The following is a 55277-nucleotide window of genomic DNA, read 5'->3' as shown; positions in this document are numbered from 1 at the left end:
AGCACGTTGGACGAGACGTGATGCAGGGTCATGCCGATACCGGTGCCGGGAATGCCCTCGATCGAAGGCGCCTTCGGCTCGGTGCGCTGGGTCATGCGGGCATAGATGTTGTCGACGAGCTGGCGGAAATACGGATCGAGGCGGTTGCGCGGATGAGGCAGATCGACCTTGATCTCGGTGGCGACGCGGCCGGGATTGGACGAGAACACCAGGATGCGATCGCACATCAGGACCGCCTCCTCGATGTTATGGGTCACCATCAACACGGACTTGATTGGCAGCCGGCCCTCGATCCAGAGATCGATCAAATCGGTGCGCAGCGTTTCGGCGGTGAGCACGTCGAGCGCCGAGAACGGCTCGTCCATCAGCAGGAGGTCCGGATGCACCACCAGCGCACGGGCGAAGCCGACGCGCTGGCGCATGCCGCCCGACAGCTCCTTGGGGAAGGCGGATTCGAAGCCGTCGAGGCCGATCAGATCGATCGCGGCGAGTGCGCGCTTGCGCCGCTCGGCGGATTCTACACCGAGTGCCTCCAGCCCGAGCTCGACGTTCTGGAGGACCGTCAACCAGGGAAACAGTGCAAACGACTGGAATACCATGGCGACGCCGTTCGGCGGGCCGACGATGGTCTCGCCGCGGCAGGTTGCGCTGCCCGAGGAGGGCGTGACGAGGCCGGCGATGATTCGCAGCAAGGTGGACTTGCCGGAGCCGGAGCGGCCGAGCAGGCCGACGATCTCCCCGGAGCGGATCGTGAGGTCGACCTTTTCGAGCACCAGGAGTTGTTCGCCGCTGCCTTTGGGAAAGGATCGGCAGACGCCGCGGATATCGATGAGAGCGGAGGGTTGGTCGAGCATGATGGTCTCCTCATCAACCGAGACGCAGGCGGCGTTCACCAAAGGCATAGAGCGGTCGCCAAACCAGACGATTGAACAACGTTACCAGGATGCACATCGTGGCGATGCCGAGCACGACGCGCGGGAAATCACCGGCTTCCGTCGCACTGGCGATATAGGCGCCAAGCCCGGTGGCACTGAGATGCGTGTCGCCCCAGCTCGCCACTTCGGCGACGATTGAGGCGTTCCACGAACCACCGGACGCGGTGATCGCGCCGGTGATGTAATAGGGAAAGATGCCGGGCAGGATCACCTTGGTCCACCAGCGCCATCCCCCGAGGTGGAAGCTGCCCGCCGCCTCCCTCAGGTCGGTCGGAAAGGCGCTGGCGCCCGCGATGACGTTGAACAGGATGTACCATTGCGTGCCGAGGATCATCAGCGGGCTGAGCCAGATATTGGCGTTCAGCTTGAAGCGGACGATCGCGACCACGAATACGGGAAAGGCGAGGTTGGCCGGGAAGGCCGCCAGAAACTGTGCCAGCGGCTGAATCCGCTCGGCGAGTTTCGGGCGCAGCCCGATCCAGACGCCGATCGGCACCCAGATCAGCGTGGCGAGGCTGATCAGGATGATGACGCGCAACAGCGTGATCAGCCCGTCGCGGATCGCAATGAGGACGTCGGGCAGTCCGAGACTGGCCGATAGATAGCGATAGGTCAGCCAGGCGGCATAGGCCGTACCTGCGAGGACGAGAGCAAGCCAAACCCCGTCGATCAGTCGTGACGGCTGGTTTTTGCTGTTCGCTGATGGCCGTAATTTTGGCAGCGAGATGCGCAAATTCGAGACCGCGCGATTGATGGCGGAAAAGGGCAGCGTCACGGCACGCAGGGCCCGGGTCCGGCGAAACAAGTCGAGCATCCACGAGGTCGGTGGGTCACCGGAAGCCGTCTGCTCGAAGCGGAATTTGTCGGCCCAGGCGATGATGGGGCGGAACAGCAACTGATCATAGGCGATGATGACGATCAGCATCGCCAGGATGGCGTAGATGATCGCCGGCAAATCCTGCTGCTGGATCGCCAGCGCGACATAGGAGCCGACGCCCGGCAAGGTCACCGTGGTGTTGCCGACGGTGATCGCCTCCGAGGCGACCACGAAGAACCATCCGCCCGACATCGACATCATCGCGTTCCAGATCAGTCCCGGCATCGCGAAGGGCACGTCGAGCCGCCAGAAGCGCTGCCAGCCGGACAAATGAAAGCTCTGCGTAGCCTCTTCCAGATCCTTCGGCACGTTGCGCATGGACTGGTACATGCTGAACGTCATGTTCCAGGCCTGGCTTGTGAAAATGGCGAACACCGAGGCAAGCTCGGCGCCGAGCACCTGGCTCGGAAACAAATTCATGAAAAAGACGACGGTGAAGGTGAGAAAGCCCAGGATCGGCACGGACTGGAGAATGTCCAGCACCGGGATCATGACCATCTCCGCGCGCCGGCTCTTGGCGGCGACCGCCGCGTAGATGAACGTGAAGATGATCGAGCAAACGATCGCAAGCAGCATCCGCAAGACGGTGCGCAGCGCGTAGAGCGGCAGGTTTGCCGGATCGAGCGAGACCGGCGTGCGTTCAAGCTCGGACAGGGGCGCGACGGTTTGCTCGCCGCCATAGACGATCAGCACCATGGCGCCGATCACCAGGACCAGTGCCACGACATCCCAGACATTGGGGCTTAGCGCCCGGCCGATCGCGGCCGTGCGGCTATCTCTTGGCTTCATGGGGCCCACTCTTGGGCTAGAATCTCGGGCTAGAACTCGGCGTGCAGGCGGCCCGAGAAGATCGAGACCGGCCCACGGTCGGCGTTATAGGCCGGGTTTGTGATCAATTGATAGTCGGCAGTGAGCGTGACGCCTTTGATCACCGCATAGGCGTAGTAGGCCTCGAGGATGCGTTCGGTGCGGTAGTTGAGCTGGCCGTCGCCGATCAGCAGACCAGTGCCGCCGGCGGCGAGGAAGTCGCGATGTGCGGCCGACAGGCCGTTGATCGCGCCGCCGATGCCGATGGTGTCGTCCGGACGCCCCCAGCGGCTGCCCTTGATCGACAGGCCGCCCGAAACGCTGCGGTCGATGTCGGTGAAGTTGAGAATCTGGTTCTGGCCGTCGTTCCAGCTCGCCCGCGCAAACAATCCGACGTCGTTGACGATCTGCTGCTCGAGATTGACGTAGAAGCCGTATTTGAGCCGGTCGCGCTGGGTCGCGGTGACGATGTCGTTGATGTCGAGCGCCGGATTGGCGGCGGCGAGGTCCACCACTTGCTGATAGTTCGCCGTGTTGCCGCTGTTGGCAAAGACGCCGACGCGCAGTTTCCCGGGCTGTTCGAAGATCGCATGCCGCTCCTCGAACTCGACCACCGTGCCGCCGGTCTTGAAGGTGAGCACGTCGCTGTTCGGCGCGGCCGGCACCTGGAAGAAGCCGGCGCGGATCGCCCAATCCTTGCGGTTGAGCTCGACCACGGCGCCGCGGGTATAGCCGGGCAGGTCGGCGGGGAAGTCGTACGCGGCGGACGCCCACATCGCCCAGTTCATGAAGTCGGCGCGCGGGTCCTTCGCGTAGGCATTGCCGTCGAAGAAGTCGCCGACGGCGAAGCGGCCGACGATCAGCGTGACGCGGTCGATGTCGCGTTTTCCCGCAAGCTGGTTCGGGGCGTCGGCGACCTCTTCCTGCTCGCCGCCGAGGCCGAACGTCTGCTTGAAGTAATAGCGCTGTGCCCGGATCTTCGGGAATGGCGCGCCGGCCTTCTGCGCTTCGCCGTTGGAGAAGCCGGCAAGTCCGAGCGTGCCGTTGATGCCAAATCCCTGCGCCAGCTCTGGATTGAAATAGAACTCGCCGCCGTCCCAGAGTTTTGCACCCAGGAATGCCGTCGTCGTCCATGTCGCCTGAAACTGGCCGCTACCGGGCAGGCTCTGCGGGCTCGCATAGGGCGAATGGATCGGCCCGTAGCCTTGCGGCAGCACCGTCGTCTGGGCGTGCACATTCCAGTCGCCGGACTCGGGGAGTTTTGTCTTGCCGTTGACCGGCGCCATCCATGGCGTGTCGCCGAACTGGTAGTTCAGGCCGAGCTTGAACAGATGGATGCGCGGATCGACGTTGACGCTGCCGAGGCCAAAGCTGCTGAGATCGTAAGTCTTGCGCGACAGGTCGACATATTCGTATTCGGCCTTTGCGGTCCAGTTGCCGCTGACCGCGTATTCCAGCCCGAAACCGGCGGTCCAGCCGGTCTGGTAATGGCCGACCGGAAATAATCCGGTGACGCCGTCGCCGTCGTTGACGTTGATGTGGGTATGGCCCCAGGCGAAGCCGCCGGTGACATAGGGCATGAAGCGGTCGAAGGCATAACCGACGCGGCCACGCACGGTGCTGACATAGTCGATTGTGGTGTGGAAGGGCGCCGGTGAATGTGAGAGGGCCGGGCCGTCAGACGGACTCGTGAACGTCGAATCTGCCTCGATGCCGAGCACGACGCGGTTTGCGAGCTGGCGATTGTAGCCGAGCTGATAGCCGCCGGTGAGCCCGGTCGCGCTGTGCGGCAGGACGACGCCCTGCTCGGGCATGGGATTGGTGCCGGGCCCAAAGCCCGCATCGCCATAGCCGAAATGGCCGCCGACATAGAAACCTGTCCAGTCGTAGACGGTTCTCGCAGCGCGCGCCTTCAGCGGCAGGTCGGCGGCCGAGCTTGCACCCGGCAGGACCAGCACGCCGGCCGCGATCGCCGCCGCCGTCCGCAACAATTGATGTCGGTGACCTCTCAACGTCAAAACGCACGCCCCAGACATAAATGTGTCCCAACCGCCCCGACATCCCTGCCGATTCGCGACGATCCTGTCATCAGGTTCCGGTTGATCGGCCAATTCGACGAGATGATCTCGACGCGACGCGATTTCGTCCCAAGCCCCTGCGCTTGTTGCGAACCTTATTGCGAATAATTCTTAATAGCAACTAGTGCAGAATGTCGCAGACGATGGTTGGCAGCCTTGTGTGACGGGCCTGCAACAAATTCCCGGTCTCCAAAACGGGTGACCCCGCCCGGGGGGACAGCCGGGCGGGGTCGGGGGCACGACACGGGGTGGATGAGGCGCCCGTGTCGGACGCGGGATCCACGTGAGATCGGCCTCAGATCCTCAAATCAGTAGCAAGTACGAACGTTGCCGACGTACTGGCCGAAGGCGTTGTACTGGGCGACCCAGCCGCAGCGGTGATAGCCGTAGGAGTAGGGCTGGCTGCTCGCGGCGACCGCGGTACCGACGATGGCGGCAGTGGCGATGCCGGCGCCGATCCCCCAGCCGAGCGGCTTGGCTTCGGCCTGCGACGTGGTGGCCGCGACGCTGCCGCTGACGGCGAGGGCAGCGAGCGCGACTGCGGCAATCTTGGTCTTGATCGACATGTGAAACTCTATCCGGGTTGAGACGGTCCGTTGTGGTCCGCGGGCCCAGTTGGACGGAGGCTCTTCGAGTCCGGTTCGATGGCGGCAAAGGCGTCGGTGGTGCCTGGCTCTTTCCTGAATGATTCCAGTAAGATGAGGTCTAGCCGAGAGGGCCCTTGGCGAGCCTGTTCACGTCGAAGTTATCGACCTCTGCCAACAGCTCGCAGAAGGCGCGCGCGCCCTGATCGATGAGCTGCTCGCCCTTCTCAGCGACAGCCAATGTCGCGTTGCCGACCGCGCCGCTGGCGTTGAGATCCTGCGCCTGCCAGGCGAACGGCGCGGGCCGCTGCGTCGACAGCCAGCGAAATTCCTTGTCCATCGCGATGCTGCTCGCGGGAAAATCGGCGATCGCATTAACGCGCACCTGACCGGGATAGCGCGCCAGCATGATCGAGGTCTCGACCGCGCCGCCATGAATGCCGTGCCGCACTTCGTCGGCCGGGAACAATTGGTCCGCGCCTGACAGCCGCGACCACGATGTCGTCACCACGAACAGTTTTTGATGCGCGCGCAAATCCTGCGCGACCAGCATCATTGCCGCGCTGTTGCCGCCATGGCTGGTGATGATGACGAGCTTTTTCACCCCGCGCCGCGCGATGTCCTCGCCGATCGCGGTCCATCGCTTCAGCGCCATCTCGGTCGGCAGCGTCTGCGTGCCCGGATAGTCGATATGCTCGGTGGAAATCCCGATCGGTTCAACGGGCAGGAAACTGGCCGGAACGTTTTCGGGCAAAAGCTCGCGCACGCGCGCGAGATAGGCGTCCGCGATCAGCACATCGGTCTCGAGCGGCAGATGCGGGCCGTGCTGCTCGGTCGCCGCCAGCGGCAGCACCGCGATCCAGCGCGACACGTCCGCATGACCAGCGTCGGCCCAGTGGATCTCGGTCCAGTCGCGGGAAGGCGTCATCAAGGTTTCTTTGCCCGAATTTGTCGCGTAATTTGGGGTTATCAGGGGACGCGGGCCCGGCCGGCTCGCGTCCCCGAATGTCTTGCGGTTTTATCGCGTTGGTTTGGTATCGGCTAGAAGCGATCGACGGAGTCCAATCATGCGCCTCATTCATCTCTGGCGAGCGTTAACGGTTGCCCTTTGTCCCGTATTCGTGGCGGGCCAGCCGGCGCGGGCCGAGAACCTGGACAAGGTCACTTTCGGCACCAATTGGGTCGCCGAAGCCGAGCATGGCGGCTTCTTCCAGGCGGTCGCAGACGGCACCTACCAGAAGTACGGCCTCGACGTCACCATCGTTCCGGGCGGACCGAACGAGAACAACCGGATGCTGCTGATCGCCGGCAAGCTCGATTTCTTCATGGCCGCGAACACGCTGATGTCGTTCGACGCCGTCGCCAACAACGTCCCCGTGGTGACGATCGCCGCGATCTTCCAGAAAGATCCGCAGGTGATGCTGACGCAGCCGGATGCGAAGGTCAGCAAGATCGAGGACTTGAAGCCGCTGACGCTGTTCGTCTCCAAGGAAGGCATGACCAGCTATTTCCAATGGCTGAAATCCGAATACGGTTTCAGCGAGAAGAACGTCCGTCCTTACAATTTCAATCCGCAGCCCTTCATCGCCAACCCCAAGAGCGCGATGCAGGGCTACGTCACCTCCGAGCCCTTCGCGGTCGAGAAGGCCGCCGGCTTCAAGCCGAACGTCATCCTGCTCGCCGATTCCGGCTTCAACACTTATTCGACTCTGATCGAGACCCGCCGCGACCTGGTCGACAAGAAGACCGACCTCGTGCAGCGCTTCGTCGATGCCTCCATCGTCGGCTGGAACAACTACATCTATGGCGACAATTCCGCGGGCAATGCCATGATCAAGAAGCTCAATCCGGAGATGACCGACGAGCTGCTCGCCTACTCCGTCGCCAAGATGAAGGAATACGGCATCGTGGATTCCGGCGAGTCCTTGAGGAACGGCATCGGCGCGATGAGCGATGATCGCTATACCTCCTTCTTCAACAAGATGGTGAAGGCCGGCGTCGTGAAGCCCGATCTCGACTTCCGCAAGTCCTACACGCTGCGTTTCGTCAACAAGGGCGTCGGCGTCGAGCTGCGCCCCGCCAAGCCGTAACGCAAGGTCCATGTCATCAGTCAAAACTTCGGCGGGGGGCGAGCCCGGCCTGACGGCTTTGGCCGTCAGCCTGCGCGGCGTGACGAAGACCTACGACAACGGCGTCATGGCGCTCGGTCCGCTTGATCTCGCCGTGCGCAAGGGAGAGTTCATTTCGCTGCTCGGCCCGTCCGGCTGCGGCAAGTCGACGGCGTTGCGCCTGATTGCGGGGCTTGGCGCGCCGTCGTCTGGCACCGTGCGGGTGGCGCACCACGACGGCCCTGCACAGCCGGGCCAGGGCATCGGCTTCGTGTTCCAGGAGCCGACACTGATGCCCTGGACCAGCGTGCGCGAGAACGTGCGGTTGCCGCTGAAGCTTGGCGGCATCCCGAAGGCCGAGGGGCGCGCGCGTGCCGATGCGGCGCTGGCGAGTGTCGGCCTCGCCGATTTCGCCGACGCCTTTCCGCGCGAGCTGTCCGGCGGCATGAAGATGCGGGTCTCGTTGGCGCGCGCGCTCGTCACCGATCCCGATATCCTCCTGATGGATGAGCCGTTCGCGGCGCTCGATGAGATCACGCGCTTCCGCCTCAACAACGATCTGCTCGCGCTGTGGCGCAGCCTTCGCAAGACCGTCGTCTTCGTCACCCATTCGGTGTTCGAATCCGTCTATTTGTCGCAGCGTGTGGTGGTCATGACGGCGCGGCCAGGCCGCATCCAGGCCGACATCCGCATCGAGACCGTCGAGCCGCGCGGTGAGGAGTTTCGCACTTCGGCGGCCTATTCCGATTATTGCCGGAAAGTGTCGGCGGCACTAGCACCGTCCTATTCGGGGCAGTCAGTGCTATGAACGCGCAGCCCTCGCTCACCGCCAAACCGTCCGGTGCGCAACGCGCGGTGCGCTTCGTGCTGCCGGTCGTCGTATTCGCGGCTGGACTTCTGGCTTGGGAACTCGTGGTCCGCATCAAGGAGATCCCGCCTTATGTGCTTCCGGCGCCCTCGATCATCTTCCTGACGCTGATCAAGGACTGGGCGGTGCTGTCACAATCGCTCGCGACCACGCTTCTGACGACACTGGAAGGTTTTGTGGCCGCGAGCCTCGGCGGCATCGCGCTGGCGCTGTTGTTCAACCAGTCGAAATGGGTGGAATATTCGCTGTTTCCTTACGCCGTCGTGCTCCAGGTCACGCCGGTGATCGCGATTGCACCGCTGCTTCTGATCTATCTGGAGCAGCAGACCGCGGTCGTCGTCTGCGCCTTCATCGTCGCTTTTTTCCCGGTGCTGTCCAACACCACGCTCGGACTGAATTCGGTCGACCGCAATCTCGCAGGCCTGTTCCAGCTTTATGGCGCCTCGCCACAGCAGACCCTGCGCTTTCTGAAGCTGCCGGCGGCGCTGCCCTATATCCTTGGCGGCCTGCGGATCGCCGGCGGACTGTCGCTGATCGGCGCTGTCGTGGCCGAGATTGCGGCAGGAACGGCCGGCGCAGGCTCCGGGCTGGCCTACAGAATCGCAGAATCCGGCTATCGGTTGAACATACCCCGCATGTTCGCAGCGCTGCTTTTGTTGTCGCTGGCCGGGATTGTCATCTATGGGGGGCTGGCGCTAGTTTCGCATCTCGTTTTACGGCGCTGGCACGAGAGCGCGCTTGGAAAGGAAAACTGATGACTGCCGGTTCGATTTCGTCCGACAAGATCGACCTCCTGATCTATGGGCCGGTGCGGCCGATCCTCGAGAACGGTTTTTCCGATCATTTCGTCGTGCACAAGGCCGAGACGCGAGGCGACCTCGAGCGGTTGACGCCGGCGGTCCGCGAAAAAATCCGCGGCGTGGCGGTGACCTATCACACGGTGCGCGCCGACAAGGATTCGCTGTCACAATTGCCGAAGATCGAGATCGTTGCGAGCTTCGGCGTCGGCTACGACCACATCGATGCCAAATATGCCGCTGAGCATAACATCGTCGTCACCAACACGCCTGACGTGCTGACCGAGGAAGTCGCAGACGTCGCGATGGGCCTGCTGCTTGCCACCTTGCGTGAATTCATCAAGGCCGACCGTTACGTGCGCTCCGGCCTTTGGCAGACGCAGAACTATCCGCTCAGCGTCGGCTCGCTACGCGACCGCAAGGTCGGCATCGTCGGCATGGGCCGGATCGGCCAGGCGATCGCGCGCCGGCTCGATGCCTCGCTGGTGCCCGTGGTCTATCACACCCGCAATCCGTCCAAGGACGTCTCCTACAAGCACTATCCCGACCTGATCGAGATGGCGAAGGCGGTGGATACGCTGATGGTGATCGTACCCGGCGGTGCCAGCACCAACAAGATGATCAATGCCGAGGTGCTGAAGGCGCTTGGGCCCCGCGGCGTGCTGGTCAACGTCGCGCGCGGCTCCGTGGTCGACGAGCCGGCGCTGGTCCAGGCGCTGAAGTCCGGTACCATCCTCGCCGCCGGCCTCGACGTGTTCGCGGCCGAGCCGAACGTGCCGGACGAACTCAAGACCATGCAGAACGTCATCCTGCTGCCGCATATCGGCTCGGCCTCGGTGGTGACGCGCAACGCCATGGACCAACTCGTGGTCGACAATCTCAAGACCTGGTTCGGCGGCAAGGCGCCGCTGACGCCGGTTGCGGAAACGCCGGTCAAGGGGCGCTGATGATCGTTCTTCGGGTCCTCGCGTTAGCCATCGCGGCATGTATTGCCGCGATGGGCGCTGCGCAGGCGCAGGACACGACGACCCTGAAGAAGGAGATGCCCGGACAATGGGAGCTCTCGACCACCGAACGCAGCAAGACCTGCGTCGTCACGATGAAGGCCGACGCCGCGGCGCAGGGTTTCAAGCTCGAGCTGGAGCCGGCCTGCAAGACCGCGCTGCCCTTCACCAAGGATATCGTCGCATGGAGCATCAAGGGCCTCGACATCGTCCGCTTGCAGGACGCCACCGGTGAATCCGTGATCGACTTCACCGAGGTCGAGGCCGGCATCTTCGAAGGCCTGCGGCAGGGCGAAGGCGTCTACATCCTGCAAGACCTCGCCGCCGCGCGCTCGATGGCCAAGTCGATGGACCAGATGATCGGCGACTGGGCGATGGTACGCGGCAACGGCCAGCCGGTTTGCGGCCTGACGCTGACCAACACGGAAGCCGGGCCGGACAATTTCCAGGTCTTCCTCAAGCCGAAATGCGATGCGGCCATCGCGCAGTTCAACCCGACGCAATGGCGGCTCGAACGCGGCCAGATCATCCTGATGTCGCAATCCGGCGAGGTCTGGCAGTTCGAGGCCGATGACAACGCGCAATGGCGACGGGTTCCCGATACGGCCGATCCCCTGATCATGCTGCGCCAGTAGGCGCCGTTCCGGTCCTGCAATTTTTCCGTTGCCCGTGTCGATCCGGCGTCCGCTGGATCGTCATCCCAATAGCGAGCTGATTTCGCGGCCAAACTGGCCGCGCCTCGCCTCAACAGGAGTTTTGCATGCGCTTCATGTACATCGTGACTTCCCCGAAGCCGGCTACGGGCCCGACACCGGCGTTGATGGAGGCGATGCAGCGGATTTCCGAGCGGGAGATCAAGGCCGGCCGGATGCTCGATAATGGCGGTCTGATGCCGCTTGCCACCGGTGCGCGGGTGCATGTCGCCGATGGCAAGCTCAGCATCACCGACGGCCCCTTCGTGGAGGCCAAGGAGGCGATCGGCGGCTATGCCATTTTCGAATTGCGTGACAAGGACGAGGCCCTGGCGATGGCCAAGGAATTCATGCAGTTGCACCTCGACCACATGCCGGGCTGGGAAGGCACCTGCGAATTGCGGGCGTTCGCGACGCCGGGCGTGGACATGGCCTGTGAGGTCAACGCGCGTGCAGGGGTAACCGCCCACGCCTGATGGACAGCACAGCTCGTCCCCGTCGGCGGCGATGACGGCCGCCGACATCGATCGCGTCATCCGCGCCACCTGGCGCGTCGTGCAGCCGCGGCTGATCGCCACGCTGTCGCGGATGCTGCGCGATGTGCCGCTTGCAGAAGAGCTGACCCAGGACGCGCTGGTTGCGGCGCTGGAAGCCTGGCCGATCATCGGCGTGCCCGAAAATCCCGGCGCCTGGCTCATGACGACCGCGAAGCGCCGTGCGCTTGATCATCTGCGCCGCGGCAAGATGCTCGCGGACAAGCACGACATGCTGGCTCGGGACATGATGCAGGAGCAGGCGACCGTGCCGGATTTCGATGCCGCGCTCGACAATGACATCGGCGACGAATTGTTGCGGCTGATCTTCACGGCCTGTCATCCGATCCTGTCGCGCGAGGCCCGCTCGGCGCTGGCACTGCGCATGATCTGCGGCTTGACCACGCCTGAGATTGCGCGCGCCTACCTCGTGCCGGAAGCAACCATCTCGCAGCGCATCGTCCGCGCTAAGCGGGCGCTCTCGGAATCCGGTCTCGCCTATGAGACGCCGAGCGGCGAAGCGTTGTCAGAGCGTCTCGCCTCGGTGCTGGAGGTTGTCTATCTCATCTTCAACGAGGGCTATTCGGCCGCGCGGGGAGAGGAATGGCTGCGGCCGCAGCTCTGTGACGAGGCGCTGCGCATGGGCCGCGTGCTCGCCGGTCTGGCGCCGGACGAGCCGGAGGTTCACGGCCTCATCGCTCTGATGGACCTGAACGCTTCGCGGGTCCGTGCGCGCACCGATGCGAGCGGTGATCCCATTCTGATGATGGACCAGGATCGCACCCTCTGGGATCAATTGCAGATCCGTCGCGGCCTGCGCTCGCTCGAACGTGCCGGCGAGCTCGGTGGCAGCGGAGGTTTTTACGCGCTTCAGGCCGCCATCGCGGCCTGTCACGCCACGGCGGAGCCTGCTGCAAACACCGACTGGCGGCGCATCGCGGAGCTTTACGCCGGGTTGACGCGGCTGGTGCGCTCGCCGGTGATCGAGCTCAATCGCGCGGTCGCGGTCGGCATGGCCGAGGGACCGCAAGCCGGACTTGACGTCGTGGACGCAATCGCCGGCGAGCCGGCGCTGACGGCCTATCATCATCTGCCGGCGGTCCGAGGCGACTTCCTGCAAAAGCTTGGGCGGCTCGCGGAAGCGCGGCGGGCGTTCGAAGCCGCCGCGCATCTCGCAACCAACGGACGTGAGCGCGCGCTGATGCAGCGTCGTGCCGCGGCCCTACGCGGCGAGCGTCTCTAAGTCGTCGGCTTGGGCGGCGGCGCGGTGCCTTGCGCCCATTTCTCCATCTTGCCGAGCACGCCCCAGGCCGTGAGCGCCAGCGAGATCGGGAGAGCGAATTGGCTCAGGCCTGGCACCGAGGTCGCGATCGTCCCGAGCAGCCCGGCAAGACCGCCGGCGGTCGGGCTCGCCGTCACGGATGAGAGCAGCGCGGTGATGAGCGAGCCACCGATACCGAGTGCTGTCTTCTTGCCGTCCAAGAGTTTGCCGATGGTTTCGCCGAGCGCGCCGTTCACCTGGCCGAGGACGGGCTTGTTGCCGAGCAGGGCGCCGAGCAGGTCGACGACCTGTTTGAGCTGATTGGCAGGAGCAGGATTTGTTGCCGTGGTCGTTCCGGACGCGGGCACTGTCTTGGTGATGAGAGAGAGGAGCTGTCCAAGCACGCTGACTGTATTGTTGGCTGCCGGCGTTGTGCTCACGGGGGTTGTTGCTCCCGGTTGCAAGGCCTGTGTGAGGCTCTGCAGTTGGTTCAGGATCTGGGATAGCTGGGTCGACTGAACTCCGGTCGTCCCTGCCGGTGGGGTCGCTATCGGCGTCGTGCCTCCCGACTGTACAAGCTGTGCGAGATTTTCCAGCCGGCTCAGGATTTGAGACAGATCGATAGACTGTCCTCCCGCCGTCGCGCCTGCCGATGTCGTGCCGGCCGGTGCTGTGCCCGCCGGTGTTGTCCCTCCTGGCTGCACGACCTGTGTGAGGTCATCCAGTCGCTTCAGGATCTTGGACAGATCGACAGTTGGTGTCTGGACCGGTTGCGTCGTCGCGCGCGTGATGGCGGCAATTGTGGTTCCGTCGAGAAGGCCGGTGTCCTGAAGGCCGTTCCGTTGCTGAAATTGCGAGACCGCTGCCTTCGTTTTCGGGCCGCTGATGCCGTCTTCGTCGAGCGGCGGATTGGCGCCGAGCTTGTTGAGTGTCTGCTGCATGAGAAGAATCGTCGGTGCCATATCGTCGTCGGGCTCGGCACGGATGGCCATGGCTGGGCTACCCTCAAAGGTGATCGAGGAATCCTGCGCCATCATCGCATGCAGGATCACCGCGGTGCCGAGCTGTGAATCGACATGGTTGGAATCGAAGACGTGGTCCGCGACGAATTTGCCGGCTCTGGCCTCGGGCGGTCCATAGAGGGTCGAGCCGCCATAGAGATAGGGCGAGTTGCAGCCCTTGGCGTGATAGCCGAGACCATTGAAGCATTCGAGCCTGAACAAGGTGCGTGCGATGCCCCAGTCCTGTGTCCCGACGAAGTTCTCGATCCTCAGCGCGTCTACGGCGCCGTCGACGAACGAGGCGAACGGGCCGCGCCCTTTCGGGACGAGGCATGTTACGCGATGGAGCGTTTCGCCGTTGCCGAGATAGGTGTCGAAATCGAAATTGGATTCGCGATAGTGGCACAGTGCGATGAAGTGCCAGGGCACGCCGGTCAGCCGCTCGACCTGCTGATACGTCTCCTTGCCCTTGATCGCCTTGCGCGCGACGGCGTTTGCATCGGCGAGGCGTCCGGGCCGAACCTCGAGATTGGCCCAATTCCTCTCATATTCGCTTTTCAGACTTTCGAATGACACCATATCCCGCTCCCGCGAATTGCTAAATTATCGGTTCATCGTGCAAATCAGGCGCGAGCCGCGTGCCATCATCGGCCGGCATGGGCTCTCGGCGTGGCGCGGCGAATGTGGCAGGCGGCCGCCTTGGCGCGTGTGAACTGGCTTACAGGTGCGGCGCGAAAGATTGCGGTGAAAGGACGCAACGTCGGGTCGATCTCGCGCGTGCGTCGCGGCGCTTCTGTCTTGTCGTGTGGCCGGCTTGTTGCACGATGCGGTTTATGCAACCATGCGGAGAGCGCAACTTCGTCCGAGCCCCTCGATGTTCAGAGCCGTCGTCCTCGTCGTCCTCGCCTTTGCCCTGTCCGGCTGCGATGTCGTGGCCACGCTGAAGGACGGGCTACAGCAAGCCCAGGCGGTCGAGGGCGATCTCGAACAGTCGACCGGCGTCAAGCCACGGGTTGGCTTCAACTGGCACAATGGACGCCTCACATCGGTGACCGTCCTATTCCCGAGCCTCTATCAGAAGAAGCCCTTGGACGACCTCGCCGGTCTGGTGCGCGCGGCGGTGACCAAGGAATTCAAGCAGACGCCGGATGCGATCGTGCTCTCCTTTGCCCTGGACAAAGGGCCCTCGGCCTGAGGCGCGCAAGCCGTCGCGACAGGCCGGCCAGTCTGGCGCAAGAGGCGAGGGCGCGCCGGTTTGCACTGGCATCACACCCCTGCCGGCGCTATGACGGGCGGCCCTGAACAGGAGGATTCGGAATGCTTCGAGGTCTTGGAATTGCAGCGTGCCTGAGCGTGGCCATGGCGATGCCTGTCCATGACGCGGTGGCGCAGGACGCTGTCGGCGGCGCCATCATCGGCGGTGTCGGCGGAGCGATCCTGGGTGGCGCGCTTGGTGGTGGCCGCGGCGCCGCGATTGGCGCCGTCGTCGGCGCCGGCACGGGTGCTGCGATTGCCTCCGAAGGCGAGCGCCGCCGGTCCGGCTATTACGCGTATCAGCGCGGCTGCTATATGCAGCGCCCGGATGGCCGCTACGTCCCGGTCGATCCGCGATACTGCTACTGAACCGACATCGCGCCGGCGCTGTCTCGTGCGCGCCGGCGCTTCCATGTCTGATGGCCCGCCTCTACGCAGCCCTGGCCCGGCTCACAGCTTCCCCGAGTTCGGCATTGGTGTAGGCCTTGCCGGCGATGCACACAGTCCATCCACCGCGTAGACCATTGACGAAAATCCGCTCGCGCGGATGGCGGCGTCCGCGGCCCTGAACACGATGTCGGTGGCCTCAGTGACGAAGCCAGCCTTTCGGCGGCCGCACTGAAGATGCCATCCGTGGCGAGGACGTTGATGGGCATGACTGAGGCTCCCTTGATGAGTTGAGCGGCGAACGCCGACTGCGATCGCAGCTTGCGATAATATTGCGGTCGTTATATAACGATCGTGATCTAAAAGGGTGCCCTCGTGCGATACAAGACCGGACACAAGGAAGAAGCCCGCGCACGCATGGTCGCCGCGGCCGGCCGCGGCTTTCGCCGCCAGGGTTTTGGCGGCATCGGCGTCGACGGTCTTGCCAAGGAGGCCGAAGTCACCTCCGGCGCGTTCTACGGGCACTTCTCGTCCAAGGGCAAAGCCTTTGAGGCCGCACTCGTGGCAGGCCTGCAAGAACTGCGCACCGGCGTCGAAAGCCTGCGGGCCGAGCACGGCGCCAAATGGGTCGCGGTGTTCGTCGATTTCTATCTCGGACAAAAGCGGGTCTGCGAGCTCGGTTCGAGCTGCGCGCTACAGAGCCTGACCTCGGAGGTGCAGCGCGCTGATGACGGAATCAAGTCCGTGTTCGAGACCGAGATCACGGCTGTGGTGAACGCGGTCGCGGATGGTTTGCCGGGCCGCTCAGTCAAGGACAGGCGCGCGCGCGCGTGGGCGCTGCTGTCGATCCTGTCCGGCGGCGTCACCATGGCGCGGGCGGTCGCCGACAAGGAGGTCGGCGCTGCGATTGCGTCGGCGTGCCGCGCGGCTGCGCTCAACGCCTGTGCCGAGAGCTGATCACCTCACATGGAGGAGCCGTCCATGCAGATGTCGAACTATCTCTTCTTCACGACCCAGTGCGAGGCTGCACTCGCCTTCTACACCGCCTGCGGCCTCGGCGAGGTGACCGAGATCAAGCGCCACGGCGAAGCCGGGCCGCCGTTGAAGAACGCCGCGATGCAGGGCAAGGTCATGCATGCGAAGTTCGAAGGTCCGGGCCTCCGGTTCTATGCATCGGACAATGACGATGCCGAACCGATGCGCGGCTCAGCGCACATCCTGATGATGAACGGCACACAGGCGACGACGGACCTGTTCGCGCGCCTCGCCGAAGGCGGCATCATCACCACGCCGCTCGGCATCCAGCCCTGGGGCGACTATTACGGCAAGCTGACCGATCGCTTCGGCGTGCAATGGATGCTCAACTGCGCGCTTCCGGCGCGGGCGGAGCACGAAAGCCTGGTCGCCAACGGCCGGCGCAGCTAGGTTCGTCCCGCCGCTGCCTCCGGCATGATCTGGCGCAGCGGCTCCGGCGAGATGGAGATATGGCCCGTAAACGGCCGGTCGTGCGCGGCGATCAGCAGGGCCGAGGTGGCGACGCCGGTTGCGAACAGCGCCATCGCGATTGCAGATCCCAGGCGGTTGTCGCAATGAACGAAGCCGATCACCAAGAGCTCGCATAAGGCCTGGAGATACAGGCACCACCATTTCACCGAATTCACCGCGGCGAGGCTGACGATGATCCGCTGCCGCCGCGCATCCAGCGCCTGCTCCAGCGCGGCGAGGATCTCGCGCTGCATGGTCTCCTGAGCCCGCCCTTGCGGCGTCATCGCGATGACGAGCTGTAAGGCTTCGGCCAGCGCCGGCGGCGTCACCTTCAGCGACGCCTCCTGATGCGCCATCATCGGCCATTCCACCGCGACAGCCTGCCCGACATAGTCGCGCACAAGGGAGCGTAGCTTGGTCTCCTGCTCGGGCGGCAGCCCTGCGGCCAGCAGCACGGCGCTGCGCAGCGCGCTGGCCTCGCGGCTCACTGCGGCGCCGGCGCGGTCGCTGTCACCCCAGACCTGCGCCGCGGTGAAGGCGACGAACAGGCCGAAGATGATGCCGAGCACCGGCAGCATGCCCGGCGAGATCGCCTTCAGCGATTTCGCACGCTCCTCCGTCGCGACCAGCGCGACGAAGGCGAACACGGTCGCGGCCAGAAGATAAGTGAAACCAAAGATCACCAGCGCCATCGCGGGCACCGGCAAATTGTGCAGCCAATCGCTCATGCCGTTCCTGCTACGTGATTCGCCGACTTAAATCAGCGGCATCCCGCGCAGCGCTCGGCGAAGGCGCTGATCAGGCGCTCGACGTCCGCTAACTGCTCGATCTGAGGGAAGTGGCCGGCCGCGGCCACGGTCGCATAGCGTGATTGGGGAATGCTGGAAGCCAGCACGCGGCCATAATCAGGACTGACGATGCGGTCGCTTTCGCCCCAGATGACCAGCGTCGGGATCGGCATCTTCGCCAGCCGCGCGCGCAGCGTCGGCTCGTGCATGAAGGGCTCGCCCGCATAGATGCACAGGGCCTTATGGTTGTCCAGCATCGCGGCCGCCGCTTCCGGCGTCGACGGCGAGACGGCGAATTTCTGCGGATCGTGGAATGCAAGTGCGGCGCGCTCCACCGGAGCCACGGCGGTGGGATCGACGATCGACAGTTCGGGCTTGCCGGCGTCGATCCCCACGGAATTGATCAAGACCGCACCCGCGAGCCTCGGCGACAGGCGCAGCGCCATCTCGGCCGCGATCCAACCGCCCACCGAGTTGCCAACCAGCACGACATCCTTCAGGTCCAATCGCTCGATCAACAATAAATAGGCCAGCACCAGGTCGTCGATCCGGCCGAAGCGTTCCGGCCGCGGCGCGCCATTGAAGCCCGGATGGGTCGGCGTGATCGTACGTGCCTTCGTCGAAAGGGATTCGGCCAGTCCATACATCGAGGCCGGGCCCGCTCCGCCATGCAGCAGCAGAAAGGACCGCCCGGCGCCCGCATCGGCAAAGGCCAGCTGCAGCGTGTCCGCGAACAGCTCGACGGTGTGATGTGCGATAGCCATCTTCAACTCCGATTGACATATCAATATATTTATATAAACATATTGATATGCGATACGCAATCGAAGATGTTGGCCTGCTCATCAAGCGGGCCCAGCACCGCCATCACCGTGAAATCGACGCCAGCCTCGCCACCATCGGCGTCAGCCTCGTGCAATGGAGCGCTCTTCGGGAGATCGACCGGAATCCCGGTGCCTCCATGCATCGGCTGGCCGAACTGAGCTTTAATTCCGATCAAGCGTTTGGCACGCTGATGGCCCGCTTGCTGCGCATTGGGTTGATCGAAAGGCTTCAGGGGCCGGGACGCGTGGCCCATCATCGGTTGACACCGAATGGGACCGATCTTCTGCGCAAGGGGCGCAGACTGGTGACGAAGGTGCTTGCCTCGTCGTTCGCATCTCTGGACGAAGAAGAGCGGGATGCGCTCGGCACGCTCCTCGCCAAACTGCTGGCCTGAAAATCTTCGCGTGACAGGCCTTAGCTCTATGAGAAACGCCCTCTATTGCTTCTCCTAGAAGGCGTACGGGATGTCGTGATAGACGCGGTGGTGCGCTATCATCCAACGTCCATCGACTTTCTTCAGAGTCGGCCGGTAGTAGCCACTCTCGATCGGGATGATGGTTCCTTGCGCGCCAAAAGCCCCTGCCGGCCAACCGCCTTCAGGCTTCTCTGCGCCGACGACGTTGAACACCACAAATTGGACGTCGAGCGTCGCGGTGTCGCCCGTCACTTCGATGATCGGGTCGTGGGTGGTGTGATGGCTCCATCCCCGTGGCGGATGCGGCTTCATCAACATGGTAACGGCGTCGCCGATCGCTTTCGCCCCGACCAACTCGCCAAGACGCTCAGCTGTGCCTGCGTTGTTGTAGAAAATCTCGGTCTTACCTTCGGGCAGGAAGATCTTGCTCATTGCCGCTCCGTCTCGGTGGTCGGCTGCCCGGACGTATCGCGCCATCACTTCCTGGATTTCACGTTGATCGGACATGGAAGGTCTCCTTGAGTTAATATGGTCCTATGATGGATACATATATCGCGCTTGATATGCAATAATAAAAGATACATATTTGGCCAACTGAGAGCAGATGATGATCGATGTCCGTTTCCCGACTGCCTTGCAGATGATGCTCAGCCTGGCGCTGGCTCAGGCCGAAGGCGTCGAACGGTTAAGCTCCGCTGAGTTGGCTGAGGGGGTCGACTCCAATCCAACATTCGTCAGGCGATTGTTGGTGCCCCTGATGCAGGCGGGTCTGGTTCGTTCGACCATGGGACGAGACGGGGGTGTGAGCCTCGGCGTCGACGCCGCCGCGATCACGCTCGGCGAAATCTACAAGGCGACACTGGGGGACAAGAAGCTATGGACCGGCCGTAGCGATATCCCCCATCGGTGCCTCGTCAGTTGCAATGTCGAACGATTCTTTGGGGACCTGGCCGACGAGGTCGATGAGTCGGTGTTGCGTTTGTTGAGCAAGCGGACGCTGGCTGATGCCCTCTTGGAACTTCGCACCCTCGACGCGGAGCGCGTCTAGGAAGATCAGTGCTCAATGACGACTTTGCCAACGACATTGCGCGCGCCGAAGTGCGTGTTGGCCGTTTTGGCGTCGTCGAATGCATGGACGCTATCGATGACCGGCCGAATGCCATGCTGTTCCATCGCCCTGCACATGTCCTCAAGGTCTCGGCGGCTTCCAACTGTCACCGCGCGAAAGCCGACCCGGCTCCTGAACATGGTCATGAAGTCGACGCCACCTTCATACCCCGCCAGGATGCCGACGATGGAGATTTCCGCTCCAATCGCGGAGGCCTTCATCGACTGGGGCAGAGTCGCGGGGCCGCCCACCTCGACAACGCGATCGACGCCGCGGCCGTTGGTGAGTTCGCGGACCGCGTCACCCCACTCGGGCGTCGCATTGTAATTGATGACATCGTGCGCGCCGAGTCTGCGAAGCATCTCGGCCTTCTCATGGCTGGAGGTCGTCGAAATCACCCTGGCGCCAAGCGCAACAGCCAGCTGTACTGCGAACAGTGACACGCCACCGGTGCCCTGAGTGAGCACCAGATCGCCGGCGCGAACGCCGGCAAGTGCCGACCAGGCCGTCACCGCGGCGCAGGACAACGTAGCGCCTTCCTCGAAGCTCATGTGAGATGGCATGGGAACGAGGCTCTCCGCATTGACCACCTTGTATTCCGTCAGCCAGCCGTCGTGATCGATGACCCACTGCTCGGGTGGCGTGTTCAGCGTTCCGCCAAACCAGTTGGGCAGGAAGCAATTGACGACCTTGTCGCCGACCCGGAAGCGCTTGACGCCTTCGCCGAGCGCTTCGATTTCGCCGGCGCCATCCGACAACGGCACGCGGCCAATTTCAATCAGCGGCTGATACTGGCCGGCAAAAATGATCAGATCGCGGAAGTTGAGTGACGACGCCCTGACGCGGACCAGGACTTCACCGCGGCCGGGCTTAGGAAGCTCGCTCTCTTTGATGATCAGGCTGTCGGGCCCGCCAAAACTGTTGATGTGGAATGAACGCATGGATCCTGCTCCTCGACGCGATGCCTTGTGATTTCTGTCTACCGGGAGCATGATTGTTTGATAATCGACCTATATCGGTACAGGCTGTGCAGTCAAACTTTACAATAGACCGAGCGCGTCTGGACGGCGTGGTCATGTTTCTGGCCGTCGCCGAGCTGCGGGGGTTTCGGGCCGCGGCCACGCGTCTTGGGGTGACGCCGTCCGCTGTCAGCCAAGCCATTCGCAACCTTGAGGCTCGGATCGGCTCTCCGCTTTTTGTGCGCACGACCAGAAGCGTAAACCTGACTGAGGCAGGCGAACGGCTTCTCGCGCACGCGCGGCCGGCCGCGGATATGTTGAGCGCCGGCATCGACGCTGCTGGCGGGTTAGGCGATGACGCGCGGGGCAAGCTACGCATCAACGCGCCGCGGCCAGCCCTGCCGTTGCTGATCAACCGCCTGCTGCCCGAGTTTCTGGCTGCCCACCCACTGATCCAGCTCGAGCTCGTTGGCGAGGATCGTCCGATCGATATCGTCGCGGAAGGGTATGACGCGGGCATACGGCTCGGCGATTTCGTTGAAATGGATATGGTCGCCGTTCGCCTGACGCTGGCCGAGCGGTTTGTCGTGGTGGGGACGCCGAGCATCTTCAAGGCGCAGGGCCGGCCGGTCCGCCCCGAAGATTTGCAGCGCTTCCGCTGCATCCTTTATCGGACCGATGCGAGCGGTGCGGACCACTGGCGATTTGTCGTTCAGGGGCGGCCTGTCACCATCGCGGTCACGGGTCCGCTGGTGATCTCCGATGTTGATCTGTGCATCAGGGCGGCACTGCGCGGTGTTGGATTGTTTCGCCTGCCGCGGTCGCTCGTCATACCCTATCTGAATACGGGGGTGCTTGAAACAGTACTCGATGCTTTTGGCGAAGATGTGCCCGGGCTCTCGCTCTATCACCCAAGTCGCAGCCAGGCGCTGCCAAAATTGCGCGCCTTTATCGAGTTTGCGATCACGCGCATGCGTCGTCCCGTGAACGCAACCGACTATCTACCCACGGCAGCGGATTAGCAGGCTTTGAGGCCCGCGCTTGGAGCCAGCCAGCCGACGGCGCATGCGCTCGCGTGATCCGATACGACCGTGGGGTATCGGGCGGGATTGCTATGCATCAATGCAAATCGGTCCGAGAGACGATGCCCGTCTTACCAGCCGCATCCCGCGCAGGCTCGCGTATCCGCTCGTGCCGACGATGATGTGGTCGTGCACGGCGATGCCGAACGGCTTGGCCGCTCGACATCATCAGCCTGCCGAAGAGCATCAAGATCGGCCACGCTAGCTTCTCCGACCATGTGCATACGCTGACGCTGCTGCGCGCGCACGCGGCTCAGCTGTTCGACTGAATCGCGAGCGGCGCCCTGAAGGTCAGGATCGGAGGCGTCTATCCGTTCGCCGAAGCCGCGCGGGCGCATGCGGACGTGGAGAGTCGCGTCACCACCGGCACGCTGCTGCTGATCCCATGACTCTCGCGTCCGCTGGTCAGAATCGCTCGCCGACCAGTTCCTCGCTCTTGGCCCAGAGCGCCTTGGCGTGCTCCGGGTCGAGGGCGTAGGACCTGACGCCGGGGCTCACCGGGCTGATCAGCGCGTCGGTGATCTGCGACACCTGCGAGTTCTCGCAGTAACGGCCCCCGACCTCCTCAGCCGGCGCGACGAAGGCGGCCCAGACCGAGGTCGCGGCTCCCTGAGGAATCGTCTTGAACTGGAAGGGCGGCCGGCCCGCCGCCCCGAGCTGGGCATTGATCTGCGCCACGAGATTTTCAAGCTCGCCAGGCGCCATGTGACGGTCAAGCTCGGTCTGGATCCCACCCGGATGCAGCGCGATCGCCCGCACCCCACGCGCCTTGTGTCGCTGGTCGAACTCCACCGCGAACAGGATGTTGGCGGTCTTGGACCGGCCATAGGCGATCATCGGGTCGTAGGGCGTGCGCTCGAAATTGGGATCGTCGAGGTCGACGTCCGAATAGCGGTGACCGGAGGAGGCGACGTTCACCAGCCGTCCACCCGGGACGATCAGCGATGCGATGCGGTTCGCCAGCACGAAATGGCCGAGATGGTTGGTCCCGAACTGCGTCTCGAAGCCGTCGGCGGTGTGCCCGAAGGGCGTCCTCATCACACCCGCATTGGCGATCACTGCGTCGAACCGCCGCCCGTCGGCGAGCAAAGCGTCGGCACATGCGCGCACGCTCTCGAGCGAGGCGAGATTCAGCTCCACCATCTCAAAGCCACCGCCATTCGCCGCCTGCGCACGGACCTCGTTCGTCGCCCGCTCCGCCTTGGCAAGATCGCGCGCCGCGCCGACCACCTGGGCCCCGTGCGCCGCCAGCGCGCGCGCCGTCTCCACGCCCAGCCCGGCCGATACGCCGGTGATGAGTACGCGCTTTCCGCTGAGATCGATCCCCGCCAGCACATCATCGGTGGTGGACGTCGCTCCGAAGCCGTTGGTCATGACAAACTCCTTCATCTTTGGGCACAGCTCTCCCCCGGCGGCAAACCATTGTCTGCCAACGACTTTTGACATAAGAGGAGAGCGTCTCCGTTTTAAATACGGAGACGCTCTCCGTTTATCAAGGGGTATTTTCGGATTGGTTGATGAGGCGAAAGTCACCACCGCCCGCAAGCCGCGCGCCGATGCGCAGCGGAACCGCATCCTCTTGCTCGAAACCGCGAAGGCCGCCTTCGCTGAAAAAGGGCCTGGGGCCAGTCTCGACGAGATCGCGCGGACCGCGGGTGTAGGGGCCGGGACTCTCTACCGTCATTTTCCGACCCGCGACGCGCTGATCGAAGCGGTCTACCGCAATGAGACAGAACAGCTTGTTGCAGCCGCTACGCGGTTAGCCGAGTCGCATTCTCCGACGGGTGCTTTGCGCGAATGGTTGCTGTTGTTCGTGGATTATATGGCCGCCAAGCAGGGAATGTCCGAGGCGCTCAATTCGATCGTCGGCGGCACGTCCGAGCTGTACTCGGCGTCCGCGGAACAAATGAAGCGCGCAATTGGAAAGCTGATCGATCGTGCGGTCGCGAGCGGCGACATCCGTCTGGATCTTGAACCGCTCGACCTGCTGCGCGCGCTGGCCGGCGTTGCGAATGTAAGTTCGGGACCGGTTGGTAAGCAGGCCGCGAAGCGTATGGTCGACATCCTGATCGCGGGCGTCCAGAACAAGACGTGAGTCGTATCGTCGCTCCCGATCGACCGCTGAATGCCGAGCCTGCTCAGCCGAGCGACAGCGCCCCCGCGGCGCCTCTTGTCATTCTACGCCCCTCAAATCAGCCGCATCCCCTTCAAGCTCGCATGCCCGTTCCTGCCGACGATGATGTGGTCGTGCACGGCGATGCCGAGCGGCTTTGCGATGTCGATGATGGCCTTGGTCATCTGGATGTCGGCCTGCGAGGGCGAGGGATCGCCCGAGGGATGATTGTGGACGAGGATCAGCGCGGTCGCGGATAGCTCCAGCGCGCGCTTGATCACCTCGCGCGGATAGACCGGGGTGTGGTCGACGGTGCCGGTCTGCTGCACCTCGTCGGCGATGAGCTGGTTGCGCTTGTCGAGGAAAAGCAGACGAAACTGCTCCTTGTCGGCAAAGGCCATGCTGGTGCGGCAATAGGCGATCACCTCGTTCCACGACGACAGCGCGTTGCGGCTGTTGACCTCGCCCTTGGCGACGCGGTGCGCTGCTGCCGCAATCAGCTTGAGCTGGTTGATCGCGGCCTCGCCCACGCCGTCGACCTCGCGCAGCCGTGCCACCGGCGCGTGGACGACCTCGGCGAACGAACCGAAGGTCTTGATCAGCGTCTTCGCCAGCGGTTTGGTGTCGCGCCGCGGCAGCGCCGGAAACAGCGCCATCTCCAGCAGCTCGTAATCGCTGAGCGCGTCCGCACCCGCACTGTAGAAGCGCTCGCGCAGCCGCTCGCGATGGCCGAGATAATGCGGCGTGTCCTCAGGCTTGCTGTTGTCGAGGTCGGTTTTGGTCGGCATCGCCCACAACCATGCCGGACGGTGCGCGTTTTGCAACCACGAAGTGTCGTGATCTCCGGCGGCCGGTCTCGCAACCGGCCGCCGGAATGTCCGTCGGCTGCCTACGAGGCAAGTCCGCCCGGCGGGGTGCAGACCTCGATCAGGACATTGCCCGGCGCGACGCAATAGAAGTGCGGGACGCGCGCGCCGCCGCCACGGTCCATGAACGCGATCTTGCTCGGGTTCAGGTCTGCAGTCGACAATTCCGCGTGCTTGGCCTCCACCTCGCTCGCCTCGTCATAATAGAAGCCGATATGGAAATTGGCCGGATAGTCGGCCGGCTCGCCTGTCTTGCCGCGCATCAATGTCAGGACGAAATCCTGCTTGTTGCGCAAGACGACAAGCGCTTCGCCGCGGGCCGCATAGGGCGCGAAGCCGAAGAAGCGCTGGAAGAAGGCGGCGAGGGCCGCCACGTCTGACGTCGCGAGGTTGAGATGTTGTAGTCGCATGTGTGCTCTCCGTTCAGGGTGAAGGAACGGACGGAGCTGGATTCCACGCTATGCGGCGGCCGAAATAGTACAGTGACATGACCCGCCGAGCAGCGTGACGATCGCGTCACTCTGTCCGGCCGTGGGTCCTACCGTGGAGACGGTGGCAGAATTCCTGACATCAGGAACAGGCCGGGCTTACCAATCCGGCCATGCCTTTTTCGGCGCGGTCTGAATAGCAAAGATCGCCAGCATCGGCAACGTCACGCTACCCTCAACGCTAGCGTTTCAATCCCGGCACCAGCGCGGCCAGCCGATCCCTGATCGGGCGGCCGGACATCGGACCGCCCATGCCCAAGGGCGGCGGACCCGGCGGCGGACCGCCGCGCATCCCCGGCGGAGGCGGCGGCGGACCGGCGCGCCCGATCGTCGCATCGGCGCGGCGGTCAACGCCGAGCGTCAGCGTCGCAACATAGCGATCGCGCTCCTCCTTGACCGCGCAGAAGGCGCGGTGGTCCGGGTCGGAGCGTTCGATGACGTGGTCGTTGGCGTTGATCACCATGCGCTGCCGCGCGCGGTCGCCGTAATCGGGCACATTGGTGTAGATGAACTCGTTCAGTGCGTCCGGCAGGAAGGTCTGCCCGGTCAGCACGGTGCGATCGCTCAAGAACACCTTGAAATGGATGTGCGTGGTGCGGCCGTCATACCAGCCGGGATAGATCGTGTTGAAATTGACCCAGCCGGAATCGTCTGTCGCCTGCGTGCCGCGCAGGAACGTGTTGCTGGTCGCATCGATATTGTGCGCATCGCCTTGGCCGGCAAACGCCGAATAAAGCCCCTTGGCGTCACAATGCCAGATGTCGACCCGCGCGCCGTGGATCGCCGTGCACGTGCCGGCCTCGATCACGCGCAGCCGCAAGGCCAGCGGCACGCCCGCCTTGCCCTCGGCGATGTCGGAGCGAACGAGTTTTGGGTCGGAATAAAACGGCCCTTCCTCCGCCTGCGGCGTCAGGATGCAGGCGGGCTCACCGGCAGCGGGCCCGGGCGCCGCCTCCGCACGGGTCTGCAGCAGGCCTGCGGCGCTGGCCGATACGAATCCAAGGAAGCCGCGGCGCGTCGATGGGCTCACCCGATCTCTCCTGCCTGTTTGGGGAGAGATCGTCATCGGTAAACAGGATGGCAAGATCGGGCCGTGAAGGTGACGATAATCAGCCCGGTGGTTTCCCGCTGTGTCGGACCGGCAGCGGCACCGTGACGGCAATCACCCCGGCGACAATGAGCGCCATTCCGGCGAGAACTGACCAGGTAAATTCCTCGCCGAGCCATACGACGCCGAGCGCCACCGCAAATCCGGCGCGCAGATAGCTGCCGCTCGTCGTGCCGAGTGCGCCGAGCGTGCGGATCAGGCGGAAATAGATCACCATTGCGAGCGCCGTGCAGACGACCGCGAGACCGAGGACAGCAATGGTTGCCTGCACCGTTGGCGCCAGCGTCCAAGGCCGCTCGAAGATCGCAGCCATAGGCAGCATCAGGATCGCTGCACAGCTCATGGCGCCGGCTGCTGTGACGATCGCGGGAAGGGAGGAGAACCGCTGTCCCCAGATCGGTGCGAGCGCGTAGCAGAGGCTTGCGCCGAGCACGGCCATTTGCGCCAGCGGCGCCGTCGTGCCGATCCCGGACAGCGCATCGATGCCGATCGTCACCGCGACGCCGGCAAGACCGAGCCCGACGCCGAGGATCCTCTCGCTGCTGATCGTCCGCCGTCCGCGCTCGGTCATCATGGCGATCACGAGCACGAACATCGGCGGGGTGGCATTGAGCACGCCGGCGAGGCCGCTTGCGATGTGCATCTCACCCCAGCTGATCAGTGTGAACGGCAACGCGCTTTGCAGCAGGCCTTGCACGAGGAAGGCCGCCCAGACCGATCGCTTGCGGGGCAGGGAGTGCCCTTGCGCGGCGGCGATCACGATCAGGAGCACTGCCGCGATCGTCACGCGTGCGGCGACCATGGTGAAGGGCGGTATCGTCGCGACCGCGACCTTGATCAGTGTGAACGAACTGCCCCAGATCAGCGAGAGCAGTAACAACAGTCCGATCTCCAGGGATAAGGTGTTCCGTTCCGACATTGCCTGTGATGCCTGCGTGCTCATACGAATCTGCTCCGGGATGCAGCGGCACCATGATCCGGAAGCGACCGCGCAGGCTGGCCGGATTCGGACCTCATCGCCCGATCGAGTCCGATTTCAGCTACTCGGGGCACTGCGATGAAACTACTATCCAGCGATGGCGAAGGTTTTGGCGCAGCCGCAAGCGCTGCCACCGCATCTCGACCGGGACACCTGCGACCGGGCGCGGCTGGCGCACACACGCGCTTTCGACGGCCTGTTCTTCTCCGGGGTTCGCTCGACCCGCATCTACTGCAGGCCGGTCTGTCCGGTTCGCCCGGCCCGCTCGGAGAACGTCACCTTTTACCCGACCGCTGCGGCCGCAGAGCGGGCCGGCTTTCGCCCGTGTCTCCGCTGCCGCCCGGAGACGGCACCGGGGTCTCCGGCATGGATGGGAACGGCCACCACTGTGGCGCGCGGAATGCGCCTGATCAATGCCGGCTTTCTGGATCGTGCCTCCGCGGCGGAGCTGGCGGAGGCTCTTGGCGTCGGATCACGCCATCTCCTGCGTCTGTTCATGCGCCATACTGGCGCGAGCCCGAGCGAGATTGCGGCGACGCGGCGCGTGCAGGAAGCCAAGCGCCTGATCGACGGGACCGATATGACCTTGGCGGAGATCGCCTTCGCCGCCGGGTTCGGCAGCGTTCGCCGCTTCAACGATGCTTTTGCCGCGACCTACAAGCGGCCGCCATCGTCATTCCGCCGGCGGCGATAGGGCATGATCCGGAAAAGTGTGCAGCGGTTTTCCGATAAGATCACGCTCAAACAATCGGTGTCGCGGCGAGATCAGCCGATCTGCTTCTCGCCGTGCCGCTCCGACAGCGTGAAGATCTCGACGCCGGTGGCGGTGACGCCGACCGAGTGCTCGAACTGCGCCGACAGCGAGCGGTCGCGGGTCACCGCGGTCCAGCCGTCGGACAGGATCTTCACGTGCGGCTTGCCGAGATTGATCATCGGCTCGATCGTGAAGAACATGCCGGGCTTGAGCTGCACGCCTTCGCCGGGCCGGCCGATATGGATGATGTTCGGCTCGTCGTGGAACATGCGCCCGAGGCCGTGGCCGCAGAAATCGCGCACCACGCTCATGCCCTGCGGCTCGACAAAACTCTGGATGGCGTGGCCGATGTCGCCGGTGGTGGCACCGGGCTTCACCGCGGCAATGCCGCGCATCAAGGATTCGTACGTCACCTCGATCAGCCGCTCGGCCTTGCGCGCGATCGGGCCGACCGCGTACATCCGGCTGGAATCGCCGTACCAGCCGTCGACGATGAAGGTGACGTCGATGTTGACGATGTCGCCTTCCTTCAGCGGCCGGTCGCCGGGCATGCCGTGGCAGACCACGTGGTTCAGCGAGGTGCAGGTCGAGTAGCGATAGCCGCGATACATCAGCGTCGCCGGATAGGCGCCATGGCTGAAGGCGAACTCGCGGACGAACTCGTCGATGCGCTCGGTCGGCACGCCGGGCCCGACGATGTCGGTGAGCTCATCGAGGCACTTGGCCACCAGCGCGCCTGCCTTGCGCATGCCGGCAAAGGCGCTCGGGCCATGCAGCTTGATCTGTCCGGTCTTGCGCAGGGAGGTATCGTTGGCTTCGACGTAGCTCATGCGGGGCGGTCTTCTGGGCTCGGGCCGATGTCGGCGGAAAGGCTTGATTTCAGGCCCCAATTTAATGATTGCGGGCGTTCGTGCAAGCCAAGCCAGAGCGTTTTCGAGCGAAGTGGGTACCGGTTCGCGTGAAGAAAACGCGTCAAAACAAGAATCCTAACCGCCATGCGCCCGAAAGCCGGCTCAATTCGGGACTTCTACGGTGGTTTCCACCGGCAGCGCGCCGCCGCGGACGCGGATTTCGCGGACGGGGTAGGGAACCCGGATGCCCTCGCGCTTGAAGACGTCCCACAGCGCCAGCATCACGTCGCTCTTGACGTTGTCCATGCCGTCGGGGTCGGCGAGCCAGAGGGTCAGCGAGAACTTCATGCCGGCCTCCGCGAACTCGGTCAGGATGCAGTTCGGCGGCTTGGCTTTCTGCGCGCGGGGATGGGCAGCCGCAGTCTCGATCGCGAGCTTGCAGACCAGCCGCGGGTCGGCGTCGTAATTGGTGCCGAAGAGGATCTTCACCAGCGTGTTCTTGTCGGTATAGGTCCAGTTGACGACCTTCTGCGTCACCAGATCCTCGTTCGGCACCAGGAATTCGCGGCCGTCGCCGGCGGCAACGGAAATATAGCGCGTCTTCATCGCGCTGATGCGCCCGGTATTGTCGCCGATGGTGACGAGGTCGCCCGGCTTCACTGATTTGTCGGCGAGCAGGATGATGCCCGAGATGAAATTGGCGACGATCTTCTGAAGGCCGATACCGATGCCGACGCCGACCGCGCCGGAGAACACCGCGAGCGCCGACAGGTCGATGCCGACCGCGCCGAGCGCGATGACGATCGCAACCGCGAGCAGCCCGATGCGGATGATCTTGACCAGCAGCACCTGGATCGACGGCGTCAGGTCGGAGGCCGAGTTGATCTTGCTCTCGGCGAAATTGCTGGCGATGTTGGTGAGCCAGAACGCGATGATCAAGAGTACGCCCGCCTTGATCACCAGCAGCGGCGTCAGCCGCAAACCGCCGAGCACGATCGCATAGGAGTCGAGCAGGTCGACCGCCGCATCGAGCTGGCCGAGGATGGAGAGCGCCGCGACAAACCACGCCGTGATCGACACCAGCTTGACGATGAATTCGTTGCGCAGGACCGAGGTCACGAGCCGGATCGCGAGCCAGGCCAACCCCAGCTTGGCGGCGACCATCAACAGATAGCTGCGGCTCGGCCAGGTCGCATGGTACATCACGATGCGCGAGATGATCACAAGCAGCGTGAACACCGCCGCCGAGGCGCTGGAGACCATCACGCGGGCGAAGTGCCGAAGCGGCAGCGGCCAGCGCATCGCCAGCGACGTCATGTCGACGCGGTTGCGAACCGTCGCTTCCGCCGCATAAGCGATCCCGGTCGCCGCCAGAATGAGACCAAATTGCAGGTAGAACCAGGGCGAGGAGATTTCCGCCCCGAGACTGCGCGCGGTCGTCTGCACGAACTCCATGAGGTCTTTGAGGTCCATGTCCATCGCAAGGTCTCGTCGGGAAGTGGGCGGATTTGATTCGAGGGAGCCGCAGAATCCCACAAAGGGAGCGGCCGGACCATCGATACACCGGCATGTGATGCGCGTTAAGGCCGCAAAATACGGTCAGATTGCCGCGAGCGGGAGAAAATGGGTTGGCGCGGGAGTGTGCCGACGATAAGGATGCCATTCCAGCGATTTGCCAGCGATTTGCCCGCGATTTGTAACCGGAAGGTGGATGGCCTCTCTCGACTCCGTCAGTATCGCCATTCTGCTCGGCGCCGTCCTGGTGATGGCCGGCATCCTGTCGAGTCTGCTTGCGCTGCGCTTCGGCGCGCCGCTGCTGCTCGTATTCCTTGCGATCGGCATGCTGGCCGGCGATTCCGGCCCCGGCCAGCTCCAGTTCGACGACGTCCGCACCACCTATCTGGTCGGTTCGGTTGCGCTCGCTTTGATCCTGTTCGACGGCGGCTTGCGCACGCGCTTTGCCAGCATCCGCACCGTGCTGGCGCCCTCCGTGGTGCTCGCGACCGTCGGCGTGCTGCTAACGGCGCTGATCACGGCGCCGTTTGCGAAATACGCCCTCGACCTCAATTGGACGGAGGCGCTGCTGGTCGGCGCCGTGGTGGCCTCGACCGACGCCGCCGCGGTGTTCCTGCTGGTCCACACCCAGGGCCTGCGCCTGCGCCCGCGCGTCGGCGCGACGCTGGAGGCAGAATCCGGCACCAACGATCCCTTCGCGATCTTCCTCACCTTGATGCTGGTCGAATACATCTCGCTGGGATCGAGCTCGGCAGCGCATGTGGCGATGGAGTTCGTGCAGGAGGCGGTGCTCGGCGCCATCGTCGGTGTGATCGGCGGACGTCTCGTGGTGCTGGCGCTCAATCAAGTTGCGCTGCCGCAAGGCCTGCACGCGCCTTTCGTGACCACGGCCGCGCTCGTGATCTTCGGCGGCTCGCAGATCATGCACGCCTCAGGCTTCCTCGCGGTCTATCTCGCCGGCATCATCATCGGCAACCGGCCGACGCGCGCGCATAATTCGGTGGTGGCCTTCCTGGATGCGGCGACCTGGCTGGCGCAGATCGTGATGTTCGTCCTGCTTGGCCTTTTGGTCTCGCCGAGCCGGTTGGGATCAAGCGTGCTGCCGGCGGTCGGGGTCGCCTTCGTCCTGATGCTGGTGGCGCGACCGATCGCGGTGTTCGTGTGCCTGGCGCCGTTCCGCTTCAACTGGCGCGAGAAGATCTTCATCGCCTGGACCGGCCTGCGCGGCGCGGTCGCGATCTTCCTGGCGTCGATCCCGATGCTGGTGGGCTTGTCGAAAGCCTATCTCTATTTCGACGTCGCCTTTGTCGTCGTCATCATCTCGCTGCTGCTGCAAGGCTGGACCCTGGCGCCCGCCGCGCGCAAGCTGCACGTGGCGCTGCCGCGCGCCGAGCGCGGCCCGCGCCGCGTCGAGCTTGATCTGCCCGGTCAGCTCGAGCAGCAGCTCGTCGGCTATCCGGTGCGGCCCAAGAGCCTCTATTTCCGCCGCGGCCTGATCCCGTCCTGGTCCAAGCCGACGCTGGTGATCCGCAACGAGAACATTTTGACGCCCGCGGAAGCCGACCCGATCGCGCCCGGCGACTATCTCTACCTGCTGGCGCCGCCGGAAAAGGCCGAGTCACTCGATCGCTTCTTCGTCGACATGCAGCCGAGCTCGGCGCCCGATCCGCATCTGCTCGGCGACTTCATGGTCTCCGGCGAGCACACGCTCGCCGAGCTTGCCGAGATCTACGGCGTGAACGTCGGCGAGGACGAGGGTAAACTGACGCTCGCCGATTGGTTCGACGTCCATCTCGACCGCGCACCGAAGGAAGGCGCCGAGCTCCCGCTGGGCGAGATCGTGCTCGTTGCCCGAAGCATCTCCGGCGGCCGCGTCAACGTCGTCGGCCTGCGCCTGCCGGAAGACGAGGAAACGCCCGCGCCGCTGACGCGCGCGCAGGTGCTGCGGCGCAAGCTTGCGGAGCTGTGGGCCTCGGTGGCTGGGGTTTAGGGCTCGTCGCGATTTGTAGGCCGTTACCACAATCTCGCTGTCATCGCCCGCGAAGGCGGGCGATCCAGTATTCCAGAGGCCGCTGTGGTAGAGCCGAAACGCCGCGGCGTACTGGATGCCCCGCCTTCGCGGGGCATGACACATTTGTGGCGGTGAAGACCAGCGCAACTCACTCCCCCGCCGGCACCACGTCCCGCCAATGCCGCGCAATCGCCGCTCGCGGCGCTATCCACGCCGCGCCGCTGCCGGTGATGTGCGCAAGAACCCGCTCCAGCGCCCCAATCCGTCCGGGCCGTCCGATCATGCGCAGGTGCAATCCGATCGACATCATCTTCGGCGCCGTCTCGCCCTCGCGCTTGAGCCACTCGAACGCATCGATGACATAATCGGCGAAATCGGCGCCGTTGAAGCGCGAGGCGTTGTAATACTGCATGTCGTTGGTGTCGAAGGCATAGGGCAGCACGAGGTGATGCTTGCCGGCGACATCCATGTAGTAGGGCAGGTCGTCATTATAGGCGTCGCTGTCGTAGAGAAAGCCGCCGTCCTCCACCAGTAGCCGGCGCGTGTTTTGCGAGGTCGCCGAGCGCGTGTGCCAGCCGACCGGGCGCTGCCCGGTGACGCGCTCGATCGCTGCCACAGTCTTGGCGATGACTTTGCGTTCGCTCGCTTCATCCATCTCGGCGTGGCTCTGCCAGCGCCAGCCATGGGCCGACACCTCATGGCCGCGCGCGATGGCGTCGCGCGCGAGCTCCGGCGAGCGCTCGACCGCGCGGCCGCAAGAGCTCACGGTGACCTTGACGCCGTGGGCGTCGAACAGATCCATGATCCGCCACCACGCGGCGCGCGTGCCATATTCGAAATGGCTGTCGATGCAGGAATCCGGGCCGTCGAGCCGGTGCACGACCTCGTAGATCGCCTCATTGCCCGCATCACCATCGTTGACCGAGAATTCCGAGCCCTCCTCGAAATTCACCACCAGCGACACCGCGACGCGTGCACCGTTGGGCCAGTGTGGATTGGGTGGCTTGCCGCGGTAGCCGACGAAGTCGCGAGGTAAAGATTTGGGTTCGTTGCTCATGGATCAGTCCGAGGTTCCGGCCATGCGGTGCAGGCCGACGACGCGGTCGCTGACGACCAGCAGGATGACGGTGCCGGCCAGGATGAGGGTGGAGAGCGCCGCGAGCGTCGGATCGGGCGCTTCCTCGATATATTGCAGCATCCGGATCGGCAGCGTCTTGGTGCGGACGTCGGCGAGGAAGATCGAGACCGGATAATTGTCGAACGAGGCCAGGAACGAGAAGAGGCCGGCGATCAGGAACGACGGCGCCAGCGCCGGCACCATCACCCGCAGCACGCCGCCGGGATAGGTACAGCCGAGCGTGCGCGCCGCCTCGATCAGCGTGAAGTCGAACCGCGCGAGCCCGGCGATCATCGTGCGCGCGACATAAGGCAGCGTGATCACGAGATGCGCGACCAGCAGCGTCGCCCACGGCGCGGTGAATCCGATGGCGCGAAAGCCCTGCAACAGCGCGATACCAAGCACCAGGCCCGGCATCATCAGCGGCGAGACCAGAGCGGTCGCAAAGATGCCCGCACCCGGCAGTTTTCCGCGCGCGATCGCGATCGCCGCGAGGGTGCCGCAGACCAGCGAGATCGCGGTCGAGAACAGCGCGATCTGAAGCGACAGCAGCAGCGACGGCCAGAAGCCGTCGAGCCGGCTGATCTTGCCGTACCAGCGCGTCGAAGCACCCGTCAGCGGCAGGTCGAACACCGGCGTCGGCGAGAAGCTTGCGGCCGCGATCACCAGCAGCGGCGCGATCAGGAACAGCGCCAGCGCGATGGCCATCACCCAGCAGACGATGATTGCGGCCCGCGTCATCATTTCGGCTCCCGCGATAGGCGCGCGCTCAGCGCAACGACGGCAATGGCGATGGCCAGCAACACGACGCCGGCCGCGGCGCCGAAGCCCGGCTCGCGTGCGAGCAGATAGGCCTTTGCGATCGTGGTCGCGAGTGTTGGATATTTTTCGCCGATCAGCAGCGTCGGTACCACATAGGCGGAGACCGACAGCGAGAACACCAGCGCCACGCCGGCGATGATGCCGGGCAAGGTCAGCGGCAGGATCACACGGAAGAAAGTTCCGACCGGCGAGGCGCCCAGTGTGGCTGCCGCCTCCGCGTAGCGTGGATCGAGCTGCGCCACGATCGCGTAGATCGGCAGGATCATGAAGGGCAGGAAGATGTTGACGGCGCCGACGATCAACGCGGTCTCGGTAAAGATCATCCGGATCGGGTCTTCGATGATGCCGAGCGCGATCAGCGTCTCGTTGACGATGCCGTCGCTGCGCAACAGGATCGTCCACGCAAACGCCTTGACGATGACGCTGGCCGCAAGCGGCAGGAACAGCGTCGCCAGTAGCACTGAGCGCAAGGCCCCACGCGCGCGCGCCAGCGCGAAGGCGGCCGGGTAGCTGATCAGGAACGCGATCAGTGTGGTCAAAAGCCCGAGCCTCAGCGAATTCCAGATCACGCCGAGATAATAGGGCGTGCCGAGCAGGCGCTTGTAATGGGCAAAAGTCAGCCCGTTGGCATCGACGACGCTGACGCCGAGCAGCAGCACCAGCGGCAGCGCGAACACGCCGGCGATGATGACGAAGGACGGCAGCACGAAACCGATCGCGGCAAGTCGCTCGCGGTCAACCGCGGGCGCCGCGACGGGCGCGGGAAGGGCCGCCTCGGTCATGCCTGCGCCTCCATCGGAAATGCAAAGGTCTCGGTCACCGGCCAGCTCAGGCGGATCTCGTCATGCACGCGCGGGATCGCACCGTCGCGCCCCGAAAGTTCGGCGAGCAGGCTTTCGCCGGCGCCGGCATCGACCTCAACCAGCGTACGCGAGCCCTGGAACACCACGGAGCGGACGCGGCCGGCGGCCGAGTTCGCCTCGCCCTGCTCGCCAAGACGAAGCTGCTCGGGACGCGCCGCGACGATGACGGGAGAGCCCGCCTGGAAATTGCCGAGCGCCGACATGCGGCCGAGCTTGGTCTCGACATCGACCTTGCCGTTGTCAGCCGCGAGCACGGTGCCGGAGATCCGCGTCGACAGCCCGACGAAGTTGAGCGCGAACAGGCTGGCGGGCCGCAAGTAAAGCTCGCGCGGCTCGGCGAGCTGCTCGATGCGCCCCTTGTTCATGACCGCGACGCGGTCGGACATGGTCAGCGCCTCGTCCTGGTCATGGGTGACGAAGATCGCGGTGGCCTTCACGTCCTGGAGCAGGCGGCGCAGCTCGACCTGCATCTCCTCGCGCAGCTTGCGATCGAGCGCCGAAAGCGCCTCGTCGAACAGCAGCACATCAGGCTCGACCGCAATCGCACGCGCCAGCGCCACGCGCTGCTGCTGGCCGCCCGACAGCGCCGAGATGCGGCGACCGCCGAGATGGCCGAGCTTGACCAGCGACAGCGCGCGTTCGACCGCGGCATCGATCTCGCGCTTGGCCGCGCCGCGCACCTTCAGTCCGAACGCGACATTGCCGGCGACGGTGAGATGCGGAAACAGCGCGTAGCTCTGGAACACGACGCCGACATTGCGCTTGTGCGGCGGCACGTTGGTGATGTCGCGCCCGGCGAGCTCGACCTTGCCGGTGTCGGGCTGCGCGAGGCCGGCGATGGCGCGCAGCAACGTGGTCTTGCCGCAGCCGGAGGGGCCGAGCAGCGTGACGAGCTCGCCGCGGCGGATGGTCAGGTCGATATGATCGAGGACCGTCGTCGGCCCGTAACGCTTGGAGACGCCGCGGACGACGAGATGCGGGCTGCTCTCGCTCATGTCATCTCCTTGCTCCAGCGGTCGACCCAGCCGGCGCGGTTTTTTGCAACGAACGCCCAGTCGGGTGCGAACAGCGAGGCCGGATCCGGGAAACCCGCTGGCGTCGGTGTGCCCTTGTTGGTCGGTGCGACAAAAGCCTTGTCGGCGAGGATGGTCTGCGCTTCCGGGCTGAGGAAGAAGTCGATCACGGCGTCCGCGAGATCACCGGCCGGCGCGCCAGCCACCTTCGCAATTCCGGACGGCATGGCGAAGCCGCCGTCCTGCGGCACAGCGAGATCGACCGGTGAGCCGTCGGCCTTGCGGATCAGCGTGTAGGCCGAGAATTGCCCGCCGATCATCCAGGCCTCGCCCTGCTCCATCAAATTGATGGCCTGCGGCGCGTTGGTATAGACGTTGAGTAGGTTCGGCTTCAGCTCCTTCACCTTCTTGAAGGCGGCGTCGATCTCGTACTGCGCCTCCTTGTAGGGTTTGCCGGTTTCGAGATGCGCGGCGGCGAGCAGCGTCCAGAAACCCTCGGTGTTGGAGAGCGACGGCACAATCACCTTGGAAGCGTATTTCGCGTCCCACAGGTCCGCCCATTTCGTTGGCGCTGTCTTCATGCGCTTGGTCGAATAGGCGATGCCGGCCCAGGGCCGCTGATAGTTGGCCCACATTCCGTCCTGGTGCACCGAGTTATCGACGAGCTTGCCGAGATTGGCGATCGACGACGCCGACATCTTGGTGATCAGCCCCTCGGCTGCCGCCGGCAGCATCACCGGATCATCCATGATAACGACGGAGATCTTTGGCGCGGCTTTGTCGGCCTGCATCTTCTGGAGATTGGTCAGCGAATTGGTGCCCTCGTAGAGCACCTTGCAGTCGAGCTTCTTCTCCAGCACCGGAAACAGATCGGCGTTGAAATACTTTGCGGCGCCCGCGGGGCCGCCGATGACGATCTCTTTGGTCGCCGCGCGCAGGCGCGCCGGGGCGGCTAGAGCAGCGGCCAGGGCCGCGCCGGATTTCAGAACGCTGCGTCGGGAGGGGGTGTGCATGGGCATGTCCCGTTTGTTGTGCGTAAAGCTTGCTACGAAGCAGCAGCAAGCGCCATGCCAAATGTGCACATTTTTATAAAGGTAAGTAATTTCAATGTATTGACCGAATCTCGCGTGTCTCGCCTGCGCAGCCGCGTAGAAAATGTGCACATTTTTTGGAGGTGACGCTGCGCATCCTTTGGGCCTAGCTATCGGCCATGGCGACGCAGCGCAGGCGAAATGGCAAGGGAAACGGCAAGGCCAATCCGGCAGAGGACGAGGCGGTCTATCAGGCCATCCTGCATGCGCTGCTGGAGGGCAAGCTGAAGGCGGGGACCAAGCTCGCCGAGCCGCCGCTCGCTGACATCTTTGGCGTGTCGCGCGAGCGCATCCGAAAAGTGCTGCATCGGTTAGGTGCGGAGCGGCGGCTGGAGATGATCCCCAACCGCGGCGCGCGGGTGCCGCGCCCGACGCTCGACGATGTCCGCAGCGTCTACGAGGCTCATCGCGTGCTCGAGGCCGGCGTGTTGACGCAGCTCGTGCGCCACATCGACGATGCCTTGATCGATCGGCTCAACGCCCATCTCGCCGAGGAGCGCGCTGCCGCAACGCGTGGCGACCGCGCTGCTTCGGTGCGGCTGTCCGGTGCGTTCCACGTCCATCTGGTCGAAGCGCTCGGCAACGCCGAGCTCACGCGCTTCCTTGCCGATCTGCTCAGCCGCTCCTCGGTGATGGTCTCAGTCTACGAACCCGCCACCGATTCGATCTGCGCCGTCGACGAGCACGGCGCCATCGTCGAAGCGTTGCGCGCCCGCGATGTCGCGCGTGCCATTGCGGTCTCGCGCGAGCATTTTCTGCATGTGGAGAGCCGGCTGCATCTGGATGATGTGGTGCCGGCGAGCGAGGATTTGGGAAGCGTGTTTGCGGCGGTGAAGCCGAAGCGGCGGAAGGCACGGTAAAGCCCGGCCGTCGTCCCGGCGAAGGCCGGGACCCATAGCCACAGGGAGTAGTTTGACGACGGCTAGTAGTTATCTTTTCGTCGCCGGTACTCAGACTGCCGTTTACCGTTACATCACGCGGTATGGGTCCCGGCCCCCCGTGCGCAATTGCGCACTAGGCCGGGACGACAGCGGAGGTCGGGGCGACCAGCATGCCTCACGTCAGCACCTTAACCCCACCAAACGACGTCACCCGCCCCTGCCTGAGCATCACAATCTGCGTCGCGAGCTGGCGCAGTTCGGCGACGTCGTGGCTGACATAGACCATGGGAATGTTGGCCTCGTCGCGCAGCCGCACCAGATAGGGCAGGATCTCGAGCTTGCGGCCCTCGTCGAGCGCGCCGAGCGGCTCGTCGAGCAGCAGCAGGCGCGGCTTGGACAGCAGAGCGCGTCCGAGCGCAACGCGCTGGCGCTCGCCGCCGGAGAGTTTTCCGGGACGGCGATCGAGCAGGGGGCCGATGTCAAGCAACTCGACGACGCGCTTGTGCTGCGCGGGATCGGACGGCAGACGATTCATCCGCCGTCCATAGTCGAGATTCTGCGCGACGTTGAGATGCGGAAACAGCCGGGCATCCTGGAACACATAGCCGATGCGGCGGCGATAGGTTGGGACATGGATACCCGCCGCGGTGTCGTCGACGGTCTCGCCGTCGATCACGATGGTGCCGCGGTCGGGACGCAAGAGCCCTGCGATCATGTTGATCAGCGAGCTCTTGCCGGCGCCGGACGCACCGAACAGGCCGGTGACGCGGCCCTCGCTTTCGAAGGACGCTTGAAGCGAAAACTCACCGAGCTGTTTTTCGACATCGACCCGCAGCATGGTCAGTTCCCGTGCAAGCGCGCGGTGGCGCGGCGGGCGAACCATTCAGCGGCGATCAACGCGCCGAGCGCGATCACGACCGAGATGATGACGAGCCGGCCCGCGGCTGTATCACCGTCCGGCGTCTGGATCAGCGAATAGATCGCCGAGGAAATCGTCTGGGTCTCGCCGGGAATGTTGGAGACGAAAGTGATGGTGGCGCCGAACTCGCCGATCGCCTTGGCAAAGCCGAGCACCATGCCGGCGAGCACGCCGGGCAGCGCCAAGGGCAGCGTCACCGTGAAGAAGACTTTGAAAGGAGCCGCACCGAGCGTCTCCGCGGCTTGCTCGAGCCTGCGGTCGATCGCCTCGATCGACAGCCGCATCGGGCGCACCAGCAGTGGAAACGACATCACGCCGCAGGCAAGCGCGGCGCCAGTCCAGCGAAACGCGAAGACGATGCCGAGATGGTCGGCGAGGAAGGCGCCCACGAGCCCGCGGCGGCCAAACGTAAGCAAGAGCAGATAGCCGGTGACGACCGGCGGCAGCACCAGCGGCAGATGCACCACCGCATCGAGCACGGCCTTGCCCCAGAAGTCTTTGCGGGCGAGTAGCCACGCCAGCGCAATGCCGAATGGCGTCGCCACCAGCGTTGCGATGACGGCGACCCTGAGCGAGAGCAGGATCGCCGTCCATTCCGCGGGAGAGATATCGAGCATCAAGTCGTAGATATCAGGTTGTGGGGCTGATCAGGAACTTGAAGCCGTATTTTTCCAGAATGGTCTTGGCCGCCGACGTGCGCAGGAAGGCGAGATAGTCGTTGGTCTCGCCCTTCGCGGTCGTGGTCGCCGCTACCGGATAGATGATCGCGGGGTGCGAATCCGCCGGGAAGGTGCCGACGATCTTGACGCCGGGCTCGACCTTGGCGTCGGTGGAATAGACGATGCCGAGGTTGGCCTCGCCGCGCGCCACCAGCGTCAGCGCGGCGCGCACGCTTTCGGCCATGGCGAATTTCGGCTCAGCGGCCTGCCAGGCGCCGAGCTTTTCCAGCGCAGCCTTGGCGTATTTGCCGACCGGCACCGACTTCACGTCCCCGGTCGCGATCTTGCCGTCGCCGGCGAGTTTGGCGAGGTCAAAACCTTGCGCGATGGTGACGTTGTCGATCTTGGAATCCTTCGGCGCGATCAGCACGATGCTGTTGCCGAGCAGATTGACCCGGGTCGGCTCGTTGATGGTCTTCTTGGAGATGGCGTAGTCCATCCAGTCGGTGTCGGCGGAGACGAAGACGTCGGCCGGCGCGCCCTGCTCGATCTGCTTGGCGAGCACCGAGCTCGCGGCATAGCTGACGCTGAACTTGACGCCGGTCTTGGCGGTGTAGGCGGCGTCGATCTCGTCGAGCGCGTTCTTCATCGAGGCGGCCGCGAACACGGTGATGGTCTTGTCCTCGGCGGCGGCAGGCGAGAGGCTCGCGCCCGCGAGGATCACGAAAGCGGTGAAAAGTCCGGCAATACGAAACATGGGGTAGCGCTCCGTGCGAGCCCGCGCGCGAAATCGCACGCGCAACCGGCGTTGGGTGGGATTGCGTTGCGACCGGCGGAAGCGCTGTTCCGCGTGGCCTCGCAACGGCTTACGGCCGGCGAGGATATCGCATCTGCGAAGATAGCAGGCTGGGGCTTGAGGTGAAAGGCGACCGTTTGTCTAACCAACCCGGCCTATTGTGCCGGCAGGATCGCGATTGAGAGCGCATTGTCCTTGGCGCCGCTGATTTGGAGCACGAAGGGCTGCGCCGACAGCTCGTATTTCATGGTCTTGCGGATGCCGTCGCAATCGGTCGCGCCGCTGAAGGCCACGGGTTTGAGGAAATGCCCGTCCTGCACCACGTCGACCCAGGCCCCGGTCGACAGGCTGACCGTGTAGACGCCTGCCTTCGCGGCCTTGATGCTCGTGAAGCCGGCAAAGGTGCCATCCTTCGGCGCGCGCTCGGGCGGCGACGGCAGTTTTGCCTCCTGAGGCGCGACCAGCGCCAGCGTGATGCCAGACGACGGCAGAGCTGCCTGCTCGGCTCCCGATGCCAGCTTGGCACGATCCGGCGCAGTGAGCGCAGCGCGCTCACGTTCGATCGGCCATTTGAATTTGTCACAGCCGCTGGGTTCTTCGGCGGCGAGGGCGGAGGTCGCGCTGAGTGAAAGCACGGCGAGGAAAGTGAGGACGCGCATGTCAGATCTCATCGCTGGCCACGCGAACGACGCGGGCTTGCAGTCAGGTGGTTGAGGAGCGGGATGCGCATCCCGACGAGCCGCTGGCTTACGGCACAGCGGCAAGGTGATCCTAGCGCATTTGGGTGATGCGAACCAACCATCGAGTTCGTTGTCATGGACAAGTGATCTATCCGCTCGTCGTCCCGGCGAAGGCCGGGACCCATAACCACAAGGAGTAGTTTGGCGAAGACTCGGAGTTCGGTACATCGACTTTCCACAATCGATAGACCTCGCGGTATGGGTCCCGGCCTTCGCCGGGACGACGGCGGAGGCCTACGGCTTCGCATCCCCCGCGCGCAGCACGGCCTTACAAGCGGCCGGCATCTGCGCCAGCGTCATCGGCGGATGCGGCTTCGGTGGCTCCGGCGATGGCTTCGGATGCAGCACGCCCTCGCTGAACCAGTAGGCGAAGTCGGAAGCCTTGCAGCCTTCATCCTCGGATTGCGACGGCTGGCCCTGGCATTCGGTGGCGCCCGCTGGGCAGCGCATGCGGATGTGGAAATGATAATCGTGGCCCCACCACGGCCGGATCTTTGACAGCCAGGAGCGGTCGCCCTTGGCTTCGCGGCACAGCGCCTTCTTGATCGCGGGATTGACGAAGATGCGCTGCACCGCTGGCTCCTGCGCCGCGTCGCGCAGCACGAGCACGTGGGCGGGCGTGAACACTTTTGGATCGATGTCGAGGCGGTCGTCGCGCACCATCATCACCGCCGACGTCTCCTCGCGTTCCTCGCGCGAGAGGCGATGGTCCGGCATCGGCGTCAGCCAGATGTCGGCATCCAAACCAATCTGATGGCTGGCATGGCCGGACAATGCTGGCCCGCCGCGCGGCTGGCCGATGTCGCCGACCAGGATGCCGGGCCAGCCCGCATCCTTGTGCGCCTTGGCCGCGAGCCGCTTGATCAGCGCGATCATATCGGGGTGGCCCCAGTTGCGATTGCGCGACAGCCGCATCACCTGCCAATTGTCGCCGTTGAGCGGCATCTGCTCGGCGCCGCCGATGCAGCCCTTCACATACGAGCCGATGACGTGCGCCGGCCCCGTCGAGGGCAACAGTTTTCGCGCGAACAGCTCCTTGGCGCCGATCTTGGGATCGTTCGGATTGGCGAGCGGCGGCAGCGGCTTTGGATTCACGCTGCCCTTGTCCTGCGCCAGCGCGGCGCCGGCGGCCAGGAACGTCATGACAAGCAGGAGAGGGGCGATGCGGCGGGGACTCATGCTGACACCCTTATAGCCCAACACGGCGCCGATGCCGCACGCGATCTTGGTCGATCACGCCCAGGCGCGATCCATGTTTTCGATGAGGTCATCCCAAAGTCGCATGTCGGCAGGCCCGTTTTTAACGGCGCGATAACCCTATGCCGTATTGGCCAAAATTCGTGCGCGGAATGAGGAGCAGGCGCGGTCCGTATACAATCGCGCGCGATTTCGGAAATGATTCAAGGGAACGCGCAATTTTGCGCCAGACCACGCGCCGATTGCGACGAGGGAATGGGTCAGGCGCGCCCGCTCGCGCTGCCGCGCCTCGCAAACAGGCAACAAAGGCCGCTTGATACGGTCTGCAGGACCGGGCCTCCGACGGTCAGCCTGCCGAAGATTACTTTTTTTTCAGACACTTGCCTCAAGAGTTGCAGCCGCTGGGCGCGACTGGACATGTGAGTTGAGTTTGGGGTCTCGAAAACCGAAAAAGCGAAAGCACACCGCGCTCGCCCGGGCCGGCCAACGGCTGTGCAAGCCGCGTTTCGCGCGCGCGCCTCGTCCGCCCGTCGAACGCGAAGCGGCCATCACCGAAGCGCACAAATCGCATGATCGCCTGCGTCAGGCCGTCGACATGCTGCCGCAGGGCATCGTGATCCTCGACCCCGAGGGCCGCTACGTTCTCTGGAACAAGCAATATTCGGAGATCTACAGCAAGACCGCCGATCTGTTCGCGGAAGGCGCGCGGCTGGAAGATACGCTGCGCATCGGCGTCGCCCGTGGCGACTATCCGGAGGCCGCCGGCCACGAGGACGAGTGGATCGCCGAGCGGCTGAAGAAGCTCCACCAGCCCGGCAAGCGCCACGAGCAGACGCTGTCGGACGGCCGCGTCATCCTGATCGAGGAACGCCGGACCGACGATGGCGGCATCGTCGGCCTGCGCGTCGACATCACCGAATTGAAGCAGCGCGAGGCCTCGTTCCGCCTGCTGTTCGACGGCAATCCCGTGCCCATGATCGTCTGTGCGCTGGATGACGAGTGCATCCTCGGTGTCAACGATGCCGCGGTCGCGCATTACGGCTATAGCCGCACCGAGTTCGAGAAGCTGAAGATCCGCTCGTTGCAGGCCTTCGACAGCGAGCCGCCCTGGACCACCGATCGGTCCAGCGAGGAGCAGGCCGCGCGCACCTGGAAGCACGTCAAGGCCGACGGCGCGCTGATCGATCTTGCGATCTATTCGCGCGAATTGACCTATGCCGAGCGGCCCGCGGTGCTGCTCGCGCTGATGGACATCACCGAGCGCAAGCGCGCCGAGGCGCGGCTCGCCTTCATGGCCCAGCATGACGGGCTGACCGGCCTGCCGAATCGCAATTTGCTGCGCCAGCAGGTGGACGAGATGCTGCTGCACTCGCGCCGTGCTGCCGACAAGGTCGCGGTGCTGATGCTGGGGCTCGACAATTTCAAGGCGGTCAACGACACGCTGGGACATGCGGTCGGCGACAAGCTCTTGCGCGGCGTCGCCAAGCGCTTGCGCTCGACGCTCCGCGAGGACGACGCGCTGGCGCGGCTCAATTCGGACGAGTTCGCGATCGCGCAAGGCGGGCTGACGCGTCCCGAGGATGCGGTGATGCTGGCCAAGCGGCTGCTGGAAGCCATCGCCGATCCCTATCTGCTCGACGGCCATTCCGTGGTGATCGGCGCCTCCATCGGCATCGCGATGGCGCCCGGCGACGGCGATGATTCCGAGAAGCTGCTCAAGAGCGCCGACATGGCGCTGTCGCGCGCCAAGCTGGATGCGCGCGGCACCTTCGCGTTCTTCGAGGCCGCGCTCGACGCCAAAGCGCAGAGCCGCCGCAAGATCGAGGTCGAGCTGCGCGACGCCATCCAGAGCGACGTGCTGCGGCCGTATTATCAGCCGCTGGTCGACCTTTCGAGCGGGCGCATCACCGGCTTCGAGGCGCTGGTGCGCTGGCCGCATCCGGAGCGCGGCATGGTCTCGCCGGCCGAGTTCATTCCGGTCGCCGAGGACACCGGCCTGATCAATCCGCTCGGTGGGCTGATGCTGCGCCGCGCCTGTCTCGATGCCGCGACCTGGCCGGACGACGTCCGCGTCGCCGTCAATCTGTCGCCGCTCCAGTTCCGCAGCGGCAATCTGCTCTCGGTGGTGACGGACGCGCTGAAGCATTCCGGCCTGCCGCCGCGGCGGCTCGAGCTCGAGATCACCGAGACGCTGCTGCTGGAGAAGAGCGCCCAGGTGCTGGCGACGCTGCATGCGCTGCGTGCACTCGGCGTGCGCATCTCGATGGACGATTTCGGCACCGGCTATTCCAGCCTCAGCTATCTGCGCAGCTTCCCGTTCGACAAGATCAAGATCGACCAGTCCTTCGTGCGTGATTTGGGTGCCAACCGCGAATCGCAGGCGATCATCCGCTCCATCGTCAGCCTCGGCAAAGGCCTCGGCGTCATCATCACCGCCGAGGGCGTCGAGACCGAAGCCGAGCTGAGCTGCCTCCGCGCCGAAGGCTGCGACGAAGGCCAGGGCTTTCTGTTCAGCAAGGCCCGCCCCAACGTCGAGATCATCAGCCTGCTGGCGGCGCAGCGCGGGATTGATGGGGACGAGGACGCTGCGCTGGTGGCGTGAACGTGCCGTCTGATATGATCGAACCTCGAGCCGCTCGCCGGCGTCTCTTAGTCGGATCGGATCAACGGATGCTGCACCCATGGCCTCTGACGCCCCAACCCTGACGCCCGGGCCGCGCTATGCGCGCTTCTCGCGGCGGCTGAAAGCCATCCTGCTCGACTGGATGCTCGCGATGGTCTTGCTGTTCGGCGCCTTAGCGGTGGCGAGCAACGCGCAAAGCGATGCGCTGGCCCGAACCCTCGGCGTCTCGGTCGTCGTGATCCTGCTGCTCTACGAGCCGATACTGGTCTGGCGCACCGGCGGCACGCTCGGGCATGCCTGGACCAATCTACGCGTCGTCGACGACCGCGGCGGGCATTTGAGCTTTGCAAAGGCGCTCGCCCGCTTCGCCATCAAGAGCCTGCTCGGCTGGTACTCGTTCCTGACCATGGCGGCCACCCGGCGCAACCAGGCGATTCACGATCTCCTGACCCACTCGACCGTGCAGATTCGCGATCCGGCCAAAGCCAATCCGGGGCAATTCATCACGGAGCGGAGCGAGGACGACCCGGCGATGCCCTCGCGGCTGTGGCGAACGCTCGTGACGGTGGTCTATCTCGCGCTCGGCGTCTTGCTCTATTTCGGGGTGCTCGCCGCCCTGCTCCGGGGTGGCATCCTGTCCCGCGCCTGCCTCAATCACGATATTTGCTCCGGCGGCGACCGCATCGTCGATGTCGCCGCCGCCGTGGCATTCCTCCTGATGATCGCCCTGGTCATCGGCATGGGCTGGCGAGGCCGCCTGTTCGGCGCACGCAAGGCGTAGAGTGCGTCCTCCAGCGCAGGCCAAGGCGGTCCTTTCACCTCCCTCGTAGGGAGAGGTCGGAGTTCAAGCGCAGCTTGAATTCCGGGTGAGGGGGACTCTCCGCGAGCCCAGCTGATGCAGCGACTGTCCAGACGGTGTTGATAGTCCTAGGGGAAGTACCGCCGAGCAAACTTCTGGAAGTTTTCCATCAGGAACCGGTTTGCCCGCTTGCTGATGGGAGCGTCGGGTACCACGACCTCAAAAGCGTGATAAGCGCCGTCGAATACCTCGAACTCAACCGGAATATTGGCCCGGCGAAGGTTTTCGACGTAGATTTTCGTTTCATCCCGAAATGGCTCCAGACTGCCGACGTAAGTGATCGTCGGCGGCAATTTCGAATAGTCCGTGCAGCGCGCCGCAGCAGCGTAGGGCGTCACGTTCATCACGCCATCCAGATAACGGGACCAGGCCAGCCTGTTGGCTCCTTCATCCCATATCGGTGCGTCGTTTCCAACGACAGAGGCGCTGTTCTGCCGGTCGTCAATCATCGGATAGAGCGGCATTTGAAAGGCTATTTTTGCATCGCCGGTATCGGTAGCCTTGAGCGAGACGGCCGCCGCAAGCCCTCCGCCCGCGCTAGGTCCCGCCACGATGAATCCGTCGGTTCTTCCGCCGATGGAGGCCGCATTGTCCCTTATCCATAGCAGGGTGTCGTAGCAGTCGTTGAATGCAGCCGGGTACGGCGCTTCGCCGGCCTTTCTATAGTCCGGCGCGACGATGATGCAGGGTTCTGTTTCGATGAAGGCCTTGATGAGTGAGCCGAATTGCTCGGGCACCCCGTGAATATAACCGCCGCCGTGCAAATACAACATCACCGGCAGGGGTCCAACCGCCGCGGTTGGCCGATAGAGTCTCACACGAATGGGTGACCCGTCATTTCTGCTCGGAATATGCTGTTCTCGGCAGACAAGTCCACGGATGTTTCTTCCCCGCAGGATGGCCCCAGTGAAACCGAACATGAGCAGAGCGAACCATCTCGTGTGAAAGAATCTTGCGACCATCCGCCCAGCCGCATATCGGACGCGCAGGTCCTGATCCACCATGTCTCTGGTGACCTTCATCCGATACGTCCTGCCTTGACCTTCGCAACCTCTTCCATCCGAGAGGTATGCAGCAAGTTCAGGAAGCTAGTCCAGCAGGGCACCGGCTATCGCAACGCGGCGGTCGTCTTTGCCGGGACGGGCAGCCGAAGCCCCAGTCCCCGAGAAAACGCCGGACGCTTCGAAGCCGGCAGCCTTTCCGGAAGCTGTCCGAAATAGGCAATGGTCTGCGTCATCGCAGCTCTGATGGCTGGTTCGATCTTCGCACTGATAAACCAGCAGACCAGGACAAGCATGCCCAGCTCGACAAATACGGCCGCGGTGGCATCCAGGCCGGCATCGACCAGGACACGAATGATCTCCGTGCCGATGACGTTGTGGGTGAGATAGAGCGGATAGGTGATCAGCCCGAGCGTTCTCCAATAAGCCGGCGCTTCCCGAGAAACCGTACCCGCAGAGCGCCTGTTTCTGTTCGCGCCATAGGCAATGAGGCCCACCGCCGTCGCCCAGACCGTGATCGGCACCAGGGCTGATTGATCCGAGATGGCGGGGATGCTCGTCAGGAAGAAGGAGGCAAAATAGTAGATTTCCGCGACGCCGGAGAGGCACGTGACGGCGACGGCGACTTGTTCGAGCGTCGTCAATTTTCTGTTGGCGGAAATGAACAGCCAGATCCCAAGCGCAAAGAAGCAGCCATGGTTCAACAGGAATGCTGCGGCGGGCACCCGGAACATCAGGATAATCAGATAGGGCAAGTCGTTGGGCGTCGTGCACGACAGAATCAGCAACGCGACAGCATTGAAGACCGCGCTGTAGATGGTGAGACCAAAGGCCACGTGCCGCAGGGTGATCCTCTTCGTGAGCATCGCGCAAAACACCAGCCCATAAAACGCCGCCTCGGCCGCCAGCGTCCAGTAGACGCCGTCAAGCCAGTCACCGATGACTCCCTTGGGAACGAGCGTCATGGCGTGGATGTAGGGGACAATGAATTGCGATGCTGACCCACTGCCAAACAGAACCAGAACGAGGAGGGTCGCGGTGGCGCAAACCCAGACCGCGGGATAGAGCCTCAGCGCGCGGCCAAGAAGAAACTCAGTCGGCGAAGACTTGCTCGCGGAATTCGCGATGACGAAACCGGAAATCACGAAGAAGATTTCAACACCCACCCAGCCGAACCATGTGAAGGGCGCAGCCGACGGGTACAGGACATCGGCGGCGACGGTGCGCTCGAAACCTGGGACGCCAATAGAGACCCAGGCCCAGGACCAGAACATCTGGTGAAAAATGGCGACGCCGAGGGCAGTCGCGAAGCGCAGCGGATCCAGCAGGGGAAAATGGTTCTTCATGGGAGTGCTTCAAATGTATGAGACGCTCCCGTTGCAGATATTGGATCCCTTCACCGCGCTCTTTGAGGTAGGTCACACTTCTCCGCCATGCTTCAAATGCCCGGATCGTCGTATCTTCGCGCAGTGTGATTTTCCTCACGGTGTCAATGTGGGTTGCCCTTACGCCAAGACCACTCTTCATGAGGCGACGCGGGGCCGCTTCAGCCAAATAGGGCTACGGCCATGACGAATATCTCGCTGACGAGGACCTTTCGCAGCCCGGCTTCAGCCGGACGTGCTGCCCGACAGGATCGCCTTGCCCACGTCCTCATAATGGGTGTCGCGCGCCTGGATCTGCTGGGTGATCGTGTGCATGTCGCGGAACCGCCGTTCGAACGGGTTGCTGCGGAACACGGCGGTCGCGCCGGCCATGTGATAGGCGGTGTCGACCACTTTTGCCGATTGCTGGATGGTCCAGGTCGCGGCGAGGCGAACCGCGCTGCGCTGCGCCGGGCTGAACGCGCCGGTCGAGGAGAGGTCGCGCCACATCGCGCTTGCCGTCGCGTAGAGATAGGCGCGCGCGGCGCGCAAATCCCCCTCGGTGCGGCCGATCAACCCATGGACCGCCTGGTTGTCGCGCATGGCGCTCGCGGCAAGCGACTGATGTTTTGCCCGCGCCAGCGCAATCGCGGCATCGAGCGTGGCGCGTGCCACGCCAAGTGACACAGCGGCGAAGCCAAGACTGTATGTTGAACCAGTGGGGAGCCGGTAGAGCGGGCCCGGCTCGCGCAACGCCGCGGGCACGTCGCGGAACGCCGCAAAGCGATCGGGGATGAAGAGGTCGTGCACCTCGTAGGAATCGGTGCCGGTTCCGGCAAGCCCGATCGCCTGCCACACGTCGTGCATCACAGCGCTCGCAAGCGGGAACAGGATGGTACGCATCTCCGGTGAGCCGTCGGCGTTTTTGCGCGGCGCGCCGTCAGTGCCGATGATGCGGACATGCGCCCCCAGCCAGCTCGCCTGTCGCGAGCCCGAGGCGAAATCCCAGCGCGCCGTAGCGCGATAGCCGCCCTCGACCGCGCGTGCCTCATGCGCGACTGCGCCCCAGGCGAGGATGCCGGGCGCCGTGTTGAAGATCTCGTGCGCGGTGTCGCGGTCGAGGGAGGCTGCGATCATCGCGCAGACGCTGTTTTGGCCGAGACACCAGGCTGTGGAGGCATCGACCTTCGCGATCTCCTCCAGCATCTGCATGAAGGCTTCCGGCGCAGCCTCGGCGCCGCCGAGGCTCTGCGGCAGCAGCGCGCGATAGAGCCCGTTCTCGATCAGCGCGCCCACGACCGCCGGTGTCAGCCGCCGCGTCCGCTCGATCTGATCAGCTTCGCCCGCAATCAGCGGTGCGATGGCCCGTGCCCGCTCGACCAGGTCAACCCCGGGAGTTGCATTCATATCAGCGTTTCCTCGCCCACTCTTGGTGTGAGCGGTAAGTGACGCGATGGTGGTCTATTTGGCGGGGGCGATCAAGATCGCATCCCGGTGCTTGGCAGGCCGCGATCCGAAATCTTGCCATCCCTCGTAGCCCGGATGAGCGAAGCGATATCCGGGACTTTACCGCTCACTGTCCCGGGTATCGCTTCGCTCACCCGGGCTACGGACTACAGCAATCGCTCCATGATGATCGTGCGTTCGTCACCATGGTAACTGTCGCGCACGGCCTCGAACCCGAGCCGCGCGTAGAAAGTTTCAGCGGTGACTGAAGATGGCACGGTCAACGACGGGATGTTCCGCTCGCGCGCGGTGCGCTCGATCTCGGCCATCAGCAGCTTGCCGAGACCTCGGGCCTGAACATCGGGAGCGACGAACACCGTGCGGACGACGCTTCCGTCAAGGCTGGCTGTTCCAACGATGCGGCTGCCGATGGTAGCGACAAAGACGGTGCGTTTTCCGATCAGCTCGCGTACGGCACCCGGACTGAAACTGCGCTCAACCCTCTCGATGATCTCGTCGGTATAGTCCTTGGCATTGGTTTCGCGCAGCGCACGCAGGATGACCGCGCTGATTTGATCAGCGTCATCGTCCAGCGCAGGCCGGATCGTGCATTCCATGGGTCGCTCCACTCGCAAGGCTCGGCAATCAGCTTGTCGCACAACCAGACTTAATGTTACCGTCCGTAGCATATTCGGGGCCGCTCAAGAGGAATACCATGAAGAAGCCGACTCGCCGCGCTGATCGCCCCGCCACGGTTGCCGCCAGCGCCGAGCCGGCGCCCATGCCGACGCTCGCGCACGCGCCGATGAGCGATATCATCGATGCCTTGGCGGCCGGGCGCGTCACCGCTACGGCGCTGACCAAATTCTATCTCGCGCGCATCGAGGCCTACGACCGCCATGGTCCCATGCTCAACGCGGTCCGCGCGCTCAATCCCGACGCGCTCACGATCGCGGGCAAGCTCGACGACACCAGGCCGTCGGTCAAACGGCCATTGGCCGGCGTCCCGATCTTGATCAAGGACAACATCGCGACGTCTGACAGGCAGCCGACCACCGCGGGCTCGCTGGCGCTGGAGGGCGCACGCGCCAGACGTGACGCCACTGTGGTCAAGCTGCTGCGCAACGCCGGCGCGGTGATCCTGGGCAAGGCGAACCTGACGGAGTTCGCCAACATCCTCGCGATGGACATGCCCTCGGGCTATTCATCGCTGGGCGGCCAGGTGAAAAACCCCTATGCGCCGGCGCTGATGGACGATCGCGGCATTCCGGTCGTGTCCCCGGGCGGCTCGAGTTCGGGATCGGCGGTCGCCGTCGCCGCCGGTCTGTGCGCGGCCTCGATCGGCACCGAGACTTCGGGCTCGCTGCTGTTCCCCGCCAGCCAGAACGGCCTCGTCACGGTCAAGCCGACCGTCGGATTGATCAGCCGCGCCGGCATCGTGCCGATCGCGCACAGCCAGGACACCGCGGGGCCGATGACGCGCAATGTGCGCGACGCGGCGCTGCTTCTCAACGTGCTGGCCGCCAAGGACCCGCGCGATCCCGTGACGCTGCGGCAGCGGCGGCCGGCCGATTACACCGCGGGCCTTGCCTCCGACGTGATGAAGGGCGCGCGCATCGGCGTGCCGAGCGATCCGGCCGACCCGCTGAACGATCCCTATTACGGCAAGCTGGCACCCAAATGGACCAAGGTGATGACCGAGGCGATCAAGGTGATGGAGGATCTGGGCGCCGTCGTCGTGCGCGCCAGCATGCCGACGGCCGGCTGGATGGCCGGACCAGGCACGACCATGGCCGTGTTCAACCGCAATCCGCTGAGCCGCAACAAGGGCAATCCGATGATGCAGTCGGTCGTCTTCCTTTACGAGCTGAAGCACGATCTCAATCTCTATTTGAAGGATTGGGCGACCAACACGGAGATCAAGACCATCGCGGACATCGTCGCCTTCAACGAGGCGCACGCGGAGAAGGCGCTGCGTTTCGGCCAGGATCTGTTCCTCGCGGCCAACGCCACCCGCGGCGATCTCAGCGAGCGCGAGTACAAATCGGCGCGCGCCATGGACCTGCTCGCGGCGAAGACGCGCGGCATGGACGCCTACATCAACCAGCACAAGCTCGACGCCGTGCTGTTCCCCGGCAGCATGGGCGCCGCGATCGCCGCCAAGGCGGGCTATCCCAGCGTCATGGTGCCAGGCGGATTCGTCTCGGGAGCCGACGACAAGGACACGCCCGACTATCCGCTCGGCATCACTTTTGCAGGATCCGCCTGGAGCGAGCACAAGCTTCTGCGTCTGGCTTACGCGTTCGAGCAGGCGTCCAACATGCGCAAGCCGCCGCCCGGCTTGCCCGCGCTCTAGAATCGGGTGCTGGCCCGATCAGCAACCCCGACAAATGCCCGAGATCTTGCGGTCGATATTGGCATCCTCCTGATCAAGGAAATCCTGCGATCCCAAGGTTGTTGCCGGCACGTCGGACGCGTGCGGCTGGCGGTGACCGACCGGCGCCGTCCAGGGCCGCGTGGTCGTTTCCTTTCCAGGCAGCGAGGGGTGGAAAGGCTGAGCCGAAGCTGCGCCCATCGCCGATACGATCGCGACCACAACCAGCATCCTCGAGGTGATCATGTGCATCTCCAAATGAATCCCGCGAGACATGCGCGGTTCTGAACATTCAGATTCGCAGCGACGACCTGTTATTCCTCGTCGTCGCGTAGGCGTGATTGAGCCGTGGTCCAGCCTTCCGGAAGAGCGCCTCGTCAGGCCGGCGCTTTCCGGCCGATCAGGCCGAACACGATCATCACGAGGCTGATGCCGCCGACAGCGCCCGAGACCTCTCCGACCGTCCGCATCAAGGCGACAGGATCATTGGACCACAGCGTCATGTCTTGCATGGACAGGAAGAACAGGATTGCAAGCACCAGCAGCACCGTGCCGACCGCAATCAATCGCCAGTTTCGCTTTCGAATGCGAGATGCTCCCCCATATCGCCCGTCGATGGCCGGGGCCGTTGACTCCGCAGGGGATAGTGTCGTCGACGCCTGATCGGGTTCAATCGGAGCGGAGGACGTAGTGGAGTTCGGTGAATTTCGTGCCGTCCATCACCGTCACCCTGAGGTGCTCGCCTCTTCGGCGAGCCTCGAAGGGCGACGGCCCGGCTGTATCTAGGCCGCTCATCCTTCGAGGCTCAGCTTGCAATGCTTCGCATCGCAAGCTTCACACCTCAGGATGACGGGTTGAGAGGGGTTGTTTTCGAGATTCTGATCAGAAGCACTCGGCCAACTCCAGCTGACATCCCGCCGTTCGTCGCGCATCGTGATGGCGAGCTTCGACGTCCTCGTCTACGATGCGGTTGAACTACTTTTCGAAAGACGCCAGGATGCACACCATCGGCCTGATCGGGGGCATGAGCTGGGAGAGCACTGCGCTCTACTACAAGCTCATCAACGAGCGCGTTCGCGATCGCATGGGCAAGCTGCATTCGGCTCCGCTGCTGATGTATTCCTACGACTTTCAAGAGATCAAGGACATGCAGTACGCCGGCCGCTGGGACGAGGCGGCGGCCAGCCTGGCGGAGGTGGCGCGGCGTCTCGAAGGCGCCGGCGCGCGTGCGATCGTGTTGTGCACGAACACGATGCACAAACTGGCGCCCGACATCATGTCGAGGGTGACCATTCCCTTCATCCATATCGGTGACGCAACGGCGGAGCGCATTCGGGCCAACGGATATCGGCGGGTCGGGTTGCTCGGTACCAAGTTCACGATGGAGGAGGATTTCTACATCGATCGGCTGCGCGCGCATGATCTCGATGTCCTGGTTCCTCCCAGCGAGGCGCGCGCCGACGTGAACCGCATCATCTACGATGAACTATGCCTTGGCATCATCGCCGCGCCCTCGCGCCGCCGCTATCAGGACGTGATGGCCGCGCTCGTCGCCAGCGGCGCCGAGTGCATCATCCTCGGCTGCACCGAGATCACGATGCTGGTCGGTGCGGGCGATACGTCAGTCGAGACGTTCGACACGACGGCGATTCACGCCGAAACGGCGGCCGATTTTGCGACCGGATGATGGTGGTCTCGCTGGAGGCCAAAGCGGGGCGGGGTTTGGTCGGAGTGTAGGCCGCGAAGTAGGTATGCTCCCTCTCCCGCTTGCGAGGGCTTTGCACAAATCGCGAATCTGCGATTCACTAGGAGAGATCTGAAGAGGGTCTTGGGATGGCATATCGGCAGGTTGGGCAACCGAGCTTCGCAGATGCGCTGGCGTCGCGGCGTGGGAAAGGCGGTGCGGTGCTGAGGCGGATTTGCGAACTGGTCGATTGGGGGGCTGTGGAGCGCGTGCTGTGCGGCCTTCCGGAACCTGAGCGTGGCGCGCCGGCCTATCCTCGGCTGGTGATGTTCAAGGCTGTGCTGTTGCAGCAATGGTACGGGCTGTCCGATCCGGAACTGGAAGAAGCGCTCGATGACCGGGCCTCTTTCCGCGACTTCTGCGGCTTTGCGCTGGGCGACGAGACGCCCGACCATACGACGATCTGGCGCTTCCGCGAAGCTTTGCAGCAGGCCGGTCTGGACGAGACGCTGTTTGCCGAGATGCTGCGCCAGATCGACGCGCGCGGGCTGGTGCTGCGTCGAGGCACATTGATCGACGCCAGCCTGATCCCGGCGGCGGTGAAGCCGCCGAAGCCGCCAAAGGACCCGCTGCCGCCCGGCCCAGACGGGCGCGCGCCGAGCAAGCTGGTCAACAGCGAGCGCGATGCGGATGCGCGATGGACCAAGAAGGGTGGCAAGCGATACTTCGGCTACAAGGCGCATGTCGGTGTCGACCAGTGCTCGGCGATCATCCGTCGCAGTAAGCTGACCGACGCTGCGGTCAACGATACGGTGCCGGCCGATGAATTGATCAGCGGCGACGAGAAGGCGGTCTACGCCGACCAGGCCTATGACAAGCACGAGCGCCGCGCCGGGCTGGCTGCCCGGGGCATCAAGCCGCGGCTGATGTTCCGGCCCAACAAGCATCATCCCCTGACCGAGCGGAAGAAGCGCTTCAACGACGCCGTGGGACGCCGCCGCGCGCCGGTCGAGCAGGTCTTTGCGCGCCTCAAGGGCGTTTACGGCTGGGCGCGCGCTCGCTATCTGGGCTTGGCACGCAACCATACCCATCTGCGTCTTCTCTGCTTGGCCATGAACCTCAAACGATGGGCGGTGCTGTGTCCCGCGGGAGGTGTGGCGTGACTGCCGTAGCCCAACGCCATCGATCGGCCACGAAAACAAGGCCGTCTGCGTTCGCTCGCCATCCGAGGCCACACAAAAAAATGCCCCACATCGAGCCTCACTCCCGCACGGCCAATTAAGCAAAGCCCTCGC

At 64.2% G+C, this 55277-nt stretch carries 57 protein-coding genes and 1 pseudogene (1 of these 58 running past the window's edge); 24 read left to right on the top strand and 34 right to left on the bottom strand.

Annotated features, from left to right (window positions below; all coding sequences use genetic code 11):
- The 5 genes from UB31_RS23795 to UB31_RS23775 form a co-directional block, all read right to left on the bottom strand.
- A protein-coding gene (locus UB31_RS23795; RefSeq protein ID WP_045012696.1) for an ABC transporter ATP-binding protein crosses the window boundary here: on the bottom strand, window positions 1-854 show its 5' portion. The gene continues 460 nt to the left of window position 1, outside the view; 854 of the gene's 1314 nt are visible here — the first part of the coding sequence; the start codon lies at window positions 852-854; its stop codon lies beyond the left edge, outside the window.
- A 13-nt stretch (window positions 855-867) separates the two neighbouring features.
- Entirely contained in the window at window positions 868-2601 is a 1734-nt protein-coding gene (locus UB31_RS23790; RefSeq protein ID WP_045012641.1) for an ABC transporter permease, read from the bottom strand.
- Window positions 2602-2630: 29 nt separating this feature from the next.
- A complete protein-coding gene (locus UB31_RS23785) occupies window positions 2631-4655 on the bottom strand; it encodes a carbohydrate porin (RefSeq protein ID WP_050044824.1) in 2025 nt (674 codons plus the stop codon).
- 350 nt (window positions 4656-5005) lie between these two features.
- Entirely contained in the window at window positions 5006-5263 is a 258-nt protein-coding gene (locus UB31_RS23780; protein ID WP_045012640.1) for a hypothetical protein, read from the bottom strand.
- Window positions 5264-5402: 139 nt separating this feature from the next.
- A complete protein-coding gene (locus UB31_RS23775) occupies window positions 5403-6209 on the bottom strand; it encodes a creatininase family protein (protein ID WP_045012639.1) in 807 nt (268 codons plus the stop codon).
- 139 nt (window positions 6210-6348) lie between these two features.
- Here UB31_RS23775 and UB31_RS23770 point away from each other — a divergent pair, with 139 nt between their 5' ends.
- From UB31_RS23770 to UB31_RS23740, 7 genes are all read left to right on the top strand, one after another.
- Window positions 6349-7371 carry an ABC transporter substrate-binding protein gene (locus tag UB31_RS23770; RefSeq protein ID WP_045012638.1) on the top strand — a complete coding sequence of 341 codons (1023 nt, stop codon included), beginning with the start codon at window positions 6349-6351 and terminating at the stop codon, window positions 7369-7371.
- 10 nt (window positions 7372-7381) lie between these two features.
- Window positions 7382-8197 (top strand): ABC transporter ATP-binding protein, encoded by an 816-nt coding sequence (locus tag UB31_RS23765; RefSeq protein WP_045012637.1) that lies wholly within the window; start codon window positions 7382-7384, stop codon window positions 8195-8197.
- The gene (locus UB31_RS23760; protein ID WP_045012636.1) at window positions 8194-9012 is read left to right on the top strand and encodes an ABC transporter permease; all 819 of its coding nucleotides are present in this window, start codon (window positions 8194-8196) and stop codon (window positions 9010-9012) included. Before UB31_RS23765 ends, UB31_RS23760 begins: the two co-directional genes overlap by 4 nt.
- Entirely contained in the window at window positions 9012-10001 is a 990-nt protein-coding gene (locus tag UB31_RS23755; protein ID WP_045001771.1) for a 2-hydroxyacid dehydrogenase, read from the top strand. Before UB31_RS23760 ends, UB31_RS23755 begins: the two co-directional genes overlap by 1 nt.
- Complete coding sequence (locus UB31_RS23750) at window positions 10001-10693, top strand: AprI/Inh family metalloprotease inhibitor (protein ID WP_045012635.1); 693 nt, start codon at window positions 10001-10003, stop codon at window positions 10691-10693. Before UB31_RS23755 ends, UB31_RS23750 begins: the two co-directional genes overlap by 1 nt.
- A gap of 125 nt (window positions 10694-10818) precedes the next feature.
- A complete protein-coding gene (locus tag UB31_RS23745; protein WP_045012634.1) occupies window positions 10819-11226 on the top strand; it encodes a YciI family protein in 408 nt (135 codons plus the stop codon).
- A 31-nt stretch (window positions 11227-11257) separates the two neighbouring features.
- Window positions 11258-12526 carry an RNA polymerase sigma factor gene (locus UB31_RS23740; protein WP_045012633.1) on the top strand — a complete coding sequence of 423 codons (1269 nt, stop codon included), beginning with the start codon at window positions 11258-11260 and terminating at the stop codon, window positions 12524-12526.
- Here UB31_RS23740 and UB31_RS40620 read toward each other — a convergent pair.
- Window positions 12523-14124 (bottom strand): peptidoglycan-binding protein, encoded by a 1602-nt coding sequence (locus UB31_RS40620; RefSeq protein WP_045012632.1) that lies wholly within the window; start codon window positions 14122-14124, stop codon window positions 12523-12525. The genes UB31_RS23740 and UB31_RS40620 overlap by 4 nt on opposite strands.
- A 295-nt stretch (window positions 14125-14419) precedes the next feature.
- On the opposite strand from UB31_RS40620, the gene UB31_RS23730 reads away from it, so the two are divergent.
- The 4 genes from UB31_RS23730 (at window position 14420) to UB31_RS23715 (ending at window position 16611) form a co-directional block, all read left to right on the top strand.
- Window positions 14420-14740 (top strand): hypothetical protein, encoded by a 321-nt coding sequence (locus UB31_RS23730; protein ID WP_045012631.1) that lies wholly within the window; start codon window positions 14420-14422, stop codon window positions 14738-14740.
- 122 nt (window positions 14741-14862) lie between these two features.
- On the top strand, window positions 14863-15168 hold the full coding sequence (locus UB31_RS23725; protein WP_045001757.1) for a YMGG-like glycine zipper-containing protein: 306 nt from the start codon (window positions 14863-14865) through the stop codon (window positions 15166-15168).
- A gap of 393 nt (window positions 15169-15561) precedes the next feature.
- Entirely contained in the window at window positions 15562-16143 is a 582-nt protein-coding gene (locus UB31_RS23720) for a TetR/AcrR family transcriptional regulator (RefSeq protein ID WP_045012630.1), read from the top strand.
- A gap of 24 nt (window positions 16144-16167) precedes the next feature.
- Window positions 16168-16611 carry a VOC family protein gene (locus UB31_RS23715; protein ID WP_045012694.1) on the top strand — a complete coding sequence of 148 codons (444 nt, stop codon included), beginning with the start codon at window positions 16168-16170 and terminating at the stop codon, window positions 16609-16611.
- Here UB31_RS23715 and UB31_RS23710 read toward each other — a convergent pair.
- Together UB31_RS23710 and UB31_RS23705 are read right to left on the bottom strand one after the other, a co-directional pair.
- Window positions 16608-17399, bottom strand: a complete 792-nt coding sequence (locus UB31_RS23710; protein WP_045012629.1) for a bestrophin-like domain — start codon at window positions 17397-17399, stop codon at window positions 16608-16610. The genes UB31_RS23715 and UB31_RS23710 overlap by 4 nt on opposite strands.
- Window positions 17400-17431: 32 nt before the next feature.
- A complete protein-coding gene (locus UB31_RS23705; protein ID WP_082078605.1) occupies window positions 17432-18223 on the bottom strand; it encodes an alpha/beta fold hydrolase in 792 nt (263 codons plus the stop codon).
- Between the two features lie 47 nt (window positions 18224-18270).
- Between UB31_RS23705 and UB31_RS23700 the strand changes: the two genes are divergently transcribed.
- A complete protein-coding gene (locus UB31_RS23700; RefSeq protein WP_045012628.1) occupies window positions 18271-18678 on the top strand; it encodes a MarR family winged helix-turn-helix transcriptional regulator in 408 nt (135 codons plus the stop codon).
- 54 nt (window positions 18679-18732) lie between these two features.
- On the opposite strand, the gene UB31_RS23695 is transcribed toward UB31_RS23700, so the two are convergent.
- Window positions 18733-19206, bottom strand: coding sequence for a nuclear transport factor 2 family protein (locus UB31_RS23695; protein WP_045012627.1), 474 nt, complete (start codon window positions 19204-19206; stop codon window positions 18733-18735).
- Window positions 19207-19303: 97 nt separating this feature from the next.
- Between UB31_RS23695 and UB31_RS23690 the strand changes: the two genes are divergently transcribed.
- Window positions 19304-19747, top strand: a complete 444-nt coding sequence (locus UB31_RS23690) for an RrF2 family transcriptional regulator (protein ID WP_197090851.1) — start codon at window positions 19304-19306, stop codon at window positions 19745-19747.
- 5 nt (window positions 19748-19752) lie between these two features.
- On the opposite strand, the gene UB31_RS23685 is transcribed toward UB31_RS23690, so the two are convergent.
- Complete coding sequence (locus UB31_RS23685) at window positions 19753-20748, bottom strand: zinc-dependent alcohol dehydrogenase family protein (RefSeq protein WP_045012626.1); 996 nt, start codon at window positions 20746-20748, stop codon at window positions 19753-19755.
- A gap of 134 nt (window positions 20749-20882) precedes the next feature.
- Here UB31_RS23685 and UB31_RS23680 point away from each other — a divergent pair, with 134 nt between their 5' ends.
- Window positions 20883-21788, top strand: coding sequence for a LysR family transcriptional regulator (locus UB31_RS23680; RefSeq protein ID WP_197090850.1), 906 nt, complete (start codon window positions 20883-20885; stop codon window positions 21786-21788).
- A 90-nt stretch (window positions 21789-21878) separates the two neighbouring features.
- Here UB31_RS23680 and UB31_RS42950 read toward each other — a convergent pair.
- Window positions 21879-22004: pseudogene (locus tag UB31_RS42950) on the bottom strand (hypothetical protein); the annotation flags it as partial.
- 113 nt (window positions 22005-22117) lie between these two features.
- Between UB31_RS42950 and UB31_RS42635 the strand changes: the two are divergent.
- Entirely contained in the window at window positions 22118-22237 is a 120-nt protein-coding gene (locus tag UB31_RS42635; RefSeq protein WP_082078604.1) for a zinc-binding dehydrogenase, read from the top strand.
- Window positions 22238-22253: 16 nt separating this feature from the next.
- Here UB31_RS42635 and UB31_RS23675 read toward each other — a convergent pair whose 3' ends face one another.
- Window positions 22254-23222 (bottom strand): SDR family NAD(P)-dependent oxidoreductase, encoded by a 969-nt coding sequence (locus tag UB31_RS23675; protein ID WP_045012691.1) that lies wholly within the window; start codon window positions 23220-23222, stop codon window positions 22254-22256.
- Between the two features lie 136 nt (window positions 23223-23358).
- Here UB31_RS23675 and UB31_RS23670 point away from each other — a divergent pair, with 136 nt between their 5' ends.
- Window positions 23359-23943 (top strand): TetR/AcrR family transcriptional regulator, encoded by a 585-nt coding sequence (locus tag UB31_RS23670; protein ID WP_045012624.1) that lies wholly within the window; start codon window positions 23359-23361, stop codon window positions 23941-23943.
- Between the two features lie 92 nt (window positions 23944-24035).
- Here the strand turns inward: UB31_RS23670 and radC are convergent, their stop codons facing one another.
- The 4 genes from radC to UB31_RS23650 all read right to left on the bottom strand — a co-directional run bounded on the left by radC (window position 24036) and on the right by UB31_RS23650 (window position 27366).
- Entirely contained in the window at window positions 24036-24749 is a 714-nt protein-coding gene (radC, locus tag UB31_RS23665; protein ID WP_045012623.1) for a RadC family protein, read from the bottom strand.
- Between the two features lie 101 nt (window positions 24750-24850).
- The gene (locus tag UB31_RS23660) at window positions 24851-25237 is read right to left on the bottom strand and encodes a VOC family protein (protein WP_045012622.1); all 387 of its coding nucleotides are present in this window, start codon (window positions 25235-25237) and stop codon (window positions 24851-24853) included.
- A 259-nt stretch (window positions 25238-25496) separates the two neighbouring features.
- Window positions 25497-26345, bottom strand: a complete 849-nt coding sequence (locus UB31_RS23655; RefSeq protein ID WP_045012621.1) for an intradiol ring-cleavage dioxygenase — start codon at window positions 26343-26345, stop codon at window positions 25497-25499.
- Between the two features lie 79 nt (window positions 26346-26424).
- A complete protein-coding gene (locus UB31_RS23650; protein WP_050044821.1) occupies window positions 26425-27366 on the bottom strand; it encodes a DMT family transporter in 942 nt (313 codons plus the stop codon).
- A gap of 133 nt (window positions 27367-27499) precedes the next feature.
- Here UB31_RS23650 and UB31_RS23645 point away from each other — a divergent pair, with 133 nt between their 5' ends.
- The gene (locus UB31_RS23645; protein ID WP_045012619.1) at window positions 27500-28096 is read left to right on the top strand and encodes a bifunctional transcriptional activator/DNA repair enzyme AdaA; all 597 of its coding nucleotides are present in this window, start codon (window positions 27500-27502) and stop codon (window positions 28094-28096) included.
- Between the two features lie 71 nt (window positions 28097-28167).
- On the opposite strand, the gene map is transcribed toward UB31_RS23645, so the two are convergent.
- Both map and UB31_RS23635 read right to left on the bottom strand, forming a co-directional pair.
- Window positions 28168-28986, bottom strand: a complete 819-nt coding sequence (map, locus tag UB31_RS23640) for a type I methionyl aminopeptidase (protein WP_045001739.1) — start codon at window positions 28984-28986, stop codon at window positions 28168-28170.
- Window positions 28987-29169: 183 nt separating this feature from the next.
- Window positions 29170-30486, bottom strand: coding sequence for a mechanosensitive ion channel family protein (locus tag UB31_RS23635; RefSeq protein WP_045012618.1), 1317 nt, complete (start codon window positions 30484-30486; stop codon window positions 29170-29172).
- Between the two features lie 232 nt (window positions 30487-30718).
- Here UB31_RS23635 and UB31_RS23630 point away from each other — a divergent pair, with 232 nt between their 5' ends.
- Window positions 30719-32512: a potassium/proton antiporter gene (locus tag UB31_RS23630; protein ID WP_045012617.1), complete on the top strand. Its 1794-nt coding sequence runs from the start codon at window positions 30719-30721 to the stop codon at window positions 32510-32512.
- Window positions 32513-32681: 169 nt separating this feature from the next.
- Here UB31_RS23630 and UB31_RS23625 read toward each other — a convergent pair whose 3' ends face one another.
- The 5 genes from UB31_RS23625 to UB31_RS23605 are packed head-to-tail and all read right to left on the bottom strand — an operon-like array spanning window position 32682 to window position 37361.
- Complete coding sequence (locus UB31_RS23625) at window positions 32682-33590, bottom strand: polysaccharide deacetylase family protein (protein ID WP_045012616.1); 909 nt, start codon at window positions 33588-33590, stop codon at window positions 32682-32684.
- 3 nt (window positions 33591-33593) lie between these two features.
- Window positions 33594-34394 (bottom strand): ABC transporter permease, encoded by an 801-nt coding sequence (locus UB31_RS23620; protein ID WP_245306050.1) that lies wholly within the window; start codon window positions 34392-34394, stop codon window positions 33594-33596.
- On the bottom strand, window positions 34391-35254 hold the full coding sequence (locus UB31_RS23615) for an ABC transporter permease (protein WP_045012614.1): 864 nt from the start codon (window positions 35252-35254) through the stop codon (window positions 34391-34393). The genes UB31_RS23620 and UB31_RS23615 overlap by 4 nt, the downstream gene beginning before the upstream one ends.
- The gene (locus UB31_RS23610; RefSeq protein ID WP_045012613.1) at window positions 35251-36330 is read right to left on the bottom strand and encodes an ABC transporter ATP-binding protein; all 1080 of its coding nucleotides are present in this window, start codon (window positions 36328-36330) and stop codon (window positions 35251-35253) included. Before UB31_RS23610 ends, UB31_RS23615 begins: the two co-directional genes overlap by 4 nt.
- Window positions 36327-37361: an extracellular solute-binding protein gene (locus UB31_RS23605; protein ID WP_045001728.1), complete on the bottom strand. Its 1035-nt coding sequence runs from the start codon at window positions 37359-37361 to the stop codon at window positions 36327-36329. The genes UB31_RS23610 and UB31_RS23605 overlap by 4 nt, the downstream gene beginning before the upstream one ends.
- A gap of 197 nt (window positions 37362-37558) precedes the next feature.
- On the opposite strand from UB31_RS23605, the gene UB31_RS23600 reads away from it, so the two are divergent.
- Entirely contained in the window at window positions 37559-38299 is a 741-nt protein-coding gene (locus UB31_RS23600; RefSeq protein WP_045001727.1) for a GntR family transcriptional regulator, read from the top strand.
- Window positions 38300-38495: 196 nt separating this feature from the next.
- Here the strand turns inward: UB31_RS23600 and modC are convergent, their stop codons facing one another.
- The 5 genes from modC to mepA form a co-directional block, all read right to left on the bottom strand.
- Window positions 38496-39158 (bottom strand): molybdenum ABC transporter ATP-binding protein, encoded by a 663-nt coding sequence (modC, locus tag UB31_RS23595; RefSeq protein ID WP_045001726.1) that lies wholly within the window; start codon window positions 39156-39158, stop codon window positions 38496-38498.
- Between the two features lie 2 nt (window positions 39159-39160).
- The gene (gene modB, locus UB31_RS23590; RefSeq protein ID WP_045012612.1) at window positions 39161-39856 is read right to left on the bottom strand and encodes a molybdate ABC transporter permease subunit; all 696 of its coding nucleotides are present in this window, start codon (window positions 39854-39856) and stop codon (window positions 39161-39163) included.
- Window positions 39857-39869: 13 nt separating this feature from the next.
- Window positions 39870-40655 carry a molybdate ABC transporter substrate-binding protein gene (modA, locus tag UB31_RS23585; RefSeq protein ID WP_045012611.1) on the bottom strand — a complete coding sequence of 262 codons (786 nt, stop codon included), beginning with the start codon at window positions 40653-40655 and terminating at the stop codon, window positions 39870-39872.
- Window positions 40656-40849: 194 nt separating this feature from the next.
- Window positions 40850-41353 carry a hypothetical protein gene (locus UB31_RS23580; protein WP_045012610.1) on the bottom strand — a complete coding sequence of 168 codons (504 nt, stop codon included), beginning with the start codon at window positions 41351-41353 and terminating at the stop codon, window positions 40850-40852.
- Window positions 41354-41668: 315 nt separating this feature from the next.
- Window positions 41669-42613, bottom strand: coding sequence for a penicillin-insensitive murein endopeptidase (gene mepA / locus UB31_RS23575; protein WP_045012690.1), 945 nt, complete (start codon window positions 42611-42613; stop codon window positions 41669-41671).
- A 613-nt stretch (window positions 42614-43226) separates the two neighbouring features.
- On the opposite strand from mepA, the gene UB31_RS23570 reads away from it, so the two are divergent.
- Entirely contained in the window at window positions 43227-45233 is a 2007-nt protein-coding gene (locus tag UB31_RS23570) for a putative bifunctional diguanylate cyclase/phosphodiesterase (protein ID WP_245306053.1), read from the top strand.
- A gap of 79 nt (window positions 45234-45312) precedes the next feature.
- Window positions 45313-46035: an RDD family protein gene (locus UB31_RS39945; RefSeq protein ID WP_050044820.1), complete on the top strand. Its 723-nt coding sequence runs from the start codon at window positions 45313-45315 to the stop codon at window positions 46033-46035.
- Window positions 46036-46181: 146 nt separating this feature from the next.
- Here UB31_RS39945 and UB31_RS23560 read toward each other — a convergent pair whose 3' ends face one another.
- The 4 genes from UB31_RS23560 to UB31_RS23545 all read right to left on the bottom strand — a co-directional run bounded on the left by UB31_RS23560 (window position 46182) and on the right by UB31_RS23545 (window position 50541).
- Window positions 46182-47135: an alpha/beta hydrolase gene (locus UB31_RS23560; protein WP_045012609.1), complete on the bottom strand. Its 954-nt coding sequence runs from the start codon at window positions 47133-47135 to the stop codon at window positions 46182-46184.
- A gap of 86 nt (window positions 47136-47221) precedes the next feature.
- Window positions 47222-48460 (bottom strand): acyltransferase family protein, encoded by a 1239-nt coding sequence (locus UB31_RS23555; protein ID WP_045012608.1) that lies wholly within the window; start codon window positions 48458-48460, stop codon window positions 47222-47224.
- Window positions 48461-48724: 264 nt separating this feature from the next.
- Window positions 48725-49885 (bottom strand): acyl-CoA dehydrogenase family protein, encoded by a 1161-nt coding sequence (locus UB31_RS23550; RefSeq protein WP_045012607.1) that lies wholly within the window; start codon window positions 49883-49885, stop codon window positions 48725-48727.
- Between the two features lie 206 nt (window positions 49886-50091).
- On the bottom strand, window positions 50092-50541 hold the full coding sequence (locus tag UB31_RS23545; protein WP_045012606.1) for a GNAT family N-acetyltransferase: 450 nt from the start codon (window positions 50539-50541) through the stop codon (window positions 50092-50094).
- Window positions 50542-50639: 98 nt separating this feature from the next.
- Between UB31_RS23545 and UB31_RS23540 the strand changes: the two genes are divergently transcribed.
- Window positions 50640-52280, top strand: a complete 1641-nt coding sequence (locus UB31_RS23540; protein ID WP_045012605.1) for an amidase family protein — start codon at window positions 50640-50642, stop codon at window positions 52278-52280.
- A gap of 18 nt (window positions 52281-52298) precedes the next feature.
- On the opposite strand, the gene UB31_RS23535 is transcribed toward UB31_RS23540, so the two are convergent.
- Both UB31_RS23535 and UB31_RS23530 read right to left on the bottom strand, forming a co-directional pair.
- Window positions 52299-52550, bottom strand: coding sequence for a hypothetical protein (locus tag UB31_RS23535; RefSeq protein ID WP_245306049.1), 252 nt, complete (start codon window positions 52548-52550; stop codon window positions 52299-52301).
- 125 nt (window positions 52551-52675) lie between these two features.
- A complete protein-coding gene (locus tag UB31_RS23530; RefSeq protein WP_045012604.1) occupies window positions 52676-52864 on the bottom strand; it encodes a hypothetical protein in 189 nt (62 codons plus the stop codon).
- Between the two features lie 431 nt (window positions 52865-53295).
- Here UB31_RS23530 and UB31_RS23525 point away from each other — a divergent pair, with 431 nt between their 5' ends.
- A complete protein-coding gene (locus tag UB31_RS23525) occupies window positions 53296-53985 on the top strand; it encodes an aspartate/glutamate racemase family protein (protein ID WP_045012603.1) in 690 nt (229 codons plus the stop codon).
- 146 nt (window positions 53986-54131) lie between these two features.
- Window positions 54132-55145, top strand: a complete 1014-nt coding sequence (locus UB31_RS23520) for an IS5 family transposase (RefSeq protein ID WP_050044708.1) — start codon at window positions 54132-54134, stop codon at window positions 55143-55145.
- Window positions 55146-55277 lie beyond the last annotated feature (132 nt).

Source organism: Bradyrhizobium sp. LTSP849 (assembly GCF_000938255.1).
Lineage (GTDB): Bacteria > Pseudomonadota > Alphaproteobacteria > Rhizobiales > Xanthobacteraceae > Bradyrhizobium.
Note: the sequence above shows the minus strand (reverse complement) of the source record. Positions and strands in the feature narration are given on the sequence as shown.

Excerpts from the sequence above, each read along its gene's own strand:
- UB31_RS23790 (WP_045012641.1), bottom strand. The coding sequence starts at position 2,601 with ATGAAGCCAAGAGATAGCCGCACGGCCGCGATCGGCCGGGCGCTAAGC.
- UB31_RS23785 (WP_050044824.1), bottom strand. The coding sequence starts at position 4,655 with ATGTCTGGGGCGTGCGTTTTGACGTTGAGAGGTCACCGACATCAATTG.
- UB31_RS23780 (WP_045012640.1), bottom strand. The coding sequence starts at position 5,263 with ATGTCGATCAAGACCAAGATTGCCGCAGTCGCGCTCGCTGCCCTCGCC.
- UB31_RS23775 (WP_045012639.1), bottom strand. The coding sequence starts at position 6,209 with ATGACGCCTTCCCGCGACTGGACCGAGATCCACTGGGCCGACGCTGGT.
- UB31_RS23770 (WP_045012638.1), top strand. The coding sequence starts at position 6,349 with ATGCGCCTCATTCATCTCTGGCGAGCGTTAACGGTTGCCCTTTGTCCC.
- UB31_RS23765 (WP_045012637.1), top strand. The coding sequence starts at position 7,382 with ATGTCATCAGTCAAAACTTCGGCGGGGGGCGAGCCCGGCCTGACGGCT.
- UB31_RS23760 (WP_045012636.1), top strand. The coding sequence starts at position 8,194 with ATGAACGCGCAGCCCTCGCTCACCGCCAAACCGTCCGGTGCGCAACGC.
- UB31_RS23755 (WP_045001771.1), top strand. The coding sequence starts at position 9,012 with ATGACTGCCGGTTCGATTTCGTCCGACAAGATCGACCTCCTGATCTAT.
- UB31_RS23750 (WP_045012635.1), top strand. The coding sequence starts at position 10,001 with ATGATCGTTCTTCGGGTCCTCGCGTTAGCCATCGCGGCATGTATTGCC.
- UB31_RS23745 (WP_045012634.1), top strand. The coding sequence starts at position 10,819 with ATGCGCTTCATGTACATCGTGACTTCCCCGAAGCCGGCTACGGGCCCG.
- UB31_RS23740 (WP_045012633.1), top strand. The coding sequence starts at position 11,258 with ATGACGGCCGCCGACATCGATCGCGTCATCCGCGCCACCTGGCGCGTC.
- UB31_RS40620 (WP_045012632.1), bottom strand. The coding sequence starts at position 14,124 with ATGGTGTCATTCGAAAGTCTGAAAAGCGAATATGAGAGGAATTGGGCC.
- UB31_RS23730 (WP_045012631.1), top strand. The coding sequence starts at position 14,420 with ATGTTCAGAGCCGTCGTCCTCGTCGTCCTCGCCTTTGCCCTGTCCGGC.
- UB31_RS23725 (WP_045001757.1), top strand. The coding sequence starts at position 14,863 with ATGCTTCGAGGTCTTGGAATTGCAGCGTGCCTGAGCGTGGCCATGGCG.
- UB31_RS23715 (WP_045012694.1), top strand. The coding sequence starts at position 16,168 with ATGCAGATGTCGAACTATCTCTTCTTCACGACCCAGTGCGAGGCTGCA.
- UB31_RS23710 (WP_045012629.1), bottom strand. The coding sequence starts at position 17,399 with ATGAGCGATTGGCTGCACAATTTGCCGGTGCCCGCGATGGCGCTGGTG.
- UB31_RS23705 (WP_082078605.1), bottom strand. The coding sequence starts at position 18,223 with ATGGCTATCGCACATCACACCGTCGAGCTGTTCGCGGACACGCTGCAG.
- UB31_RS23700 (WP_045012628.1), top strand. The coding sequence starts at position 18,271 with ATGCGATACGCAATCGAAGATGTTGGCCTGCTCATCAAGCGGGCCCAG.
- UB31_RS23695 (WP_045012627.1), bottom strand. The coding sequence starts at position 19,206 with ATGTCCGATCAACGTGAAATCCAGGAAGTGATGGCGCGATACGTCCGG.
- UB31_RS23690 (WP_197090851.1), top strand. The coding sequence starts at position 19,304 with ATGATGATCGATGTCCGTTTCCCGACTGCCTTGCAGATGATGCTCAGC.
- UB31_RS23685 (WP_045012626.1), bottom strand. The coding sequence starts at position 20,748 with ATGCGTTCATTCCACATCAACAGTTTTGGCGGGCCCGACAGCCTGATC.
- UB31_RS23680 (WP_197090850.1), top strand. The coding sequence starts at position 20,883 with ATGTTTCTGGCCGTCGCCGAGCTGCGGGGGTTTCGGGCCGCGGCCACG.
- UB31_RS23675 (WP_045012691.1), bottom strand. The coding sequence starts at position 23,222 with ATGACCAACGGCTTCGGAGCGACGTCCACCACCGATGATGTGCTGGCG.
- radC (WP_045012623.1), bottom strand. The coding sequence starts at position 24,749 with ATGCCGACCAAAACCGACCTCGACAACAGCAAGCCTGAGGACACGCCG.
- UB31_RS23660 (WP_045012622.1), bottom strand. The coding sequence starts at position 25,237 with ATGCGACTACAACATCTCAACCTCGCGACGTCAGACGTGGCGGCCCTC.
- UB31_RS23650 (WP_050044821.1), bottom strand. The coding sequence starts at position 27,366 with ATGAGCACGCAGGCATCACAGGCAATGTCGGAACGGAACACCTTATCC.
- UB31_RS23645 (WP_045012619.1), top strand. The coding sequence starts at position 27,500 with ATGGCGAAGGTTTTGGCGCAGCCGCAAGCGCTGCCACCGCATCTCGAC.
- map (WP_045001739.1), bottom strand. The coding sequence starts at position 28,986 with ATGAGCTACGTCGAAGCCAACGATACCTCCCTGCGCAAGACCGGACAG.
- UB31_RS23635 (WP_045012618.1), bottom strand. The coding sequence starts at position 30,486 with ATGGACATGGACCTCAAAGACCTCATGGAGTTCGTGCAGACGACCGCG.
- UB31_RS23630 (WP_045012617.1), top strand. The coding sequence starts at position 30,719 with ATGGCCTCTCTCGACTCCGTCAGTATCGCCATTCTGCTCGGCGCCGTC.
- UB31_RS23625 (WP_045012616.1), bottom strand. The coding sequence starts at position 33,590 with ATGAGCAACGAACCCAAATCTTTACCTCGCGACTTCGTCGGCTACCGC.
- UB31_RS23620 (WP_245306050.1), bottom strand. The coding sequence starts at position 34,394 with ATGATGACGCGGGCCGCAATCATCGTCTGCTGGGTGATGGCCATCGCG.
- UB31_RS23615 (WP_045012614.1), bottom strand. The coding sequence starts at position 35,254 with ATGACCGAGGCGGCCCTTCCCGCGCCCGTCGCGGCGCCCGCGGTTGAC.
- UB31_RS23610 (WP_045012613.1), bottom strand. The coding sequence starts at position 36,330 with ATGAGCGAGAGCAGCCCGCATCTCGTCGTCCGCGGCGTCTCCAAGCGT.
- UB31_RS23605 (WP_045001728.1), bottom strand. The coding sequence starts at position 37,361 with ATGCACACCCCCTCCCGACGCAGCGTTCTGAAATCCGGCGCGGCCCTG.
- UB31_RS23600 (WP_045001727.1), top strand. The coding sequence starts at position 37,559 with ATGGCGACGCAGCGCAGGCGAAATGGCAAGGGAAACGGCAAGGCCAAT.
- modC (WP_045001726.1), bottom strand. The coding sequence starts at position 39,158 with ATGCTGCGGGTCGATGTCGAAAAACAGCTCGGTGAGTTTTCGCTTCAA.
- modB (WP_045012612.1), bottom strand. The coding sequence starts at position 39,856 with ATGCTCGATATCTCTCCCGCGGAATGGACGGCGATCCTGCTCTCGCTC.
- modA (WP_045012611.1), bottom strand. The coding sequence starts at position 40,655 with ATGTTTCGTATTGCCGGACTTTTCACCGCTTTCGTGATCCTCGCGGGC.
- UB31_RS23580 (WP_045012610.1), bottom strand. The coding sequence starts at position 41,353 with ATGCGCGTCCTCACTTTCCTCGCCGTGCTTTCACTCAGCGCGACCTCC.
- mepA (WP_045012690.1), bottom strand. The coding sequence starts at position 42,613 with ATGAGTCCCCGCCGCATCGCCCCTCTCCTGCTTGTCATGACGTTCCTG.
- UB31_RS23570 (WP_245306053.1), top strand. The coding sequence starts at position 43,227 with ATGCTGCCGCAGGGCATCGTGATCCTCGACCCCGAGGGCCGCTACGTT.
- UB31_RS39945 (WP_050044820.1), top strand. The coding sequence starts at position 45,313 with ATGGCCTCTGACGCCCCAACCCTGACGCCCGGGCCGCGCTATGCGCGC.
- UB31_RS23560 (WP_045012609.1), bottom strand. The coding sequence starts at position 47,135 with ATGAAGGTCACCAGAGACATGGTGGATCAGGACCTGCGCGTCCGATAT.
- UB31_RS23555 (WP_045012608.1), bottom strand. The coding sequence starts at position 48,460 with ATGAAGAACCATTTTCCCCTGCTGGATCCGCTGCGCTTCGCGACTGCC.
- UB31_RS23550 (WP_045012607.1), bottom strand. The coding sequence starts at position 49,885 with ATGAATGCAACTCCCGGGGTTGACCTGGTCGAGCGGGCACGGGCCATC.
- UB31_RS23545 (WP_045012606.1), bottom strand. The coding sequence starts at position 50,541 with ATGGAATGCACGATCCGGCCTGCGCTGGACGATGACGCTGATCAAATC.
- UB31_RS23540 (WP_045012605.1), top strand. The coding sequence starts at position 50,640 with ATGAAGAAGCCGACTCGCCGCGCTGATCGCCCCGCCACGGTTGCCGCC.
- UB31_RS23535 (WP_245306049.1), bottom strand. The coding sequence starts at position 52,550 with ATGCACATGATCACCTCGAGGATGCTGGTTGTGGTCGCGATCGTATCG.
- UB31_RS23525 (WP_045012603.1), top strand. The coding sequence starts at position 53,296 with ATGCACACCATCGGCCTGATCGGGGGCATGAGCTGGGAGAGCACTGCG.
- UB31_RS23520 (WP_050044708.1), top strand. The coding sequence starts at position 54,132 with ATGGCATATCGGCAGGTTGGGCAACCGAGCTTCGCAGATGCGCTGGCG.